At 68.8% G+C, this 57,671-nt stretch carries 46 protein-coding genes and 3 pseudogenes (1 of these 49 running past the window's edge); 37 read left to right on the top strand and 12 right to left on the bottom strand.

Translation table 11 applies throughout. The features are described from left to right. Positions 1–184, bottom strand: partial view of a VOC family protein gene (locus tag ABFY07_RS06385; RefSeq protein ID WP_346173482.1) — the beginning only. The gene continues 239 nt to the left of window position 1, outside the view; the window shows 184 of its 423 coding nt (coding positions 1–184); its start codon is at positions 182–184; the stop codon falls past the left edge of the window. 239 nt (positions 185–423) lie between these two features. Between ABFY07_RS06385 and ABFY07_RS06380 the strand changes: the two genes are divergently transcribed. Further along, on the top strand, positions 424–1,161 hold the full coding sequence (locus tag ABFY07_RS06380; protein ID WP_346173481.1) for an IS110 family transposase: 738 nt from the start codon (positions 424–426) through the stop codon (positions 1,159–1,161). Positions 1,162–1,276: 115 nt separating this feature from the next. Here ABFY07_RS06380 and ABFY07_RS06375 read toward each other — a convergent pair whose 3' ends face one another. Continuing rightward, positions 1,277–1,978 (bottom strand): class I SAM-dependent methyltransferase, encoded by a 702-nt coding sequence (locus tag ABFY07_RS06375; RefSeq protein WP_346173480.1) that lies wholly within the window; start codon positions 1,976–1,978, stop codon positions 1,277–1,279. 379 nt (positions 1,979–2,357) lie between these two features. Between ABFY07_RS06375 and ABFY07_RS43080 the strand changes: the two genes are divergently transcribed. From ABFY07_RS43080 to ABFY07_RS06265, 21 genes are all read left to right on the top strand, one after another. Further along, positions 2,358–3,164, top strand: coding sequence for an SDR family NAD(P)-dependent oxidoreductase (locus ABFY07_RS43080; RefSeq protein WP_428836862.1), 807 nt, complete (start codon positions 2,358–2,360; stop codon positions 3,162–3,164). 55 nt (positions 3,165–3,219) lie between these two features. Continuing rightward, positions 3,220–4,476 (top strand): acyl-CoA dehydrogenase family protein, encoded by a 1,257-nt coding sequence (locus ABFY07_RS06360; RefSeq protein WP_346173479.1) that lies wholly within the window; start codon positions 3,220–3,222, stop codon positions 4,474–4,476. 79 nt (positions 4,477–4,555) lie between these two features. Continuing rightward, complete coding sequence (locus ABFY07_RS06355; protein WP_204165957.1) at positions 4,556–5,059, top strand: PhzA/PhzB family protein; 504 nt, start codon at positions 4,556–4,558, stop codon at positions 5,057–5,059. 107 nt (positions 5,060–5,166) lie between these two features. Further along, a complete protein-coding gene (locus ABFY07_RS06350) occupies positions 5,167–5,793 on the top strand; it encodes an isochorismatase family protein (protein WP_346173478.1) in 627 nt (208 codons plus the stop codon). Then, positions 5,790–7,709, top strand: a complete 1,920-nt coding sequence (locus tag ABFY07_RS06345; protein WP_346173477.1) for an anthranilate synthase family protein — start codon at positions 5,790–5,792, stop codon at positions 7,707–7,709. The genes ABFY07_RS06350 and ABFY07_RS06345 overlap by 4 nt, the downstream gene beginning before the upstream one ends. After that, positions 7,706–8,134: a hypothetical protein gene (locus ABFY07_RS06340; protein WP_346173476.1), complete on the top strand. Its 429-nt coding sequence runs from the start codon at positions 7,706–7,708 to the stop codon at positions 8,132–8,134. Before ABFY07_RS06345 ends, ABFY07_RS06340 begins: the two co-directional genes overlap by 4 nt. Further along, a complete protein-coding gene (locus ABFY07_RS06335) occupies positions 8,127–8,966 on the top strand; it encodes a PhzF family phenazine biosynthesis protein (RefSeq protein ID WP_346173475.1) in 840 nt (279 codons plus the stop codon). The genes ABFY07_RS06340 and ABFY07_RS06335 overlap by 8 nt, the downstream gene beginning before the upstream one ends. Then, a complete protein-coding gene (gene phzG / locus ABFY07_RS06330; protein ID WP_346173474.1) occupies positions 8,959–9,651 on the top strand; it encodes a phenazine biosynthesis FMN-dependent oxidase PhzG in 693 nt (230 codons plus the stop codon). The genes ABFY07_RS06335 and phzG overlap by 8 nt, the downstream gene beginning before the upstream one ends. A gap of 19 nt (positions 9,652–9,670) precedes the next feature. Beyond that, on the top strand, positions 9,671–10,192 hold the full coding sequence (locus ABFY07_RS06325) for a flavin reductase family protein (protein WP_346173473.1): 522 nt from the start codon (positions 9,671–9,673) through the stop codon (positions 10,190–10,192). Positions 10,193–10,232: 40 nt separating this feature from the next. Further along, a complete protein-coding gene (gene wrbA / locus ABFY07_RS06320; RefSeq protein ID WP_346173472.1) occupies positions 10,233–10,841 on the top strand; it encodes an NAD(P)H:quinone oxidoreductase in 609 nt (202 codons plus the stop codon). A 59-nt stretch (positions 10,842–10,900) separates the two neighbouring features. Beyond that, positions 10,901–12,556 (top strand): amino acid adenylation domain-containing protein, encoded by a 1,656-nt coding sequence (locus ABFY07_RS06315; RefSeq protein WP_346173471.1) that lies wholly within the window; start codon positions 10,901–10,903, stop codon positions 12,554–12,556. Next, complete coding sequence (locus tag ABFY07_RS06310; RefSeq protein WP_346173470.1) at positions 12,553–12,882, top strand: phosphopantetheine-binding protein; 330 nt, start codon at positions 12,553–12,555, stop codon at positions 12,880–12,882. Before ABFY07_RS06315 ends, ABFY07_RS06310 begins: the two co-directional genes overlap by 4 nt. Before the next feature lie 5 nt (positions 12,883–12,887). Continuing rightward, a complete protein-coding gene (locus tag ABFY07_RS06305; RefSeq protein WP_346173469.1) occupies positions 12,888–13,937 on the top strand; it encodes a 3-oxoacyl-ACP synthase III family protein in 1,050 nt (349 codons plus the stop codon). Between the two features lie 45 nt (positions 13,938–13,982). After that, on the top strand, positions 13,983–15,179 hold the full coding sequence (locus ABFY07_RS06300) for an acyl-CoA synthetase family protein (protein WP_346173468.1): 1,197 nt from the start codon (positions 13,983–13,985) through the stop codon (positions 15,177–15,179). Between the two features lie 42 nt (positions 15,180–15,221). After that, complete coding sequence (locus ABFY07_RS06295; RefSeq protein WP_346173467.1) at positions 15,222–16,748, top strand: methyltransferase; 1,527 nt, start codon at positions 15,222–15,224, stop codon at positions 16,746–16,748. Further along, positions 16,748–18,193, top strand: coding sequence for an aldehyde dehydrogenase family protein (locus ABFY07_RS06290; protein WP_346173466.1), 1,446 nt, complete (start codon positions 16,748–16,750; stop codon positions 18,191–18,193). Before ABFY07_RS06295 ends, ABFY07_RS06290 begins: the two co-directional genes overlap by 1 nt. A gap of 22 nt (positions 18,194–18,215) precedes the next feature. Beyond that, positions 18,216–19,463 carry a 3-deoxy-7-phosphoheptulonate synthase class II gene (locus ABFY07_RS06285; protein WP_346173465.1) on the top strand — a complete coding sequence of 416 codons (1,248 nt, stop codon included), beginning with the start codon at positions 18,216–18,218 and terminating at the stop codon, positions 19,461–19,463. Positions 19,464–19,735: 272 nt separating this feature from the next. Further along, positions 19,736–21,319, top strand: a complete 1,584-nt coding sequence (locus tag ABFY07_RS06280; protein WP_346173464.1) for a class I adenylate-forming enzyme family protein — start codon at positions 19,736–19,738, stop codon at positions 21,317–21,319. Between the two features lie 310 nt (positions 21,320–21,629). After that, positions 21,630–22,907, top strand: coding sequence for an ISL3 family transposase (locus tag ABFY07_RS06275; RefSeq protein WP_346173463.1), 1,278 nt, complete (start codon positions 21,630–21,632; stop codon positions 22,905–22,907). Beyond that, a complete protein-coding gene (gene hemA / locus ABFY07_RS06270) occupies positions 22,908–24,194 on the top strand; it encodes a 5-aminolevulinate synthase (RefSeq protein ID WP_346173462.1) in 1,287 nt (428 codons plus the stop codon). It begins immediately after the preceding gene. After that, complete coding sequence (locus tag ABFY07_RS06265; RefSeq protein ID WP_346173461.1) at positions 24,194–25,735, top strand: AMP-binding protein; 1,542 nt, start codon at positions 24,194–24,196, stop codon at positions 25,733–25,735. Before hemA ends, ABFY07_RS06265 begins: the two co-directional genes overlap by 1 nt. An 84-nt stretch (positions 25,736–25,819) precedes the next feature. On the opposite strand, the gene ABFY07_RS06260 is transcribed toward ABFY07_RS06265, so the two are convergent. Next, positions 25,820–26,662, bottom strand: coding sequence for an IS5 family transposase (locus ABFY07_RS06260; protein WP_346173460.1), 843 nt, complete (start codon positions 26,660–26,662; stop codon positions 25,820–25,822). Positions 26,663–26,865: 203 nt separating this feature from the next. On the opposite strand from ABFY07_RS06260, the gene ABFY07_RS06255 reads away from it, so the two are divergent. After that, positions 26,866–27,630 carry a transposase family protein gene (locus ABFY07_RS06255; protein ID WP_346173459.1) on the top strand — a complete coding sequence of 255 codons (765 nt, stop codon included), beginning with the start codon at positions 26,866–26,868 and terminating at the stop codon, positions 27,628–27,630. Positions 27,631–28,208: 578 nt separating this feature from the next. Here ABFY07_RS06255 and ABFY07_RS06250 read toward each other — a convergent pair. Further along, positions 28,209–29,174 carry a helix-turn-helix transcriptional regulator gene (locus tag ABFY07_RS06250; protein ID WP_346173458.1) on the bottom strand — a complete coding sequence of 322 codons (966 nt, stop codon included), beginning with the start codon at positions 29,172–29,174 and terminating at the stop codon, positions 28,209–28,211. 96 nt (positions 29,175–29,270) lie between these two features. Between ABFY07_RS06250 and ABFY07_RS06245 the strand changes: the two genes are divergently transcribed. The 3 genes and pseudogenes from ABFY07_RS06245 to ABFY07_RS06235 all read left to right on the top strand — a co-directional run bounded on the left by ABFY07_RS06245 (position 29,271) and on the right by ABFY07_RS06235 (position 30,359). Then, complete coding sequence (locus tag ABFY07_RS06245; RefSeq protein ID WP_346173457.1) at positions 29,271–29,636, top strand: VOC family protein; 366 nt, start codon at positions 29,271–29,273, stop codon at positions 29,634–29,636. Positions 29,637–29,722: 86 nt separating this feature from the next. After that, a pseudogene (locus ABFY07_RS06240) lies at positions 29,723–30,127 on the top strand (helix-turn-helix domain-containing protein); the annotation flags it as partial. Continuing rightward, positions 30,126–30,359, top strand: coding sequence for a plasmid pRiA4b ORF-3 family protein (locus tag ABFY07_RS06235; RefSeq protein WP_428836861.1), 234 nt, complete (start codon positions 30,126–30,128; stop codon positions 30,357–30,359). The pseudogene ABFY07_RS06240 and the gene ABFY07_RS06235, both read left to right, overlap by 2 nt. A gap of 60 nt (positions 30,360–30,419) precedes the next feature. On the opposite strand, the gene ABFY07_RS06230 is transcribed toward ABFY07_RS06235, so the two are convergent. After that, positions 30,420–31,814, bottom strand: a complete 1,395-nt coding sequence (locus ABFY07_RS06230; RefSeq protein ID WP_346173456.1) for an FAD-binding oxidoreductase — start codon at positions 31,812–31,814, stop codon at positions 30,420–30,422. Between the two features lie 63 nt (positions 31,815–31,877). On the opposite strand from ABFY07_RS06230, the gene ABFY07_RS06225 reads away from it, so the two are divergent. Then, the gene (locus ABFY07_RS06225) at positions 31,878–32,891 is read left to right on the top strand and encodes a helix-turn-helix transcriptional regulator (RefSeq protein WP_346173455.1); all 1,014 of its coding nucleotides are present in this window, start codon (positions 31,878–31,880) and stop codon (positions 32,889–32,891) included. A 703-nt stretch (positions 32,892–33,594) separates the two neighbouring features. Here the strand turns inward: ABFY07_RS06225 and ABFY07_RS06220 are convergent. After that, positions 33,595–34,458: an IS5 family transposase gene (locus ABFY07_RS06220; protein ID WP_346173454.1), complete on the bottom strand. Its 864-nt coding sequence runs from the start codon at positions 34,456–34,458 to the stop codon at positions 33,595–33,597. Between the two features lie 601 nt (positions 34,459–35,059). Between ABFY07_RS06220 and ABFY07_RS06215 the strand changes: the two genes are divergently transcribed. The 8 genes and pseudogenes from ABFY07_RS06215 to ABFY07_RS06180 all read left to right on the top strand — a co-directional run. Then, positions 35,060–35,437 carry a M48 family metalloprotease gene (locus ABFY07_RS06215; RefSeq protein ID WP_346173453.1) on the top strand — a complete coding sequence of 126 codons (378 nt, stop codon included), beginning with the start codon at positions 35,060–35,062 and terminating at the stop codon, positions 35,435–35,437. Next, positions 35,422–36,564, top strand: coding sequence for an MAB_1171c family putative transporter (locus ABFY07_RS06210; protein ID WP_346173452.1), 1,143 nt, complete (start codon positions 35,422–35,424; stop codon positions 36,562–36,564). Before ABFY07_RS06215 ends, ABFY07_RS06210 begins: the two co-directional genes overlap by 16 nt. A gap of 18 nt (positions 36,565–36,582) precedes the next feature. Further along, a complete protein-coding gene (locus ABFY07_RS06205; RefSeq protein ID WP_346173451.1) occupies positions 36,583–36,885 on the top strand; it encodes an MTH1187 family thiamine-binding protein in 303 nt (100 codons plus the stop codon). 886 nt (positions 36,886–37,771) lie between these two features. Further along, complete coding sequence (locus ABFY07_RS06200) at positions 37,772–38,284, top strand: helix-turn-helix domain-containing protein (protein WP_346173450.1); 513 nt, start codon at positions 37,772–37,774, stop codon at positions 38,282–38,284. A gap of 937 nt (positions 38,285–39,221) precedes the next feature. Continuing rightward, the gene (locus tag ABFY07_RS06195) at positions 39,222–39,443 is read left to right on the top strand and encodes a hypothetical protein (RefSeq protein WP_346173449.1); all 222 of its coding nucleotides are present in this window, start codon (positions 39,222–39,224) and stop codon (positions 39,441–39,443) included. 163 nt (positions 39,444–39,606) lie between these two features. Further along, positions 39,607–40,719, top strand: a complete 1,113-nt coding sequence (locus ABFY07_RS06190; protein ID WP_346173448.1) for a ParB/RepB/Spo0J family partition protein — start codon at positions 39,607–39,609, stop codon at positions 40,717–40,719. A gap of 82 nt (positions 40,720–40,801) precedes the next feature. Then, entirely contained in the window at positions 40,802–42,349 is a 1,548-nt protein-coding gene (locus tag ABFY07_RS06185) for a DHA2 family efflux MFS transporter permease subunit (RefSeq protein WP_346173447.1), read from the top strand. A gap of 489 nt (positions 42,350–42,838) precedes the next feature. Continuing rightward, positions 42,839–42,955, top strand: a pseudogene (locus tag ABFY07_RS06180) (fic family toxin-antitoxin system, toxin component); the annotation flags it as partial. Between the two features lie 81 nt (positions 42,956–43,036). Here the strand turns inward: ABFY07_RS06180 and ABFY07_RS06175 are convergent. Together ABFY07_RS06175 and ABFY07_RS06170 are read right to left on the bottom strand one after the other, a co-directional pair. Beyond that, positions 43,037–43,249, bottom strand: coding sequence for a hypothetical protein (locus ABFY07_RS06175; protein WP_346173446.1), 213 nt, complete (start codon positions 43,247–43,249; stop codon positions 43,037–43,039). Between the two features lie 11 nt (positions 43,250–43,260). Continuing rightward, entirely contained in the window at positions 43,261–43,740 is a 480-nt protein-coding gene (locus ABFY07_RS06170; RefSeq protein ID WP_346173445.1) for a hypothetical protein, read from the bottom strand. A gap of 228 nt (positions 43,741–43,968) precedes the next feature. Here ABFY07_RS06170 and ABFY07_RS06165 point away from each other — a divergent pair, with 228 nt between their 5' ends. Together ABFY07_RS06165 and ABFY07_RS06160 are read left to right on the top strand one after the other, a co-directional pair. After that, positions 43,969–44,736: a hypothetical protein gene (locus tag ABFY07_RS06165; protein ID WP_346173444.1), complete on the top strand. Its 768-nt coding sequence runs from the start codon at positions 43,969–43,971 to the stop codon at positions 44,734–44,736. Between the two features lie 598 nt (positions 44,737–45,334). Then, positions 45,335–46,128: pseudogene (locus tag ABFY07_RS06160) on the top strand (IS5 family transposase). 12 nt (positions 46,129–46,140) lie between these two features. On the opposite strand, the gene ABFY07_RS06155 reads toward ABFY07_RS06160, so the two are convergent. The 4 genes from ABFY07_RS06155 to ABFY07_RS06140 form a co-directional block, all read right to left on the bottom strand. Further along, a complete protein-coding gene (locus ABFY07_RS06155; RefSeq protein ID WP_346173443.1) occupies positions 46,141–48,978 on the bottom strand; it encodes a pPIWI_RE module domain-containing protein in 2,838 nt (945 codons plus the stop codon). Continuing rightward, a complete protein-coding gene (locus ABFY07_RS06150) occupies positions 48,975–52,286 on the bottom strand; it encodes a pPIWI_RE_Z domain-containing protein (RefSeq protein WP_346173442.1) in 3,312 nt (1,103 codons plus the stop codon). The genes ABFY07_RS06155 and ABFY07_RS06150 overlap by 4 nt, the downstream gene beginning before the upstream one ends. Before the next feature lie 65 nt (positions 52,287–52,351). Next, positions 52,352–53,542 carry a restriction endonuclease-related protein gene (locus ABFY07_RS06145; RefSeq protein WP_346173737.1) on the bottom strand — a complete coding sequence of 397 codons (1,191 nt, stop codon included), beginning with the start codon at positions 53,540–53,542 and terminating at the stop codon, positions 52,352–52,354. Between the two features lie 980 nt (positions 53,543–54,522). Beyond that, positions 54,523–57,039, bottom strand: a complete 2,517-nt coding sequence (locus ABFY07_RS06140; protein ID WP_346173441.1) for a DEAD/DEAH box helicase — start codon at positions 57,037–57,039, stop codon at positions 54,523–54,525. Positions 57,040–57,671: the final 632 nt, after the last annotated feature.

Genomic DNA, 57,671 nt, shown 5'->3' with positions numbered 1-57,671 from the left:
CGACGAAGGCGGGCTCGCCCGTGGGCGGGTGCTGGACGAGGCGGGTGAAGCCGAGCCGTTCGTAGAAGGCCGCGGTCCGCGCCACGTGGTGCGCGGACAGGAGCGGAAAGGCCCGCAGCGGCCGTGACGCCGCCGTGCCCCCGGACGCTCCCTCCGGCTCCGCGGCGGCCGTACGGGTGCTCATGAGAGGACCATCCCTTCTGCAGCCCTCACGGGTAGGGTTGTTACCTCTCGATCCCGGTGGGGTACGGCCAGTGTCGCGAGCTGCTCGACGGCCATCATGGGTTCCGCCGGCCCTGCCGGGCCCGAGGCCGTCTGACCGGCTTCAGGGACACGTCCCGCAGAGGGCCGATTAGTGAGCTCCCGGCAGACGTCCTCACTACCGAGCAGGTGCTCCGCGCACGACACAGGAGTACTTCTTTCGTGTTCATCGGATGGGACTGGGCGACCGAGACCCATGGCATGACGGTCATGGGCGCCTCCGGCAAGCGCGTCGACCGGTGGGAACTGGCCCACACCGAGGAGGGGTTCGCCAAGACCCTGGCCCGGCTGCGCCGGCACGGCACCCCGGCGGATCTACCGGTGGCGATCGAGACGACGCGCGGTCTGGCCGTGGACCGGCTGCCGGCCGCCGGGCATCCGGTGATGCCGGCGCGCCTCAACGCCTTCCACGCGATGCGTCCGCGCTGGGGTTCCTCCGAGGCCAAGACCGACGCGGGCGACAGCATGAAGCTCGCCGACTCCCTGCGCGCTGACGGCCACCTGCTGCCCTGCCCGGAGCCCGCCGAGCAGGCCACCCTCGCTCTCCAGTCCCTCACCCGGAACCGCGCCGACCATGTCGAAGCGCGCGTCGCCGCCGTCAACCAGCTCGCCGCGCTGCTGGACGAGCACTGGCCCGGCGGCAAGGCCGTCTTCGCCAGTCTCGACAGCGACATCGCCATGGCCTTCCTGGAGCGGTACCCCACCCCGGCCTCCGCGGCCAAGCTCACCGCCACATGCCTCGAAGCCTGGTGCAAGCGCCGCCACTACTCCGGCAAGAAGCCCGGTAGCGTCCTGGCCGACACGGCAGCACCTGGGCCACAAAGATCTACAACGACGCCCGGGCCCGCAAGAAGCGCCCCCACGCCACCCGCATCCTGGCCCGCGCCCGGCTCCGCGTGATGCGGGCCTGCTGGCGCGACGGGCCCTGCTACGACCCGGTCATCCACCAGGCCAACGACAAGATCAACACGACTGCCGACACGCCTCTGGCGGCATAGAGGTTGACCCAGGAAACTCATGCCGGGACCCGGTCCGCGTAGACCTTCCACACCGGCAGCCGGGTGCGGCCCTTCTCGTCCAGCTCGGGGCGCTTGCCGGTGCGCTCGAAGAACTCCTTGACCGGTCCCGCGACCCCGGCGTACACGGAGAGCGCCAGCTGGGTGACGGACCAGCCCGCCTCGCCAAGCACCCCGCGCACCTCCTCCTCCGACACTGACAGCGGCGCCGGCATGCCGCCGGGCACGTCGGCGAAGCACAGCATGCTCAGCCGCGCACCCGGGCGGGTGGCGCGGTGCAGGGCGGCGGCGTAGCGAGCGCGTTCGGGAGCGCCCAGGGTGTGGAAGAGGGCGCTGTCGAGGACGGAGTCGAAGCGGCCCTCGTAGCCGTCGAGCCGGGTGGCGTCGGCGACGGCGAAGGTGATGTCGAGGCCACGGGCCCGTACTTCGGCCTGGGCGATGGCCGCGGAGGCGGCGTCGACGGCGGTGACGTGGTGGCCGCGCCCCGCGAGGTGCACGGCGTTGTCTCCCGGCCCGCAGCCGATGTCGAGGACCTCGCCGCTGAAGCGTCCCTCCTGTTCCATGGCGACGACATCGGGCTGCGGCTCCCCGATGTCCCAGGGCACACCCTTGATGTGGGCGCCGGGCAGCAGGTCGCCGCCGGTGTAGACGGCGTTGAAGTCGGCGGTGGTGAAGTCGTAGCGCTGCTCGGTGGTACTCACGCGGATCCCCTCGAGTCGGTGCGGTGTGCTGGAACACCGGATTCCGGCGCTGTCCGGCGCCCCGGAACGGCCATGCAGCCAGGTGCATTCCCAGGAGTATTGCCATCGCCCGTACGCCAGGGGAAGGACGTAAGGATCCGGTCGGCGAAAGCGGTGGGTGTCAAGAGCCTGGGGCTGTTGTCCGACCGCGGAAATTCCGCGGTCGGACAACAGGAAGATTCCTCCGGAAGCCCCTTCAAGCTGCGGCTTCGCATTCCCGGACAGCGTCCTTCGGACTTCCTTCCGGTCCGCCGTGGACAATCCAGAAGGAAGTCGTGGTGAATGAATTCCGGCGCCGGGCGAGGTGATCCCGCCGGGCCGGGAAATTTCGCACTGGCCGATGGCGAAAGGAGAGCAACAGTGTCCGGCAGGGTCTGCGTCCCGCGGGTTCGGCAGGATCTGGGCGCGGGCCGCGCTTGCGCGGGGCGACCGCGTCGCCGCCACCGCCCGGGACGTCGCGAGCCTGGCGGACCTCGTCACCGAGTTCAGCGACGTGGTGCTGCCGTTGCGACTCGACGTCTCCGACAAGCAGCAGGTGACCGAGGCGGTCGCCACAGCACGGGAGGCGTTCGGCCGCATCGATGTGGTCGTAAACAACGCGGGCTACGGGCTGGTCGAGGACGTCACCGAGGAGCGGGCCAGGGCCCAGCTGGACACGAACTTCTTCGGCACGCTCTGGGTCACGCAGGCGGTGCTGCCCGTCCTGCGGGAGCAGGGCAGCGGCCACCTGCTCCAGGTGTCGAGTATCGCCGGCATTGCCTCCTGGCCGATGGGGCCTCTACCACGCCTCCAAGGGGGCGGTCGAGGGCCTGACGGACGCCCTCGCGCAGGAGGTGGCGCCCTTCGGGATCCATGTAACGCTGCTGGAACCCGGCCCGTACCGCACCGATTGGCGCGGCAGTTCGGCCGTGTGGGCCGAGGCCGCACCGCCCTACGCCGAGCGCGCCCACGCCCCGTCGGCAGGCGTGGCCCCGGCGACCCGGAGGCCACCGCCGGCCCGCTGATGGAACTGGTCGACGCCGAACGGCCCCCGCTGTGTGCCTTCCTCGGTGCCTCGGCCCTGGAGACCGCCCGCGCCGTGTACGAGGACCGGCTGCACATCTGGGAGCTGTGGGGCCCCGTTGCCAAGGCCGCCCAGGGCAACTGACCGCCGCATACCCGCCCGTTATCCGGGCGCAAGGCCCTGTCGAGAGGAACCCGCCGTGCTGACCACCGATACGCTGTCCAGTGCAGCCACACCACCGACCCCGCCGTGGTCCGCCAAGCAGTCCGCGCCCCCGGCCGCCCCGCTGCCGGAGGGCGAACTCCTCGCCCGGGCCGAGGCATTGGTCCCGACGCTCTGGGAGGACGCGGACGAGACCGACCGCGGGCGGCGGCTGACCGACCGCGGCATCGACGCCATCACCGGACAGGGTCTGATGCGCCTGCTGACCCCGCCCCGGCTCGGCGGCCACGGCACCGGAGTCCGCACGCTCCTTGACGTGGCGACCGCGCTCGGCCGCGGCTGCCCGAGCGCGGCCTGGGTCACGGGCGTGCTCAACGTGGGCAACTTCGTCGCCTCGCTCTTCTCCGAAGCCGCCCAGGACGACGTGTGGGGGGACGATCCCGACGCCCGTACCGCCCAGGTCCTTGGGATGCCCGCGAAGGGCGTCGAGCCCTGCGCGGACGGCGTCGTCGTCACCGGCCAGTGGGCCTACATGTCCGGCTCGCTGCACGCCGGATGGGTCGGAGTGCTGCTGGCCCGCGGGCCCGAGGACGGCGCGCCCGGGGTGCACTTCGCCCTGCTGCCGCGCCAGGAGCTGGGCCTGGAGGACACCTGGCACTTCGCCGGCATGCGCGGCACCGGCAGCAACACCGTCACCGCCGATCGAGTGTTCGTGCCCCGGCACCGGCTGCGGCCCTACCTGCCGGTGCTGAACGGCGAGCTAACACCCGAGGACGCGGCCACCCCGTACCGGAACAGCCTCACCGGGATCTTCTCGCTCGGCCTCCTCGGCTCTCTCATCGGGGCTGCCGATGCGGCCCTGGAATACGTACGCGGGAAGGTGCCCACACGCCCCGCGGCCGGCTCCACCTATCCCAACCAGGCCGAATCCCCGACCACCCGGCTCCACTTGGCCGAGGCCGCCATCAAGATCGACTCAGCGAGGATGCACGCGCAGCGGCTCGCCGACACCGTCGATGCCTACGCCTCAGAGGGCCGCACCGCCGACACGCTCATCCGGGCCCGGGCCCGGATGGAGTCCACGCACGTGGCCGAGCTGTGCCGGGAGGCGGTCGACCTGCTGCTCACCACGTACGGCTCCTCCGCCTTCCACGAGGCGAATCCGCTGCAACGCATCTGGCGGGACGTTCACGTCGGCAGCCGGCACGCCGGATTCGGCCTGGGCATCCCGCAGCAGGTGTACGGCCACGCGCTGGTCGGCAAGGACCCGCGCGAGATCAGCCTCCTGGTCTGAGCCGCGCCCCGCGCACGAACCCGCATCACCGCCACGCACCTGCTCACGTTCGCAACCGACCGACAGCGGAAGGACACGGATGTCTGCCAGCCACACCACCACCGCCCGTGCGGGCGATGTGCCCACCGATACAGACGCACTGCGTGCGCACAACCGCGCCATCGTCGACCAGTACATGAACACGCGCGGACAGGACCGGCTCCGCCGCCACCTGCTCTTCACCGAGGACGGCGTCGGCGGGCTATGGACCACGGACACCTGCGAGCCGATCACCATCAACGGCCGGGACCGGCTCGGCGAGCACGCCGTCTGGTCGCTCAAGTGCTTCCCGGACTGGGCCTGGATCAACATCGAGATCTTCGACACCCAGGACCCGAACCGCTTCTGGGTCGAGTGCGATGGCGAGGGCACGATCCGTTTCAGCGGTTACCCGGAAGGCCACTACCGCAACCACTTCCTCCATTCGTTCACCTTCGAGGGCGGAAAGATCAAGCTCCAGCGCGAGTTCATGAACGTCTGCGCACAGTTCCGCGCCCTGGGCATCGAGGTTCCCGTCGTGAAACGGGCCGGCATTCCCACCTGACGCACCGCACCGACGGCGGGGCCCGGGCCCGCTTCCCCCGGCCGATGCCCGCAGCCCTGCACCGCGGCTCGCACCACCCTGTCCGCGCCCAGCAATGGAGTTGTCCTATGACGGCCGACCTACCGACCATCCCGTCCTATCCGCTCCCGGCGCAGGAGACGCTGCCTGGCAACACCGCCCGCTGGCGCCCGTCCACGGACCGGGCCGTGCTCCTGGTCCACGACATGCAGCGGTACTTTCTCGCCGCCTTCCCCGACCCTCTCCGCTCCGAGCTGGTGCACAACGCCGCACAGCTGCGCAAGCGTGCCGCGGCCGCCAAAGTGCCCGTCGCCTACACCGCCCAGCCCGGCGGCATGGACGCCCAACAGCGCGGCCTGCTCCGGGACTTCTGGGGGCCCGGCATGACCACCGCCCCGGAGGACCGGGACGTGGTCCCCGAACTGGCGCCCGAGCAGGGCGACTGGGAGTTCACCAAGCTCCGCTACAGCGCCTTCTTCCGCTCCGGCCTGCTGGCGTGGATGCGGCAGGCGGGACGCGACCAGCTGGTGCTGTGCGGCGTGTACGCGCATATCGGCGTCCTCGCCACCGCCCTGGAGGCCTACCAGCACGACATTCAGCCCTTCCTCGCCGCCGACGCGCTCGGTGACTTCACCGAGGCCGACCACCGCCTCGCCCTCGACTACGCGGCCCGCCGCTGCGGGGTCGTCCTCCCGTCCGCGGAGGTGTTCGCATGAGCTCGCAGCCGCTCACGCCGGCGGGGCCGGACACCGACCTGCTCGATCGCATCCTCGCCGCCACCGGCCCGCAGTCCGGCAGCGCACCCGCGTTCGCGCTGCTGCACCGCCCCAACAGCGGCCCGCACGGCACCGTCGATGTGCTCACCGGCACCATGACCTTCCCCGCCGCGCTCGCCGACGTCCCGCTCAGCACGGACCGGCCGGCCGCTGCCCCGGCCCACGATGTACTCGTCCTCGTGCCCTACCGGCAGCTCGCCGAACGAGGCTTCGCCGCTCCCGACGACGGCGCCCCGCTGATCGCCATGGCCGCCGAGGAACAGGCCGCACTGCCGTTGGCCGACGTGCTCGAGCGCATCCCCGAAACCCCGGTGGCTCTCACCGGCGGCGGTTTCGACACCGACGACGAGACCTACGCGGAGACCGTCCGCCGGGTCGTGGCCGACGAGATCGGTACCGGGGTCGGCTCCAACTTCGTCGTCCGGCGCAGCTACGAGGCAGCCGTCGACGGCTGCCCGCCGCGCGCCGCGCTCACCCTCTTCCGGCGACTCCTTGAGCGGGAGGAGGGCGCCTACTGGACGTTCGTGATCTGCACCGGGGAGCGCACCTTCGTCGGGGCCACCCCGGAGCGCCATGTGTCGCTCAGGGGCGGCATGGCCGTGATGAACCCCATCAGCGGCACCTACCGCTATCCGCCGACCGGACCCACGCTGCGCGGCGTCACCGACTTCCTCGCCGACGGCAAGGAGGCCGACGAGCTGTACATGGTCGTCGACGAGGAACTGAAGATGATGGGCCGGATCTGCCCCTCCGGCGGCAGGGTCGTCGGCCCGTACCTGAAGGAGATGGCCCGGCTCGCTCACACCGAGTACCTCATCGAGGGCCGCACCGACCGCGACGTGCGGGACATCCTGCGCGAGACGATGTTCGCGCCGACCGTCACCGGCAGCCCGCTGGAGAGCGCGGCCCGGGTGATCAGCCGGTACGAGCCGCAGGGCCGGGGCTACTACGGCGGGGTCGCCGCCCTCATCGGCCGCGACGCCAACGGCGAACGCTCCCTCGACTCCGCCCTGCTGATCCGTACTGCGGACATCGCGGCCGACGGGCGGATGCGGATCGGGGTAGGCGCCACCCTGGTGCGGCACTCCGACCCCGAGTCCGAGGTCGCCGAGACCAAGGCCAAGGCCGCGGGGCTGCTCAGCGCCTTCGAGCAGGGCGGGAACGCCCGCTTCAGCACTCACCCCGAGGTACTGGCGGCGCTGCACGCCCGCAACGCCCGCATCGCCGACTTCTGGCTGCGCGACTCCGGCCGCACCTTCCCCGAGGTGGGCTGCCTGACCGGCCTGAACACCCTGGTCGTGGACGCCGAGGACACCTTCACGGCCATGATCGGCCAGCAGCTGTCCGCGCTGGGCCTGGACGTGACCGTCCGCCGCTTCGACGAGCCGTACGACGTCGCGGCACACGACCTTGTCGTCCTGGGCCCCGGGCCCGGCGACCCCTGCGACGGGGACGATCCGCGCATCGCCCAGCTGCGCACGACGGTGGACCGGCTGCTCGCCGAGCGGCGGCCCTTCCTCGCCGTGTGCCTCAGCCACCAGGTGCTCAGCCGGCGGTTCGGCCTTGAGCTGGAGCGCAGACAGGTCCCCAACCAGGGGGTGCAGCTGGAGATCGACCTCTACGGCAGCCGCGAACGCGTCGGCTTCTACAACACCTTTGCCGCCCACAGCAGCGAGGAGAAGCTGGAGGCGGACGGGACCGGTCTGGTCGAGGTCAGCCGGGACCCGGACACCCACGAGGTGCACGGGTTGCGCGGCCCGCACTTCGCCAGCATGCAGTTCCACGCCGAATCGGTGCTCACCGTCGACGGCCCGCGCATCGCGGCCGAGGCGATCCGCCGGGTGGTGGGCCGATGAGAGCCGACATCGCCTGGTGGGACCTGGACGGCACGGCGCAGACCGTCGACTCGCTCACCGCACACCTGCGCACCTGCGCGGCGGCCTGGGACCGGGTGCCCGGTCTGCTCGGCAAGGTCTGGATCGCCGACCGGCGCACGAACCGGTGGGGCGCGGTGATGCTCTGGGCGGACCAGCGCCCGGCCCTCGCGGAGCTGCCTGCGAACCACGCGGCCCGGCTGCTCGGCGGCCCGCCCACGCACCGCGACGGCTTCGACATCGAGGCGGTGGCGGGCGGTGCCCTCGCCCCGGCCCGCGTCGCCCCGGCCGCGGGCGGTACGCCGGTCAAGCCGTCCGCCTCGACCGTGGCGCCCCCGCCGCTTCCGGACGCCGGGCCCACCCCTGCGCACCGTCCTTCGTATCCAGGGAGCCCCCGTCATGCATGACTACCTCGTCGTGGACGCCTTCACGCGCACCCCGCTCAAGGGCAATCCCGTCGCCGTCTTCCTCGAGGGCGCGGACCTGAGCGCCGAGGTGATGCAGGCGGTCGCGCGGGAGATGAACCTCTCCGAGACCACCTTCGTCCTGCCGCCCGAGGGCGAGGCCGACGCACGCGTCCGGATCTTCACGCCGGTAAACGAACTCCCTTTTGCCGGACACCCGTTGCTCGGTACCGCCGTCGCGCTCGGCCTGGTCCGCAAGACGGACCGGCTGCGGCTGGAGACGGCCATGGGCACGGTTCCCTTCGAGCTGTCCCCGGAGGTGAGTGACGGTTCCGTGCTGGCCTGGATGCGGCAGCCGGTGCCCGAGTGGCGGCCGTACGAGCACGCGACGGAAATCCTGTCGGCGCTCGGCGTGGCGGAGTCCACTGCCCCCGTGGAGATCTACCGGAACGGCCCCCGGCACGTGTTCGTCGGCCTGGAGAGCGTCGACGCCCTGTCGGCGCTCCGCCCCGACCACCGGGCTCTGTCCGCCTTCCCCGACATGGCGGCCAACTGCTTCGCCGGGCAGGGATCCGCCTGGCGCAGTCGGATGTTCTCGCCGGCGTACGGCGTCGTCGAGGACGCGGCGACGGGCTCGGCGGCGGGTCCGCTCGCCGTCCATCTGGCACGGCACGGGCTCGCGCCCTGGGGCCGGGAGACCAGCATCCTGCAGGGCGTCGAGATGGGCCGGACCTCGCTGATGCGCGCGCTCGCCGAGGGACGGGGCGAGCGGGTCACGTCGGTGCGGGTCGGCGGGCACGGGGTGCTCGTGGCGGACGGAGTGCTGCATGTCTGACCTGACCGGCCTCCAGCCCGCCCCGCCCGCAGGGCGGGACCAGCTGGGTGACGCCGCCCGGTTCGAGTCGCTGACCGGCGAGGAACACCTCGCCTTCCCCGAGTACGAGGAACTGCCGCCGGAGCCGCTCAGCCTGGCCGCGCGCTGGCTCGAGGCGGCCACGGCCCGCGGGGTGCGGGAGCCGCGCTCGCTCGCCCTGGCCACCGCGGACGCCGACGGCCGCCCCTCCAACCGGATCGTCACGGTCGGCCGACTCGACGCCCGTGGACTGGCATTCACCACCCACAGCACCAGCAGGAAAGGCCGCGACCTGGCTGTAAACGGCTGGGCCTCCGGCGTGCTGTACTGGCGCGAGACCTCGCAGCAGCTCGTTCTCTCCGGCCCGGTACGGAAGGTGACCCCCGCCGAGTGCGACGCGCTGTGGCAGGCGCGACCGGTGCCGCTGCACTCCATGACGGCCGCATCCCGGCAGAGCGAACCACTGCCGGAGGTGTCGGCCCTGCGCGAGCGGGCCCGCGAACTGGGAGCCCCCGGTCTGCCGCTGCCCCGTCCGGACCGCTTCGCCGGCTACCTCCTTGAGCCCGCGGAGGTGGAGTTCTGGCTGGCACGCCCGGACCGGCTGCACTGCCGTCTGCACTACGTCCACGACGGCGCCCGCTGGCATGTCGGCCGGCTCCAGCCCTGACCGACCAGGAGGAACAGCCGTGGAAGCAGCGGACTTCACCCGGGCGATGGCCCGGGTCCCAGGACCGGTGACGGTGGTGACCACCGTCGACGCCGCGGGCACCCGCAGCGGCTTCACCGCCAGTTCGTTCAGCTCCGTCTCGCTGGACCCGCCGCTGGTGCTGGTCTGCCTGGACCGGGCGGCGAGCACCCACCCGGCCTTCGCGGCGGCGGACCGCTTTCTCGTCAACGTACTGGCGGAGGGTCAGGAGGCCATCGCGCTGCGCTTCGCCGCGTCCGGCATCGACCGCTTTGCCGCGGGGGACCTGAAGCCCTGCGAGGCCGGGATGCCAGGGCTTCCGGACGCCTGCGCACGGGTGGCGTGCACGCTGCACGCCCTGGTTGAGGCGGGGGACCACAGCATCCTCGTCGGGCGGGTCGAGCAGGCCCACACCAGGGACCGGCCGCCGCTCGTCCACTGTGACCACGCCTTCTCCCGGCCGGTGCCGGTGGCCCGGCCCGATGAAGAACTCTTGAGCGCACTTCATCTCACCGAATGGTGAATTCCTGGACTACACCTGTGACCACCGAGGAGTCCGCACCGTGCCCACCGATGTCAGAATTTCCATCATCTACTATTCCCTCACTGGAACCGTCGCCGAGATTGCCCGGGAAATGGCCGAGACTGCGGAGAAGGAAGGCGCCGAGGTCCGGCTGCGGAAGGTCCCCGACGCCGCTTCCGCGACCGAAAAGGCGGCCGCCCCGGCTGGCGCCGCACCCGCAGGGGATACCGTGGAGGTGCCCGTGGCCTGCGTGGACGACCTGCTGTGGGCGGACGGCGTGCTGCTTGGCTCACCCACCCGATTCGGCAACATCGCAGGCCCGCTGAAATCTTTTCTCGATTCGCTCGGCGGAGCCTGGCAGAAACAGCAGCTGGCTGACAAGGTGTACAGCGGATTCACCGCGACGGGCAGTCTGCACGGCGGCCAGGAATCCACGCTGCTGGCGCTTATGACGTCCTTCCACCATTTCGGTGGTGTCGTCGTCGCGCCCGGATACACCAGCCCGGAGAAATTCGCCGACGGAAATCCGTACGGCACCGCGCACTGCACCGAGGACCGGACCCGCCCGGTTGACGACACCACCCGGACCGCGGCCCGGATCCAGGCCTCCCGCGTCGTGCGCTTCGCACGCGCCATCACCGCGGCCTGACCACCCCGGCGCCTGTACATCCGTCCCACCCGCCCACGCATCACAGGAGGTGTTCCCACATGACAGCGCCGCGCGCTCAGCCACCCGCGGAGCACGACACACCCCAGGAGCGCCCCGGTCGGCCCGCCGTGCCGCAACAGTCCGCCGCCCGGCAGGTGTCCGCCCGGACTCTGACCGATGCTTTCGCCGACAGCCTCGCCGCGAACGCTGACGGCAGCGCGATCACCGCCGACGGCGCATCCGTCAGCTACCGCGATCTCGACACCTGGGCCCGCGCCATCGCCAGGCTGCTCCGCTCGCACGGCATCGGCCGCGGCGACCGGGTGGCCCTGCGGATGCCGCCGGGCGCAACCGCCCTCGCGTCGATGCTCGGCATCCTGTGGGCCGGTGCCGCCTATGTGCCGCTGGACATCCGCAACCCGCCGTCCCGTAACCGCTTCATCCTCCAGGATGCCGGTGCCGCCGCCTTTCTCGGCGACCCGGACGGCTGTCGGCCCGGCGACGTGCCTGTGCTCGGCGAGGAGCGACTGCACGCCCTGCGGGACACCCCGGCCCCGCACCATCCCGAGCCGCTGACCTGCGCGGAGCTTGGCCCGCACGACACTGCGTACGTGATCTACACCTCCGGCACGACGGGGAAGCCGAAGGGCGTCCCCATCCACCACGGCGCAGTGACGGCGCTGCTGGCGGGCGCGACCCAGAGGTTCGCGTTCACCACCGAGGACAGCTGGCTGCTGTTCCACTCCATCGCTTTCGACGTGTCCGTCTGGGAGATCTGGGGCGCCTTCGCGACCGGCGGCAGGCTCGTGGTGCTGCCGCACTGGACGGCGCGTTCCCCGCAAGGAGTGCTGCGGGTCGTCGAGGAGGAGCGGATCTCCGTCCTAAGCCAGACTCCGACCGCTTTCGGTACGTTCGCGGCCGCGGCGCTCGCCGCTGACGCCGTTCTGCCGGCCCTGCGCTACGTCGTCTTCGCGGGCGAGAAGCTGCTCCCGGGCACCCTGCGAGCCTGGGCCGGACGGTACGGCCTGGGACACCCGGCGCTGGTGAACATGTACGGGATCACCGAAACCACCGTGCACTCCACCTATCACGAGCTGACCGCCGCCGACCTGGCCGGTGCCGACTCCGTCATCGGCCATCCGCTACCCGGCTTCACCCACCGGGTGCTCACCGACGCCGGAGACGAGGCCGCGCCCGGCGAACAGGGGCTGCTGTGGCTGGCTGGCCCGCAGGTCAGCAAGGGCTATCTGCACCGGCCGGACCTCAACGCCGAGCGCTTTCGGACCTTGGAGTCACCCAAGGACGGTCTGCTGCGCCGCTACTACTGCTCCGGCGATCTGGTCTCCCGCCGTCCCGACGGCGTTCTCGTCTACCACGGGCGCGAGGACCTCCAGGTCAAACTGCGCGGCCATCGCATCGAGCTGAGCGACGTCGAGGCCGCTGTCCGAACCCACGAACAGGTCGCCGACGCCGTGGTGTGGCTGCGCCGCTTCGGCCCCGGCGACGAGCGGCTGGTGTGCGCCTACGCCACCACCGGCGAGGACGTACGGATACCGGCCAGAGAACTGCGCGAGCACGTCAAACGGCTACTGCCTTCCTACATGTGGCCCGCCGTCCACCAGCGGCTGCCCGAGCTGCCGCGCACTATCAACGGAAAGCTCGACCGGGACGCGGTGTCCCGGCGCTTTGACGAGGAAAGGGAACATCGCTCATGACCCCCGCTCCCGAGCACCGCACGACCACGACCGCCACGGCCCCCGCAGCCGGGAACGCCGACCTGGTCGACGAGGCCGAGCGGCTGACCGTCGAGTGGGCCGCCCGTGTCCTGGAGGACCCGGAGGCCTGCGCCGAGGACAACTTCCTGGACCTCGGCGGGCATTCGCTCCTCGCGCTCCGCATGAGCCGGTACGCCAAGGAACGGTTCGGCGTCGAGTATGACCTGATGGTGCTCTTCGAGACCGACCTCGCCACGGCGGCTCGCGACCTCGTGTCCCGCGCCGGGAACGCGGCTACCGGAACGGCCACGGACGGCGAGGGGTGAGCGCCATGAATTCGCCACGGACCGCGAGCCCGCCTGCCGCCGTGCAGTGCGGCATCGCGGCCTTCGGCCTCGCCTTCGGCGAGGACCGGGACGTGGCCGCCACTGCGGCTGACTACGTTGACAACCCCGAGCGGGTCGTCAACTGGGGCTTCCGCACCTATCACCGCGCCCCGGACGACGTGCACGCCACCGGCCTCGCACACGCCGCCGCCCAGCGGGCGCTGGACCGGCTCGGCCTCGCCGCCGAGGATCTCGACCTCGTCGTCGTCGCCACCTCCGACCTGCCGGAGTACGCCTACCGCGACGGAGCCGCCGCGCTCGCCCGCGAGCTGGGCATCGAGCGCACCCAGACCCTGCTGCTCACCGAGGGCTGCGGCGCGGGCGTCCACGGGCTGTACTACGTGGCCTCCACGATGGCAATGCAGCCCGAGGTGGAGACGGCGCTGTTCGTCGCCGTGAACCGGGTCAGCGAGTACCACCGCAATCGGATGAACCTCTTCAGCGCGGTGCTCAGCGACGGCGCCGCCGCTGTCGTCCTGCGCCGCGGACACAGTGCCAATCAGTGGCTCGCCACCGAGCAGTTCACCGAACCGGAACACTGCGATCTGCTGCGGGTGGACTTCGGCGGGACGGTCAGCCCGGTGCCGCCCGAGGGCTGGTCGAGCCGCGAGGCCCCTGGCGGGCACGAGTCCGTACGCCGCCAGTTCGGCGATGATCCTGTGGTGCTCCAGCGCTTCCTCACCAACCGTTACGCGCGGCTGCTGGAGGTCGTCGACGGGGCCTGCCGTCGGGCTGGCCTCCAGCGGCAGGACATCGACCACCTCATCTACCTCAACGACAGCGCGGCCAGCATCGAAGCCGTGGCGGAGCCGCTGGGCGTGCCGCTGAGCCGTACCAACGCCGCGCTCGCCCCCGGCCACGGCCACATGGGCGCCGCCGACCAGCTGGTGTCGCTCGCCCAGCAGCTGGAGCGCGGCGAGATCGCGTCCGGGGACATCGTCGCCCTGTGCGGCATCTCGACCGACCGCTGGAGCGCCACCCTTGTCCGCGCCTAGTGCCGCCGGGCAGGCCCGGCCCTTCCACCCTTCCGGGAGACAGACATGACCACGCGCATACCCGAAGCAGTCGACGCCCCGGATACCCCGACTGCCCCCGGCGGGGACCCGGCAGCCCGTACACCCCGTGCGCCTCAGGAGGCCGACGTCCCGGGCTCCGGTCTGCTGGACCTGCCCCCGCAGGCGCAGCCCGACCCCGATGCCTATGTCCGGGCCGCCATGGAGTGGCACTTCAGCTCCGAGACCGGCTCCCGGTACTGGCTGGAGCGCGCCCGTACCCTCGGCTTCGACCCGCGTACCGAGGTCCGCACCCACGAGGACCTGCGTCTGTTCCCGAACGTCGCCGCCGAGCTGCGGGACGTTCCCGCCGCCGACCTGATCCCCCGCGGCTACGGGCCGCGCCCGGATGTCGTCGGCATCTTTGAGAGCGGCGGCACCACCGGCGCCCCCAAGCGGGTGGTCCTGATGCGTGACTGGCTCGAGCGGATGCTCGCTGCCTCCAACGCCAATCTGGACGCGCATGGCTTCCCGCGCGGGGCGGACTGGCTCGGCATCGTCCCCTCGGGGCCGCATATCGTCGGCGAGTTCTTCCGCCGCTCGGCCGCCACGCACGGCCGGTACGGCTTCTCGATCGACCTGGACCCGCGCTGGGTGAAGAAACTCATGGCGCTCGGCCGCGTCAGGGAGGCCGGAGAGTACGCCGAACACGTACTGGACCAGGCCGAGTTCGTACTCAGATCGCAGGAGATCGGGGTGCTCACGATCACCCCGTCGCTGCTGGAGAGGCTCGCCCAGCGTGACGATCTGGTGGAGCTGGTGAACGAGAAGGTGCGGGCCATCCGCTGGGGCGGCACCCAGCTTGACCCGGATTCGCGGTACCTGTATCGGACGGAGGTGTTTCCCGAGGTCGAACTGTGCGGCAACTACGGCAGCACGATGATTCTCGGCGTCGCCAGCGAACGGCCCGGGCTGCCGGACGACGGGCCCTGCGTTTTCGACCCGCTCAGCCCGTACGCCACCTTCTCCGTCGTCGACCCGGATAGCGGGCTGCCCGTCGCCTACGGCGAACGCGGCCAGGTGCTGGTGCATCACGTCAGCAAGTCCTTCCTGCTGCCCAACAACCTGGAGCGGGACCTGGCCACCCGAGTCGAGGCGCCGCAGGGCCGGGCGGGCGACTCCGTTGCCGACATCGCGCCGGTCGCGACCTTCGAGAACGAGGCCGTCATCGAAGGCGTCTACTGACCGCCCGTTCGCCCACCCCGCCGCATCCCAGGAGCGAAACGCATGACCACCGAAACCCAGACCAGTACCACCCGCGAGCGGATCGCGGACCTCCTGATCCAGCACGAGCAGGTCTCTCGCGCCCTCGTCCTCCCGGCCACCGGCACCGCACCCGGCACCACTGCCTTCGTGGTCCCCGCCGGGGATACCGACCGCGCCGGGCGCGCGAGCGCGGAGGAACAGGTCGAGGACTGGCAGCAGCTCTACGACCGGCTCTACGAGGACGCCGAACCCGGCCCCTGGGGTGACAATTTCGTGGGCTGGAACAGCAGTTACGACCGACGTCCGATCGACCGGGACGAGATGCGCCAATGGCGGTCCCGTACCGTCGAGCGCATCCGGGACTTGCGGCCGCGCCGGGTGCTGGAGATCGGCGCCGGCAGCGGTCTGCTGCTCTCCCGACTCGCCCGCGACTGCGTGTCCTACTGGGCCACCGACCTGTCCCCCGTGGCCGTCGACGACCTCGCCCGGCACGTCGCGGACGACCCGGCGCTGGCGGACCGGGTCACGCTGCGTGCCCAGCCCGCCGACCGCGTGGACGGACTCCCCACCGGCTACTTCGACACCGTCGTCATCAACTCCGTCGTCCAGCTCTTCCCCTCCGGCGACTACCTCACCACCGTCGTCAACCGGGCGTTGACCCTGCTGGCCCCCGGCGGGCACATCTTCCTGGGCGACATCCGCGACCCCAGGAGCCTGAGCTGCCTGCACACGACTGTCGCGGTGGGCCGCCCGACCGCCAGGGACGCCGCATACGTCTTGCGCACGGCGCGCCGGATGCGGGCGCGTGAGGAGGAACTCTTCGTCCACCCCGACTACTTCGCCCGCCTGGCCCACTCCCACCCGGAACTGGCCGGGGCCGACCTCCGGCTCAAGCGCGGCGACTACCACAATGAGCTGTCCCGGCACCGCTACGACGTCGTGCTGCACAAGACCGGCGACGATCGGTTCACCGCGGTCGCCAACTGCGCCGAGCTGCGCTGGGGGAGCGACGCCGAGGACACGGGCGAGCTGGTGGAGCGGATGCGGGGCGCAGAGCTGCCCGTCCGGGTCACCGGCATCCCCAACGCGCGCCTTGCGGGCGAGTTCGCGGCCTGCCGGGCGCTGGAGGCGGGCGCGGGGCTGGAGCGGGCCAGGGAACTGCTCGCCCACCCCGAACGGCCCGACGCCGTCGACCCGCACACCCTGGATCTGCTCGCCGAGCGCGCCGGACTGCACGTCGCCCTCGCCCCCGCGCAGAGCGATCCGGCATGCTTCGAGGCGGTGTTCACGGATGCGGGAGCCCACACGGATCCGGGTGACGGCATGGGCGCCGGCGCACCCGCGCTGACCGGCACCTACCGCCCCGAGCAGCTCGCCGACGAGCCCGGAAGCGGCTCGCTCACCGAGATACCGGCAGCCGTGCACCGTGCCGAAGCCTTCGCGGCCCGCGTGCACGACTGGCTGCGTGAGCGCCTCCCCGACGACGAGCTACCCACCGCCGTGGTCTCCGTCAGGACGCTGCCCCCGCTGCCGGAAGGAAGCCACTGATGTCGCTACCCGCAACCGCCCCTGCCCTCGCTGCCCAGTCTGCCCGCCCGCCCCGGGACGCCGTCCCGTCCCGCACCCTGTACGCGCTCGACGCGCTCGGGGAACGCGGCACCTACCGGGCCCGCAGACGCCGTACCGTCACCGACGCCACCGGTCAGGAGCTGGCCGAACTCAGCCTGGTGCCACCGCTGTTCATCCACCGCACCATGGTGGCCCTGCGCCGCGCCGAGCCGCCGGAGGCCGACGAGCGGGCGGCACTGCTGCACAGCGCTGCCCGGCTCTTCGCCACCGGCGAGGTCGCGGGCCTGTCCCCGGCCGCGTACGAAGAGGCGGCGAGCCGGGCTGGCGGTATCCCGGTGTCCATCGTGCGCCGGGCCACGGCCACAACCGCTGAACGGCTGCGCCGGGCGTACGAGAGCGTCCAGTACGCCCGTCCCGCCGGTACGGTGAACAGCTGGCAGGACCCGCTGACCCGGACCGGGCGCGGCACCTGGACCCGGCGCGGCGAGGTACTCGCCGTGCACGCGGCCGGAAACCACCCGAGCACGCACAGCATCTGGCCGGAGGCGCTCGCGCTCGGCTACCGGGTGGCCGTGCGGCCCTCGCGCCGGGAACCGTTCACCCCACACCGGCTGGTCTCCGCACTGCGTGCCGCAGGCTTCGGCGACGACCAGGTCGCCCTGCTCCCCACCGAGCACCAGCACGCGGACGCGCTGCGCCGCGGCGCCGACCTGTCGCTGGTCTACGGCGGTGCGGGGGTCGTCGAGCAGTATGCCGGTGACTCGGCCGTGCGGGTGCAGGGCCCCGGCCGGTCCAAGATCCTTATCACTGCCGACACCGACTGGCGCGCGCACCTCGACACCCTCGTCGACTCCGTCAGCGGGCACGGCGGTACCGGCTGCGTGAACACCACCGCCGTGTTCGTCGAGGGCGATGCGGGCGAGCTGGCTGCCGCCCTGGCCGAGCGACTCGCTGTCCTGCCCTCACTGCCGCCCTGCGACGACCGGGCCGTGCTGCCGGTCCAGCCTGCGGCAACTGCGCGGGCCGTGGCGGCCCACCTGCTGCGTACGGCAGCCGGCACCCGGGCCTGGCTCGGCGGTGAAGGCGTGGCGGATGAGCTGGGCGACGGCAGCGCCGTACTGCGCCCGGCAGTCCACCAGCTGCCCCGGGCAGACGCCCCGCAGGCCGCGGTCGAACTGCCCTTTCCCTGTGTCTGGGTAGCCCCGTGGCGCAGGGCGGACGGGGTCGCGCCGCTGCGGGACAGTCTCGTCCTCGCCGCCATCACCCGGGACGAGGAGCTGGTGGGACGGCTGGTCGCGGAGCCGAGCATCAGCAACGTCTTCGTCGGCGGTGGCCACCCCACCCATCTGAAGGAGCACGGCCTCCCGCACGACGGCTACCTCTCCGACTTCCTCATGCGCAGCAAGTCCGTCATCCGTAACTGACCCGCACTGGAAGGACACCGCCATGACTCCCACCGGGACTGTCCCGACCGTCACCGCTGCCGTCGGTTCCCGCCCGTACGCTGCCCAGCAGCCGGAGTGGCCGGACCCCGCACAGGTGCGTGAGGTCATCGGCCTTCTGCGCGACCGACCACCGCTGGTGTCCCCCGCCGAGACCGCCCGGGTACGCGCGCGCCTGGCCGAGGCCGCCACCGGCAACGCGCTGCTGCTCCAAGGCGGCCACTGTGCCGAGGAGTTCGGTGCCCGGGCGCTGCGCGAGGCCACCGCCAACGCCGGCCTGCTGCGTCAGATGGCCACCGTGCTCTCCTGCGGGACGGCCCTGCCCGTGCTGCCCGTCGGCCGGATGGCCGGCCAGTACGCCAAGCCACGCTCGCGCCCCACCGAGACCCGCGAGGGCATGGAGCTGCCCTCCTACCGGGGTGACGCCGTGAACGCGGCCGGATTCAGCGCCAGAGAGCGACGGCCCGACCCCCGGCGCATGGTCACCGCCTACGACCAGTCCGCAGAGGTGCTGCTTCGTATCCGCGCAGGTAACGCCGTACGGCCGGACGTCCCGGGGGCGACCGAGGCGGCAGTGGAGGGCCCGGTCGAGGACCTGTACGTCAGCCACGAGGCACTGCTGCTCGACTACGAGCGTGCCCTGGTCCGTACTGACCCTGCCACGGGCGGTCGCTACGCCTCCTCCGGCCACCTGCTGTGGATCGGCGAACGTACCCGGCAAGTCGACGGCGCCCACGTCGAGTTCGCGGCCGGAGTGGACAACCCGGTGGCCGTCAAGGTCGGCCCGACGGCGACCCCGGACGAACTCCTGGCCCTGGCCGCCGTCCTCGACCCCGGTATGCGGCCCGGTCGGCTCACCTTCGTCACCAGGATGGGCGCCGACCGCATCCGCGAGGTGCTGCCGGAACTCGTCGGCAAGGTCTCCGCCTCCGGCTCCCCAGCCCTGTGGGTGTGCGACCCGATGCATGGCAACACCCGCACCACCGAGGACGGGGCCAAGACACGCTGGATGTCCGACATCACGGACGAGGTCCGGGCATTCATCGCCGTCCACCGGGCGATCGGCACGCATCCCGGTGGCCTGCACCTGGAGCTGACAGCGGATGACGTCACCGAGTGCCTGGGCGGCTCCACCCCGGTGCGACCGGAAGATCTCGATCGTCACTACACCAGCGTCTGCGACCCGCGGCTGAACCGCGGTCAGTCCCTGGACCTGGCCTTCTTTGCCGCGCACCTCTGGGGCACGCACTAAGCTTGTGCTTTATCGTCCGGCTTCGCGTGTGTTTCACACGTGAGTGGGGTTTACCCAGATCAAGCCACGTGGGAAGGCCTTCCGCTGATGCTGTGCTCCGTCACGGATGCACGGTACGTGAAGAATCAGGAACACCTCCTCGTTGGATTTCTGGCCGGGACCGGACTCGAAATCCCTCATCCCGCATCAAGCCCGCAGTTAAATATCAGCAACTCCGCAGCCTTGCCAATAGAACGACATCGTCATAACTTCCGCAATCAAAGGATGATCCTGTGAGTTTTCCGGAGAATTGGTGGAGTGTAAGTCCAAGTTATGTCTCGGAGATCCTCTCACTGTTCGCGGCCGAGCCGGATCGCGATGTCGCTTATTGGCGCGGCGAAGCATTCTCCGGCGGCGATCTGATTCAGTCCGTGACTGAATCGTTCCTTACGTTGCACAATTGCGGAGTAGGCAAAGGGGATGTGGTAGCGATCCTGGTCGAGCCCAACAGCCCTGAGATGCTCACCGTGCGGTATGCGACATACCTGCTTGGTGGCGCTGTTTGCTACTTGCGAACCACTAATCCTGGTACCAACGCAGCGGTCCTCCCCCTGGACCAGCAAATCCAGATCTTGCGCGACACCGAAGCGGTTACCATCTATGCTGATACCGAAAATTCGGAGCGGGCATTGGAACTTGCCGACGGCACCGGGATCCCGGTGACGCGCCTTCACCACGGGGAATGCAATGAGGTCAGCCGGCTCGATGTCCCCGCCCCGCCGGACGCCGCGTCGTGGGATCCGGATGCGCTAGTCTTCATCAGCTTCTCGAGCGGCAGCACGGGACGGCCCAAGGGCATCCGATCCTCGGCCCGAGCATGGGAAGGCGTACTACGCGCGTTTATGGATCTTGGGCATGAATCCGACTGTGCGTCGCTCCTGTTGGCGACCCCTCTGAGCCACGCTGGTGCCCCGATGGCAGACGCGGCCTTCATCTTGGGTGGAGCGATCTACCTGCACGAGAGTTTCGATGCAGAGAAATTCGTACAGACCGTCTCCGCGAAGAAGGAGGTCTCGTGGACGTTCATGGCGACGACGCACGTGTTCCAGCTCATCGACTATCTGCATGAGCGAGGAATTCGCGATCGTGCCGCCGTGGAAGCCGCTGGTTTGTCTTCGCTGAAGCGGATTGTCTACGGCGGCAGCCCGGCGGCGCCCGTTCGAACGAAACAGGCTTTTAGAACTTTCGGCCCTGTCATGGTGCAGTGGTATGCATCGGGCGAGAGCTATCAAATTGCGACCCTGACGCCTTCGGAGCACGGCGACCCGGAACTTGCGGCTACCGTCGGACGGCCCTACCCCGGTGTGGAGGTCGTTGTCTGCAACTCGGACTCGGGCGAGCAATTGGCAGTAGGGGAAATCGGGGAGATCCGCGTCCGCTCGCCTCAGTTGATGGACGGCTACACCGGCGACCCGGAGTTGACTGCGCGAGCCCTTCGGGACGGCTGGTACTTCACCGGAGATATCGGTTTTTTCGACGACCGAGGATATCTGACCCTGGTGGGCCGGGTGGCGGACGTCATCAAGGTTGACGGCGTTAAGGTGCACCCCACAGTCGTCGAGGCGGAAATCCTTTCCCACCCAGGCGTCCGACACGCGGCCGTCTACGGCGTGCGGGACGAGGATGGCAGCGAGCATATTCACGCCGCAGTTGAATGCGATCCGAACGAGGCAGTCGACGCAGAAGACATCCGCGCCAGAATTACTGCGGCACTTTCCCCGATTCACGCGCCCGAGAAGATAAGCTTCTTGAGTGCTCTGCCGATGAATAGCATCGGCAAGCCCGACAGAGTGCTCCTTCGATCGCAATACGTCTGATTCAGACGTTTGACGTTGCTGCGGCACACTGAGGTGATCTACCAAATGAGCGAGTCATTGAACCCTTCTCGGTAACGTCTGGTAACTGGGGTCTTCGAGCTTGATGGGGCTGCGGCGGTGCCAGGCGGGTTCGCTGATCACGCTGTGTGAGGGAGTTGGGGGCGGGCGACCCGGATGCAAGGAGCCCGCGGACCTTCGTGATCATGGTTGTTGTCTACGCAACCGATCATGAAACCCCACGGGCTAGAACACCGACGATACCGGGATCAACGAGGCGGCCACGCGACGTCTGGGACTGGAGGGGGTGAGTGTGATCAAGATCAAGGACGACGGAGCGGTCGGTTCGGCGGTGTACGTCGTCACGAACGAGGACTCGGCCTGGATCTGCCCCTCGTGCGGGGTCTTCGCCACCCGGCTCAAGGACTACCGCACCACCCGGCCCCGGCACCTGCCCTGCGGCGGTCGCCCGGTGAGCGTCCGGTGGCGCAAAGCGCGCTGGCACTGCACCGAACCCGCCTGCCCACACGGCTCGTTCACCGAGGCGGTCGGCACAGTGCCCGCCGGGATGCGCACCACCACCGCCCTGCGCCGGGCAGCGGGGGCCGCGGTCTGCGACGGCGGCCGTACCGTCGTGCAGGCCGGCCGCGGCCTGCACATGAGCTGGCCCATCGTGCAGCGATGCTTCCAGGACTACGCCGCGCAGATCCTGCCCGAGACTCCGCCCGCGACCGAGGCGATCGGGATCGACGAGACCCGGCGGGGCAAACCGGTGTGGAAGCAGAACCCGGACACCGGCACGTGGGAACTCCTCGCGGATGCCTGGCACATCGGCTTCGTCGACGCGGTCGGCGGACGCAGTCTGTTCGGCCAGGTCGCAGGCCGCAACCCCACCTCGGTCGCCGGCTGGCTCAGCTCTCAGCCCGCCTCCTGGCGCGAGCAGGTCCGCTATGCCGCCATCGATCTGTGCTCCGCCTTCCGCGCCGCCGTACACCGGGCCCTGCCACACGCAGCCGTCGTCGTGGACTGCTTCCATGTCGTGCAACTCGCCCAGCGTCACTTCGCCGACCTGCGCCGACGCCTGACCTGGAAGCAGCACGGCCGCCGCGCCCGCAAGGGCGATGGCATCCACACCGTCCGTAAGGTCCTGCGCTGCAACAAAGAGGACCTCAACCAGGACCAACTCGACCTCATGACTGCCGAGTTGGAGTATATGGGCACCAACGGCCGACAGATCCACGCGGCCTGGCAGGCCAAGGAACTGCTGCGCGGTCTCCTCGGTCTGGCCATCAGCCGCACCCACCCCACCCCCGACCACTCCGCGATGTCCGCCGCCCGCCACCGCTTCCTCTCCCACGTCGCCGACCATGCCCACCTGCCCGAACTCCTCACCCTCGCCGAGACCGTCGAGCAGCGGTGGGACGGCATCGAGGCCTACCTGATCACCGGCATCGCCAACGCCGCATCCGAAGGCAACAACCGCTTCATCAAGCTCGAAGCACGCAACGCCTATCGAAATATATCTAGCGTTTCCAGCAAGCACTCACTGACCCAACCATTCATGCAACTGCTACGTCGAGAAGGCGAGTAAATGAACGCACACCTGGCTTCATACCTGAACGGCGAAATCGCTGGCAATCTCGCTGAAAGCAAGCGCGAATTCCTGGAGATCGGGCGTTGCTCCGGAAGCTACCCCATGGCCATGGCGCGGCGCGATGGGGTCGGTTCGGAAATAAGTGTCTGGTGCAGCAACGACTATCTGGGAATGGGCCAGAACCGTCAGGCCATCGTGGCCATGAAGGCCGCCATCGACACCCACGGCGTAGGCTCCGGCGGTTCCCGGAACATCGGTGGGACCAACCACTACCACGTGTCTCTCGAAAATGAACTGGCGGACCTGCACGGTAAGGAAGCCGCGCTCCTGTTCACCTCGGGCTACACGGCCAACGAAGGCTCGCTCACCGTGCTGGCGGCGATGCCCAGGGACACCGTCGTGTTCTCCGACGCGAAGAACCACGCCTCGATTATCGATGGCCTCCGGCACAGCGGCGCGAAGAAGCACATCTTCCGGCACAACGACGTCGCCCACCTGGAAGAACTGCTCGCGGCCGCTCCCGCCGACTGCCCGAAGCTCATCGTCGCGGAGTCGGTCTACTCCATGTCGGGCAACGTGGCGCCGCTCGCCGAGATTGCCGACCTTGCGGACAAGTACGGGGCCACGACCTTCATCGACGAGGTCCACGCGGTTGGCATGTACGGCCCGCAGGGCGCCGGCATCGCCGCTCAGGAAGGCATCGCCGACCGTTTCACGGTCGTGATGGGCACCTTGGCAAAGGGTTTCGGAACGGTCGGCGGCTACATTGCGGGTCCTGTGGCCCTGGTGGACGCGGTGCGGACCTACGCGCGCTCGTTTGTCTTCACGACCTCGCTGCCGCCCGCGGTCGCGGCCGCTTCGCAGGCGTCGGTTCAGTATCTGCGGTCCTCCGATGTCGAGCGGAAGCTGCTATTGGGGAATGCGCGACTGCTGCACAGTCTTCTGATCGAGGCCGATATCCCGTTCCTTTCCACGGACTCCCACATCGTTTCGGCCTTCGTCGGCGATGACGACATGTGCAAGCGGGCGTCCCAGATGCTGTTCGAGAAATACGGGATCTACGTCCAGTCCATCAACGCCCCGAGCGTGCCCGCGGGCGAGGAGATCCTGCGGATCGCTCCGTCCGCCGTGCACGATCAGAGCGATGTCGAGAAGTTCGCCCGCGCCCTTCAGGAGATCTGGAAGGAACTGAACATCCCGACCGCGAGTGCCCGGGAATGGTTCACGTCCGGACTCCGCAGCGGCGGCGCCGACACCACCGCGAAAGACGGACAGCCGGCCTGATGACTATGTCAGTTGCCGACGTGCTGGCCGACACGGCGGCGCGGCGACCAGCCCACTCTGCCCTGATCTACGAGGGCGAGCACATCACCTACGGGTGGTTGTGGGAACAGGCGCGTTGCTACGCCGCCGTGCTGCGAGCCAACGGGGTACGGCCAGGAGACCGGGTCGCCGTGCTCCTGACCGACACCCCACAGTTTCCCGTGGTGTATTTCGGCGTGCTGACGGTCGGAGCCGTCGCGGTTCCGCTGAATGCCTTGTCCACGGCGGCGGAGATCGAACACGTACTGACCGATGCCGACGCCGACTTTCTGGTGTGCGCCGCCACGCTGCTCGACCAGGCGAAAGAGGCGGCGGCGCCGCTCGGCACAACACTCCTCACCGTCGGGCCCGGCCCCGCGGGCACGGTCGACCTGGAGCACGCGGCACAGGAGACAGCGCCGGTCGAGACGTCCGCGGTGCGGGAACCCGACGATGTCGCCGTCGTGTTCTACACCTCCGGCACCACGGGTGAGCCGAAAGGCGTCATGCTCACCCACCGGAATGTTCGGTACAACGTCGAAAGGATGGTCACCACTCCATACGCGTTCCGGAGTGACGACGTATTGCTCGGGTGCCTGCCGCTGGCACACGGCTTCGGCCAGATCTGCGGCATGCTGACCGGCTTCCGCGCCGGCATATCCATCGTCATGATGCCGAAGTTCTCCGGGCGGGAGGCCTTGGCGCTGATGGCGGAACACCGGTGCACAGTGTTCATGGGCGTTCCAACCATGTATGTCAAGATGCTCGAATCGGTGGCCCAGGGAGAGCCGGTTCCTCAGCTCGACCGCGTGTACAGCGGGGGATCGGCGCTTTCAGTCAAAATCCTCAACAACATCCGAAGCACCTTCAGATGCCCAGTGTACGAGGGCTACGGGATGACCGAGACCACGTGCAGCGTGGCCTATCACTACCCCGGCCTGACGTTTCGGTCCGGAACGGTCGGGGCGCCGATCACCGGCATCACCGTCGGTATAGCCCGGACGAACTCCGACCGCATCGATCTCCTGCCTAGCGGTGAGGTGGGCGAGATCGTGGTGAGCGGTCCCACCGTCATGGCCGGATATCTCGGCCGCCCGGATATGACCGCTGAAGTAATGACCGACGGATGGTTCCGCACGGGCGATCTCGGCACGCTGGACGGCGACGATTACCTCTCTGTGGTGGGCCGTAAAAAGGACTTGATCCTCCGTGGCGGCTACAACATCTATCCACGCGAAATCGAGGAGATCCTCGCCGGGCACCCATCCGTGGCGCAGGTGGCGGTGATCGGCATTCCACACCCCGAGCTCGGCGAGGAGGTGTGTGCGGTTGTGGTGCCTGCCAGGCCGGGGGCCCCCACTTCCGGCTCGCGTCAGGAAATCATCGAATGGAGCAAGCAGCGTCTCGCCGCATACAAATACCCGCGCCGAGTCGAGTTCATTGATGCTCTCCCGGTGGGTAGCAGCGGAAAAATTCTCAAGCGCGTACTCGTCTCGCAATACGGGCCGGCCGTCGACGCATAGTTACAAACTCGGCGGATTCAAGCGGTAGAGCACTGTGAGATACTGATCATTTTTCTCTGCTCTTGTTGCCCCAGTGAACCTCTTTCATCCTGGGGTGTGAGTGGACGTGGCGGGTGTGGTGAGGCGGCGGGCCATGTTCGCGATGGAAGCCCAGTAGACGCGCGAGGCGGAGGTGTCGGGGCGGTGGTCGTACTCGCGGGCGAGGCGGCGGTGCAGCATCAACGTGCCGTTGACCTGCTCCACGATCCACCTCTTCGGTTGCGGGACGAAGCCTTTGCCCTGGTCTGCGGGGTTGCGGCGGACGACCTCGACGTCGATGTCCAGCAGGGCGCCGTGGATGAGAACCTCGTCCTTGAAGCCCTGGTCCACCAGGGCCTTCTCCAGACGCATCCCGCACCGCTCGGCCGCCTGATCGAGCAGGGCGGTGCCGGCGGTGTTGTCATGGGCGGAGGCGGCCAGCACCACGATGCCGATGATCAGCCCCAGAACGTCGACGGCCAGTCCCCGCTTGCGCCCCGACACCTTCTTGTTGGCGTCCAGTCCCGTCGTGGTCTTCGGGACGCCGGCGGCCGCGCGGACGGACTGGGTGTCGATGATCACGAGGGACGGGTCCTCTAATCGGCGGGCTCTCTCCCGTACCTGGCAGCGCAGGAGTTCCTGGATCCGCTGGTCGAGGCCGTCCTGGCGCCACAGCGTGAAGTAGTAGAACACCGCTGACCAGGCCGGCAGGTCATGGGGCAGGTAGCGCCACTGGCAGCCCGTCCGATTCTGGTAGAAGATCGCGTTCACAACCTCCCGCAGGTCACAGGACCCGGGATCACCGGTCGCCGACCGCGCTACCCGGCCCTGCTTCCAGGCCGTGATCATCGGCTGGATCAACGCCCACTGCACGTCCGATAAGTCGCTGGGGTACGGCATTCTCTCCATGCACCGCATCTCAACATGGACATGCTCACCACATGGCCCGCGCAACCATCAGTACCACGATCGAGCGATCACGAACCAGGGAAGACCGGACTTAACGTCCACTGAGGAGTGAAACAGGCTGGTCAGCTGGGTGGTGACGTGGCGAAGCCCCTCGTCGTTGGTGTGGTGATCTCACTCAACATGCCGACGGCCGGGGGGCTTCGTTGGTTCCGTATCCTTCCACGCTCGATGTCCCGCACGAGCTGGTTGAGCATGTCTCCTGGCTTATCTACGCCCGAAGGCGTGAACTGAGTTCAGCCTGGCGGAGGTTGAGCTGCTTCAAGCAGGCGCTGCTGACGCTGGCCCACCTGCGCAAGAACGAGACGTTCGCACAGCTGGGCGCCGGGTTCGGAGTCTCGGAGGCAACCGTCTGGCGGTACGTGGACGAAACCCTCGAGGTGTTGGCCGCCTGGGCACCCGGCCTGCACGAGGCCCTGGTCGGGCTCGGCGAGGGCGACTTCGTCATCGTCGACGGGACGCTCATTCCGACCGACCGCATCAAGGCGGACGAGCCGTACTACTCGATGAAACACAAACAACACGGCATGAACGTCCAGGTGATCGCCGCACCCGACGGCACACCACTGTGGTTCTCCCGCGCAACGCCGGGACGTACTCACGACCTCACCGCGGCCCGCGCCCACGGCATCATCCAAGCCTGTCTCACGAGGCAGATCCTCGTCCTCGCAGACCGGGCCTACCAAGGCGCCGGCGCCAGCGTCCGCACTCCCTACTACCACCACCGCGAACAACCCGAGCACTACCAGCAGTTCAACCGCGATCACGCCCGGCTGCGGGCCCCCGGCGAGCGCGCCTTCGCGCAGCTGAAGTCCTGGCGACTGCTACGGCGAGCCCGATGTTCCACGCGGCGCATCGGCACCGCTGTCCAAGCCGTACACACACTCTTGACCTGCGACTATTCAGGATGAAAGAGGTTCACTCACTCGCCCACACACGCACATCAGCAAGGTCCCCACCCATAACCACACCAACGACGAACCTGGCCAGCAGTCACGGTAGACACCGTTGCAGTACTAGGTGCGGAAATTCCGCAGTTGGAATTCCAGCGGCGTCCGTAGACATGCCCTGCCGCTGTCGTGGTGAGTGGGGGTGAAGCAGAACGTGCCGCGAGGAACTCACGGTTGGAAGAAGGGGGATTTCTGTGCCCGAAAAGTCATCACCGGGACATTCCGGGGTTCGGCCGAGTGTGGGCTGAGGCCGCCCTGACGCGCGGCGACCGTGTCAGCCGCTACCGCGCGCAGCACCGCTCCCCTGCAGGACCTGGACGTCACCGAGGAGCAGGCGCGGGCCGAATTCGAGACCAACTTCTTCGGCGCTTCGGGTCGTGCGGGCCGTCCTGCCGATTCTGCGGGCCCAGCGCTGCGGGCACATCGTGCAGTTCTCCAGCGTCGCCGGGCTCGCCTCTTGGCCCATGCTCGGCCTATACCACGCCACCTAGTTGTACTGACCGGGCACGTTGATTGAGAACAGGGGACCTGCTCGGCAATCATGATCCGGGGGTTGAGTGTCTGTCAGCCAGGTCCCTGGCGAGCTGACTGATGCGTGCGCGGGCCGTCTCGGGGGCGAGCACCTCGATGTGGTCGCCGAACTGAAGAAGCTGACGCACCGACTCGATGTCGGGGTAGCGCACGACGACGACGCACGAGCCTTTTTCCGCGTCGGAGACATGGTGGATGCGGGTGCCGAGGATACGCCGCGCCAGGTCGAGACCCTTTTCCGGCAGGCGGATGGTCACGCTCACGCGTTCTTGCCCCTCGGTGCGTTTCTTCAACACGGCCCATCTGGTGCGGAGGCTTTCGCCTGGTTGGAGCACGGCTGGTGCGTCTAGCTGTTCGAAGGCCGACAGTCGTTCCAGAGCGAGCAGCCGGCTGTTGCCCTGGTCATCGGCGACGAGATACCAGCGACCTGATTTCGCCACCATCCCGTACGGGTCGACCACCCGTGTCGAGGCCTGGCTCTCGGCGCTGCGCCGGTACAGGATTCGAAGGCGTCGCCGGTGTCGCAGGGTCGAGGCCAGATCCGATACTTCGACCGCTGCCTCGGGGGCAGCAAACCACGCGGTGCTGTCGACAAGCACAAGGTCAGCCAGCCGCAGCGGGCTCGGCGACTCAGGTGCTGCAGCCTGGCGGGCGGCGATCTTGCGCTCGGCCGACTCCCACACCGCAGTCAGGCCCATTCGCTCACGTAGTGCGCTGTCCAAGCCGGCCACGGATAGGGCCTCCAGTTCTGGTGGTTCCAGATGGGATGCGCTGAGCCGTGCACTGGGGAGCAGGACGATCCCGCCGTTCCGCCCACGTTCGGCATAGACGGGCACGCCCGCTGTCGATAGCGCCTCGACGTCCCGCAGCACAGTCCGCCGGGACACCTCAAGACGCGCGGCGAGCTCCGTGGTAGTGAGCCGCTGACGGGTCTGCAGGAGCAGCAGGAGATGCAGGAGCCTTGAAGCCTTCATGCTTACCCATGTTCTCAGAAAAGGTGACAGGTTCCGTCGCGATTGGGTGATCCACTGGGTGCTGGACCGAGAAATCAACGAGTTGAGGAGCACTCCATGCCCGCACCGAACCTGTTCCTGATCGGCGTCCGCGACGCCGAGGCCGCCACCGCCTTCTACAGCGACCTGTTCGAGATCGAACCGACCTTCACCAGTCCCCACTACGTAGCCTTCGAAGCTGCCCCCGGTGTCCTGTTCGCACTGTGGACGGGCTACAGCGAGCACGCGGTCCCGAGCCTCCCTCGTACGACAGAGATCGGACTCATGGTGCCGGGGTCATCGCAGGCGATTGACGAGATCTTCACGAGGTGGGCCTCGAAGGGGGTCCACGTTGTGCAGGAGCCGCATGATGCTGTCTTCGGCCGCACGTTCGTGATTACGGACCCTGACGGCAACCTCATCCGAGTCTCCCCGGTCGACTGACCTGCACTGTCCCTCCCCGCATATCTCCAAGCTGAAGGGCCGGCCACACACCATGGCCGGCCTTTCAGCCTGTCAGGAACTCAGAAATGTCGCATTCGAACGCGGCCCTCACCCCGCGCCACCGGCTGAAAGTCGCTCGACTCGTCGCTGACGACGGCTGGCCAGTCAGCGAAGTCGCGGCCCGCTTCCAGGTGTCCTGGCCGACCGTGAAGCGCTGGGTCGATCGCTACCTCGCAGGCGAGTCCATGCAGGGCCGATCCTCACGACCGCGGAGCTCTCCGGCCAAGACACCCAAGACCGTGACGAAGAGGTGCGTCAGCCTGCGACTACGCCTGCGGGAAGGGCCGGTCCAGCTCGCTGCGAGACTCAATATCGCCCCGTCGACAGTGCATCGAATCCTGCGATCGGCCCGCCTGAACCGACTCGTCAGTTTTCAACCGTCGCTGAGACGCCCTGAGCCGGCCTTACGACTGGGTCCACCCCATCGAGGTGGAGAAGGCGCTGCCCCGGGACCCAGGAGTGGCCTATCCCCGCTGCCTGACCGGCCGCCGAGCCTGCCCGCCAGAGGACTGCGGCGGCCCATGGGGCTACGCGAACTTCATCGAGGCCATCACTGACCCCAGGCATGAGGAGCACGACGAACTCCTGGAATGGGTGGGCGGCGCCTTCGACCCCAGCCGATTCGACGCCGAGGACATCAACAAGCGCCTCACCGTCCCATAGCCAGCAGCGGAACTTCCGCGGCGCAACACTAGACGCGACGCCGCGACGGTCCGAGGACCGTCAGATTAGGTCTGCGTCCGAGTCGTTCGGTGGCGCAGGCGCCGGGATCGGGTGGTTGGCGTACAGGACGCCGCGCGGATCATAGCGTGCCGTGATCTCGCCGAGGCGATCGGCATCTGCTGGTGTGAAGGCGGTCCGCACCTGATCCGGCTCGAGAGGACCGAAAGTGAAGTTCAGCGAGAGCCCGAGCCGGTGGAGTGCGAAAGGTGCGAGCAGCTCGTCGTGGACCTGGGACACCCCGCTGGGATCGCCATCGTGGAGCAGGGACAACACACCCACGGAGTACTGGGCCGACCGATGGCCCACAGCGTTTGGAACATTCGGGGTGCGCGCCAGAGCGCCCCCGAGGTGTCGCACCCCGACGGTACACCCGCCTGGTGTGGTGCCAGCTCGATGGGCGAGTGCGGTCAGGGCGCGCGGATCGAGGTCGTCGACCAGCACACTCTTCCCCCGGTAGGCCGCCGGCCGGTCCGGTTCGTCTGAGACCGCCCCGGACTGCATGTAGGGAAGGGTGCGCAGCGTGTTCCGCAGTTGCGATCCGGCGCGGAGCAGCGGCTCGACGAGACGTCGTCCTTGTTCTTCCGGTCCGGCGAAGCTGACCTGAAGTTGGACCACCTGACGCCCTCGCACGTCCGCTGGGATCATGGGTAGGTCCGGGAAGGGGATCACCACCACCGCCGAGGTCATCGCCTCCGGTACCGACCTGGTCCACGTGGTCCAGGCGGTGAGCACCTCGGGGGATTTCGCGAGGTCGAACATCAGGCTGCCGCCGTAGAGCTCTGCGACGGGCATGAGGTCGATCTCCATGCCGGTCACGACGGCGAGGTTGCCGCCACCTCCGCGCAGTGCCCAGAACAGGTCAGGTTCGTCCTCTGGGCTCACCTGCCGGATCTTGCCGTCGGCGGTCACCGCCTCGAATCGCGTCACGTGGTCGGCTGAGTAGCCGTAGCGTCGGGCGAGGAGCCCGATGCCCCCGCCCAGGGTGTAAGCGACCGCGCCGACCGTGGGGAGGCTACCTGACAGCGGCGCTAGCCCGTGTGGTGCCGCCTGCTCGATGACATCCTGCCACGTCGCCCCGGCCGGGACCCACGCCCTACGAGTCGCGGCGTCGACCCTCACCTCACGCATGCGCCCCGTATCGATGAGTAGGCCCCCGTCGAGAGCGCGCGTGCGCCCATGCCCGGTGGCCTGGACCGCCACCTGCATCCCGTGATCCGCGGCGAAGGCTACGGCCCGAGAGACATCCTCGGCGCACCTCGCCTCGAGCACAACCGCCGGGTGATGCGGGGCAAGGAGCTGGGCACCTGCCCTGTCTTCCGGGGCTTGAGTACCGCTGTATACAGTTCCGTCCACATACTGGTCGAGGGCCTGAATATCGGTCTTGGCGATCTCCATGGCTGCGACACTAGACGTCCTTCCGGACGTTAGACGTCCGGAATCAGTGGCAGTCTGAACTCCATGATGGACGAACCTCGACGGCGCGACCTGCCCGAGCGGATGCTGCGTCTGCTCGGCCTGCTGCAGACGCGACGGACCTGGACGGGCACCGAACTGGCTCAGCGGCTGCAAGTGACCGAGCGAACGGTGCGCCGCGACATCGACCGGTTACGGGCCCTCGACTACGCGGTAACCGGAACCACAGGAACATCGGGCGGGTACCGGCTTGCAGCTGGGAGCAGCATGCCGCCCCTGTTGCTCGAGGACGACGAGGTCGTCGCGGTGGCTGTTGGGCTCGCCATAGCCAGCCAGGGTAGCGTTAGTGGGATCGAGGACGCCTCGCTCACGGCCCTGGCCAAGCTTGAGCAGATCTTCCCGGCGCGTCTACGCCCGCAACTGACTGCGATCTCCCGCGCCACTAGCGCCGCACCCGGCGATTACGCAGCACACGTCGACCCGGCCACGCTGGCTGTGCTGGCCGCCTGCTGCCACGAGCACGAGAGCGTCCGCTTCGACTACCGCGACCGTACCGGACGCCGCAGCACTCGGGGGGCCGAGCCGCACAGTCTCGTCATCCTCCGCGGATTGTGGTACCTCGTGGCATATGACCACGATCGTGAGGACTGGCGTATCTTCCGCATCGATCGGATCAACACTCCCCTGCGCGCCCACCGACCTGCCGAACGACGGGACCTGCCGACCACCGATGCTGTCAGCTTCGTCAGACGCTCACTGGCAGCTGCCTCCTATCGCTACACGGCGCGACTAACCGTGGACCTATCGGCAGCAGACGTCCGGGCAGGCATCCTCGTCCCGATCCCCGGCGAGATCGACGACCTCGGCCCCGGCCGGTGCCGGATCCGCCTCACAGCCGAGTCTCCGGAGCTAGTCACCCAGTACATCGTGCTCGTCGCCACCATCGGAGCCGAGTTCATCGTGGACGCACCCCCGGACATCATGGATCGTCTGCACCGGCTCGGAACGCGACTGGGTCGGACCCGGTCGCATGATCGAGCGACGCTGTCGGCGCGGTGACCACCACAGCTGCGGTGCCGCGGGCGACGGGTGTGTCAAGTTAACAGCCCTGTCTCACTTTCGGGATGCTGTTGGCGATCTTCATTCGTCCTAGTGAGAGCGTTGTGGTGAACCGGGCTGTAGCTCGATGAGCTGTGGGTTTCGGGTGGTTTCGGTGTTGGGGTGGCCAACTGTGGGCAGCCAGCGAGGGGTTGGTTCTGCCTCGGAGGTGTGTGGTGCCGTCGGTGATCGCGTTGCTGGAGTTCCGTGAGGCCCGGGCTCGGGAGGAACTCGAGTCCTGGCTGGAGGTGGTCAGGGAGGCCGAGGAACATGTGGCTGCGGCTCGGCGGCGGCTGGAGCACGCGGGTATCGCCCGTGCCGAGGTGCTGCACGCGCTCGCGGAGGAGGCTGAGTCTCCCGCCGGGTGCGCTCAGGCTGGCCAGGAGATCGTGGCAGTGCGGGAGACGGGTGGTGACGCCTCGCCGCCTGGGCTTGCTCCCGCGCCGGTCGCGGCCGCGGCGGTGGGGCCTGTCCCTGCGCTGCGCGAGGGGTATGATCCGCGGCCGCCTGTGTGGCAGGACGGGATGGGTGAGGAGGCCCTGTCCGGGGCCTACCGGCAGGTGTTCGCGGCGGTTGTGTCAGCCGCGGGGCCGGTGTCCGCGCAGGAGCTGACGTGCGCGCTGGGCCGGGACGCGGCGCGGTTGAAGGAGGTGGAGAAGGTGCGTCACCCTGCGTATGCGCTGGAGGCGCGGGGCTGGCTGGTGCGTGAGCGGGGCGGGGTGTTCAGGCCGGCTGGGTCCAGCCGGTGCGGCCGGTACTCGGGCCAGTGCAGACGCTGGCGGGCCATCCGCCGGGTCAGGGTGACCAGGCCGGCCCACCACACCATCTGCACGTGGTGATCGGGGCGGCGTTCGTGGTCGCGGTTGAGACGGCGGGCCCGTGACAGCCACCCCAGCGTCCTCTCCACCACCCAGCGGCGCGCCAGCACCACGAACCCCCGGCTCCCGTCGGAGCGCCGCACGATCTCGGCCTTCACCCCGTGCGCGGCGAACGCTGTGGCGAGGGCTTCGCACTGGTAGGCGGAATCGGCCCGGACCAGCTTCAGCAGGCGGCCCGGCTCGGTCATGAACGCCTCGACCAGCGCGGGGGCGGCCTTCGAGTCGTGGACGTTGGCCGGGGTGACGGTGGCCTCCAGCAGCAGGCCGCCGGTGTCGGTCAGGATGTGGCGCTTGCGGCCGTCGCAGCCACGGCTGCCGGCCCCGACGGTGTCCGCACCGTCCACCGACTGCGCGTCGATGATCCCGGCGGTCGGCTCCGCCTCCCGGCCCTGCCGCTCGCGCTCGACGCGCCGCAGCCGCTGGTACAGCTCACGCACACAACCGTGGCGGCACCACCGCCGGAAGAAGTCGTACACCGCCCGCCACCAGGGAGAATCCGCAGGGACCGCCCGCCACTTCACGCCATTGTCGACGACATAGCGCACAGCGTCGATCATTTCCCGGTGGCAGTGCTCCTCGGGGCGCCCGCCTCGGCCCTCCAGCCAGGCCGGCATCGAGACACGGACCCGGGCCCACTCCGCGTCCGTCATGTCCGTCGGGTACAGCGAGACACGCCGTCCCACGGCAATAGCCCCGAACTGATGGACGTAGCAGTCACACACCAGGGTGGCCGAACTGGCACCAGCCAGCTCGGTAATGATGAACTGGTACGGCAACGGGCCTCCTACGGCGGAGAGTTGATCGACAACCTCGTCTCTGCCAAGAGGGCTCGTTCGCCTATGCACATCGACCGGTCAGCAAGACCGTTCGACATCTCCCCGGCCAGCCCTCACCGAACACAGTCCGGTTCACCACCACGCTCTCAGCCAAAGGCACACGATCAGCACCCAACTTCGCCAAGACCGCTTAGGCTCACTCATTAGCTAGGCGAGGGGGTGTGGTGTGGCTAGTGGCTTCTGGGCACCGCAACGGGGGCGGCGTGGATATCGAGTCATGTGTCCTCCAGCCCCGACGATCCCGGAGGAGCGGACAGAGATGTACTGGAGACGTCTGCACCGCCGGTGCAAGCAGGTGATCGAGGGTCTCCCATTACCTGATCCGTTCACTGTTGAGGAGCTGTGTACCCGGCTGGCGACGGACCGGGGACGTCGGCTGGAGCTGCGCCCCTTGCCCACACCGACAGTTCCTGAGATGCCGACAGGCATCTGGCTGGCTACCGACAGCGGTGACTACGTCCTGTACGACGCCCAGACGAGCCCGCTGCATCAAGAGCACATCATCCTGCACGAGATTGGGCACCTGGTGTGTGATCATCGCTCAGGCAGCGGCGACCAGCGGTTGTACCGCCAGATCGATCTGGCGGATGCCGAATCGCTCCGGCAGGCGCTCGCCCGCTCGCGCTACTCCGATCTCCAGGAACAGGAGGCGGAGATGATCGCCACCCTCGTGTTGGAGCGCGCTGGCCGAGTCCCCTCCCCGGCACTGCTGTCCGGGATGCTGGGCGGGCTGGAGTCCGCGATGGGGCTGAGCGGTGCTCCCCGTGAGAGGACGCCATGCTCGCGTGGTTAGAGAACATCGGGATCGTCGCTCTGTGGAGTGTGGCGATCGCCCGGACACCGCAGGCTCTACGCAGGAGCGAGCAGCGGCCACTGTGGTTCGCGATCGTCCTGATCGCGGTGGCGATGTCCATGCACCTCGAACCCGTCACCGCGGTCCTGGCGCGGTTCGTGTCCAGCGCCCACCGGATCGACCTGATCAAGCACTTGGTGAGCATCCTGGATGCTGCCGCTGTTCTGTGGTTCATCCTTCAGGCAGCCGGACGCCAGCGCCGCACGATCCCTGTGTTCAGCATCGCCGTCCTGGTTATGGGCGCGCTGGCTCTACTGGATATTCTCGGGCCGCCGCACGACCGAAACCAGATAGCCCCGTCCAGCGACACCCCGAGCGTGCCCGACGCGTATTGGTGGATCTTCTTTGCCTTCCACCTGATCGCAGATACCATCTGCGGATTCGTGTGCTGGAGCTACGGCCGCCGGAACATCCCCCGACTGCTGCGATACGCGCTGCGCCTGTTCGGCACCGGCATCCTCCTGGCATCGCTGTTGTGGGTGCTCAAGCTGGCCTACCTGGTGACCCGTTCGACGGTCTTCGCGCCCTTGTTCTCACCCGTCACGGGCATCGAAGCGCTGTTCATGGCAGCTGGGGCCGCCTTGCCCCTGATGGCTCAGCTGCGGCAGTGGTGGCGATACCGCAGCGCGCATCGAGGTCTCGAACTGTTGTGGCGGGACCTGACCGCCGCGACCCCGGATGTGGTCTTCGCTGCGGGAAGTCGACTGCGTGCCGTAGGCGTACCACTGCAACTGCGGCTGTACCGACGAGTGATCGAGATCAGAGACGCGATGATCGTGCTGCGCGACTACGTCTCCTCGGCCACTCTCCACCAGATTCGGCGACATGCCGACAGGGACGATGATGTGCAGGCGCATCTGGTCGACGCGTACGTCACCGCCTACTGGCTCGTTGCCGCCCTGCAGGCTCGGCGCGACGGTCGGGCACCGCACGCCCAGGAAGCGAATCTCACCGGGGATGGAGCGCAGGAACTTACCGAGGAAATAGGCTACTTGCTGCACATCGCCGCCGCATATCAATCACCGTCCGTCCGTACCTATCGTGCATCGCTGGCCGATCCGGCCTAGCACTCAGATGGGAATGCTGTGCTGATCGCATTTGCTCTGACCCCGATGGGGGTGGAGGAGAACGTCGCCGACTATGTCGCTGACGCCGTCAAGATCATCCGGGAGTCGGGGCTTCGAACCCGCTCGGACTCGATGTACACCATGGTGGAGGGCGAGTGGGACGAGGTCATGGATGTCGTCAAACGGGCCACTGAGGCCGTCGCCGCCAAAGCCCCCCGCGTCCAGCTCATCCTCAAGGCCGACCTCTGGCCGGCGATGACGAACCCGCTGGACGGAAAGATTGCGCTCCTTGAGCAACGGATCACAGAAGTGGAGTCTTGACGCTCTCTTTGTGTGTGCACAACCCCGGGACCGCTTCCAGCGAGGGCGATGATCCGACGGCCCTACTAGTGGGTGTCTGCGTCTGGCCCGGCCACGGACCAACGGCCTATGCTGAACGTCTCCGAAGCTTCCTGCCGGAACCCATCCGTGTTTGCCGGTCGCCCGGCTCTCGAGCGCACGCTCTTGACGCTTGCCGACGTCGCGTCGAACTCCTGCGTCATGGCAATCTCTTGTGCCCGAAGCGGCCGGTGATCTTCCATCAGCCTGTCGTCCAGGATATGCAGGGACCCGCGGCAGCCAGGCGCCAGAACGGTCACGGGCAGCCCACCTCGCCAGGCAGTACAACCGAGCCCGGCAGCGGCGAGTGTACTGGTTCTTCTCCGCTGCATCCGCGAATACCAAGATCGACTTGGCCGTGGAGCCTGGCAGGGCTTCGATCAGTTCCTCCCGCACGATCACTTGGCGGTCCAGCCGAATCTCGGCCACCTCCAACATCTCGGTCAATCGGGCAGCTCCCTTTCGCAATCCCTCCCCCAGGCGAGCGGTCGCCTCTCGCACTTCCAGCAGCGGCGCTACCGCGCACCCTCCGCCCGCAAAGCCGAAACAAGATGCCGAGCTTCTTTTTACCGCTAACCGAAGTAAACTCTGCTAGCGGGAGTTAAGCCATCACGTCTGATGAAGATGAGGCTTCTCGCCACACGCTTCAATGGCAGGGCCAGGTGGGGAATTCCAGCCACAGCCCAGTTACCCTCGGATGATTTCAGGCCGGGATGCCGAGGTCGCCACCCGGGGAAGCGGCGAGTTCTCGCCATTGTCAATGCGACGGTAAAACTATTGTTGGTCCTGGGTTCCGCAGCTTGACCAACTCCGCCTACGATCCATCTTCATGCCCCTGAATCGACCGAAGGCGCGAACGCGCCCACTGCAAAGCACCGATGCTGCATGTCTGTTCGGGCGCCGCCTGCAGCGCTTGATCGAAGCGGCTCGCCTGGAGGGCTCGGACAGGTTCACTGATACGGACATCGCTGAGTACGTCGGGGTCAGCGGGCAGTACATCCGAAACCTGCGCAGTGGGAAGTCGATGCCGTCGGTGGCGAAGGCGCAGCGCCTGGCGGAGTTCTTCGGGGTCAACCATGCGGATTACTTTCTCAAGCCGGACGACGATCCTTCTGTACTCGCTGCGGAGCGCCGTCTGCGCACATCGGAGGGTGTGCAGACGGCCAGGGACAGCAAACCGGTGGATGAGCAGAGGTGGCGGCGCCTCTGCGAAGACCACGGGGTCCAGGAGATCGCGTTGCGTGCCGGGCAGCTCTCCCCGGAGGCCCGCAGCGCCGTGCTCGGCATTGTGGAGGACCTCATCCGCAGCGAGGCGCTCCCGGATCGTCGGGTGGACGAGTAGGCGGACGGGACAACTTCCCACAGCAACACACGACCACTGAGACAACGGGGGAACCCCACGGAGGAATCCCGATGCCGTCGTCCTTAGCCCTCGCTCTCGACGCCGTCCCGCTCGGGGACGACCTGCGCCGCCCGGTCGACTACGACGCGCGACTGGTGGCCGAGGCCTGCGTCGGCACGCTCTGCCAAGAAGCGCCCGGCGAACGGACCCGCAGCCCCACGCCGCCCTCGGCCTGCGGCCGCTTAACGGCGGGCTCCGCTGGCGGCTGGCACCCGACCCACAGGCACGCTGGTCCAACGGCCTTCCGCTGCTGCCCACTCACGTGGTGGCGGGGTATCCGCGACGCGGCAGCCAAGGACCGCCAGCTCGGCCGGTTCCTGCGCCCCGGCGACGAAGCCGCAGCCGAGACGCCGGACGGTTCGGTCGAGTTGAGGCTCACCGCTCCCACCGGATTTCTGCCCGCACTGCTGACGTTGCCCCAACTCGCACCGCTGCGCCCCGGCTGCGACGCCGTGCTCGGCCCGTACGCGCCCGCCGGAACGGACCCGTCGGGCGGGCCCCGACTGGTCCGCCACGAGCACACCGGCCCCGAGGGACTGTCGGACGAACCGCGCTTCCCGGTGTTCAAGGACCTGGCCGGTGCCGTGTCCGCCTACCGCGTCGGCACCATCGACGCGGCCCCGACCACGAGCTTCGCCATACCCGACGCCGTGCTTCTGGCCGACGCCCCCGACCTCATGGCACGCTCGGTGACGCTCTTCGCCAGCCTGGAGTTCGGCAGACGCTGCCGACGGCTGCGCGACGCCCCGGGCTGCGCGCGGCCATCGCCCGCGCACTCGACCCGGCTGCGCTCGCGGCCCCTACCAACGGGCTGCTGGAGCCCGCCCCCGCGCCCGCCGCTGCACTGGCCGGCTTTCCGCTGGCCGACGCCCACGACGTGCGCACGGTGCGTGCCGCGCTGCCCGGACAGCCGTACGCGGAGGTGGCATACGCCGACTTCGTCCCCAGCGAGACCGTGGTCCAGCAGATCTGCGCCCAGCTGCACGCGGTCTTCGGGCTGGACTTCCGGCCACGGGCCCTCTCGTACCAGCAGTACGTCATCGCCGCGCTGCGCGGCGAAGCCGTCGCGTGGTCGCTGACCACCTCCGTACCCGGGTGACCCGCCTCGGGTAGGCACAGGCCGATCTGGTGACCGACATTCAGGCCATGCCGTAGCGGAGCAGACCGGGCGGACCCGCGCGGATTCTGCGCCGTCCCTCCGGCATGCCAATTCTCTGCCAACGGCACAACCTTGACCTGCGTTCCTGACCGAAGGAGAAGAAATGGCTGTCGATACTGTTGCCGCCCCCGGTACAGACGCCGTGGCGCGGCCGCATTCCCCGGGCACGGTGCCCGTACCGGTGGACGACCTGCTGGACGGGGCCTCACCCAGGCGCTCTGGCGTCGACCAGGAACATGTGGCGGTGCTGGCCGAGGCTGCCGATTCGCTGCCGCCGATCGTCGTGCATCGCCCGAGCATGCGGGTGGTCGACGGCACGCACCGGCTGCACGCTGCCCGCAGCCGGGGCCGGGAGACCATCGACGTCGTCTGGTTCGATGGCACGGAGGCAGAGGCCTTTCTGCACACCGTCGAGGCGAACATCCGGCACGGGCTGCCGCTGACCCTCGCCGACCGGAAGGATGCGGCCCGCTGGATCCTTCGCAGCTATCCCCAGTGGTCCGACCGGGCCATTGCCGTACGGACGGGACTGTCCGACAAGACGGTCGGCGTTCTGCGCCGCTCCCACGCGGCCGGAAGCGGCGGTCAGGCGGAGGCCGGGGGCGGGGTCCGAATCGGCAGCGACGGCAAGGCCCGGGCGCTGAACCCGGCCGAGGGGCGGCTGCGCTGCTGGGACGTGCTCTCACAGCAGGGTGGGGACGTGCCGCTCCGGGAGATCGCCGGTGCGGCCGGGGTTTCCGTGGAGACGGCTCGGGATGTGCGGAAGCGGTGGCGCCGCGGCGAGAACCCGCTGCCCCCGGGCGCCGTGGCCCCTGCCCCTGCCCCCGCGTCTGCCTCGGGAGCCGCGCAGGTGTCCGCCTGCGCCGTGCGGGCGACGGTGGGCGCCGCGGCGACGCACGGCCCGGGGACGGTGAACGCGCCGGCAACCGGAGGCAGTTCGCCGGGGCTGCGCCGGCGTCCTCGTTCTGTTCGAGCGCAGCCCATCGAGCTCGGCACCGTACTGGAGTCGCTCCGTCGGGACCCGGCTGTGCGCTACAGCAACGAGGCGCGCGCGGTGGTGCGGTGGCTGGAGACGCACGTCATCAGCCGGAGCGATGCAGAGATCGTACGGCGCTTACCGGCCCACCAGGCGACGCGGATAGCGGCGGTGGCCCGGGCCACCGCCGCCTCGTGGGAGGCCATCGCCCGCGACCTCGAAATCCTCGCCACCGAGTGACCACCCGTCCCCGACTTCCCCGAACCCTGTATCCCCCGAACTCCGTACGAGAGGCAAGGCCTCGATCGATGAGGAAGCAGTCATGACGACTCCCGAGAAGCAAGTGAACCCGTGGGTGGCCCTCGTGCCGGTCTGCGTCGGTTTTTTTCTGATCATGATGGACATGACGATCGTCAATGTCGCCATCCCCGGCATGCTGGCCGACCTGGACGCCGATCTGAACCAGATGGCCTGGGTGAACAGCGTTTACCTCCTCACCTACGCCGTTCCGCTGCTGGTCTCCGGGAGGCTCGGGGACCGGCTGGGGCGCAAGCAGATGCTGCAGGCCGGAATGGTGGTCTTCACGGCGGCCTCGCTCTGGTGCGGGGCCGCCGGAAGCGCCGAGATGCTGATCGTGGCCCGGGCCGTGCAGGGATTCGGCGCGGCGATGATGGCGCCGCAGACGATGGCGCTCGTGACCACGCTGTTCCCGCCGCACCGCATCGGTGCCGCGCTGGGTGTGTGGGGCGCGGTCGCTGGTCTGGCCTCAGCTGTCGGGCCGCTGCTCGGCGGGTTCCTGGTGGGCTCGCACGGCTGGGAGTGGATCTTCCTGGTGAATGTGCCGGTCGGCCTCGCCGGTCTCGTCATGACGGTGTTCCTGCTGCCGGACAACCGGCAGCGGGTCGGCCGCCGCTTCGACGCGCTGGGCACGGTGCTCTCCGGACTCGGCTTGCTCACCCTGGTGTTCGGGCTGCAGAACGGTCAGCACTACGCCTGGGGCTCGGTCGCCGGGCCTGTGACCGTCCCGGTCATTCTGGCGGCCGGCGTGCTGCTGCTGATCGCCTTCGTGGTCTGGCAGCACCGCAACACCCGCGAGCCGCTGATGCCGCTCGGGCTCTTCCGGCAGCGGAACTTCAGCGTGGCCGTCGTGGCAGCGGCCTGCGTCGGCTTCGCCGTCACCGGATTGTCCCTGCCGATCATGCTGTATCTGCAGTCGGTGATGGAGCTCTCGCCGCAGCAGGCGGGGGCGCTGATGCTACCGGCGGCGGTGGCCAGCGGCGCGGCCGGGCCATTCGCGGGCATGCTCTCGGATCGGCTCGGCGGCAAGTGGGTGGTGCTCGGCGGCTTCCTGGTGTTCGCGCTGGGTCTTGCGATGATCGCGACGGCCATGGAATCGGAGGCGAGTACCTGGTGGCTGGGTCTTGCGCTGTTCGTCACGGGTCTCGGCTCGGGCGCCTCGTTCGCGCCGCTCGCGCACGTGGCGACCAGCGGCGTCCGGCCCGAGCTGATGGGTGCCGCCTCCGGCATCTACAACCAGCTGCGTCAGGTGGGCTGTGTCGTCGGCAGTGCGGCGGTCGGTGTCCTGCTCCAGATGCGGATCGCGGCCGAACTGCCGGGATCCGAGACCTCGGCCGGCTCCGAACTCGCGCCCGGCGAGGCCGCGCCCGCCCTGCACGGCGGCCTTGCGGACGCGGCCGGCAGCGTACTGCTGCTGCCCGTCGCTGTGCTGCTGCTCGGTTCGGCCGCCTGTCTGGTGATGCGCTCCCGGCCCCGGGTCGCGGACACCTCTGCGGCCGGGGCCACCTCTGCCTCCACCGATGAGGCGGAAGCCAGGACCGGGACCGCGGAGCCCAGCGCCGGCGGCCGTTGAACGTCCGGCTCCCGGCGGCGTACGCGACGGCACCGGGAGCCCGCTGTGGCTAGGGCGTTCACCAGCGGGCTCTGGCGCTGATCTTGGGGAGCGGTCGCGGAGGGTTACCTCGGTGTTCGATTGAGGGGTGCCGACGTGATGTGAGACCGCGTACGCCGTGCCCCGGCACCGTCATAGTTACGCTCCATCAGGTCTGTCCTGAGTCCGGCGGGTACTGTCCGCGGCCGGTGACGCTGCTGGTCATGCAGGCCGATATGCCGTTCTGGGACTTGATGGATTGACATGACGCGCAAGTCGAGCACGGGGGAGCAGTGTTCACCCGCGGCGATTACCTGGTCACCGGCTGGCTGTCCGCGTACAACACCATTGCCCCACGCACTTACGGCCCTGGGAGCGATTGAGGTCGAGGCGTGCTCGGCTGACGGGTTGGCTGGTGGATGATCAGCAGGCGATTTGCCGGACGAGCACCAGTGCGGTGCTGGGCTTGCGGCGGAACTGCTCGAGCAGCCCGTGTACGGCGGGCCCTACGCCAGGGCCGCGGCCCTGGTCCACACCCTCGGCCGGTGCCGCTGGCTCAAACGCTCGAACCTGACCGTCGCCTGCGCCGTCGCCTGACGCGGCCCGAGTGGTTCGGCGACGGGGCGGCCTGGTGAGGTCCAGCACTTCACGGGGGCCTGGGCACGCAGTTCAGGTCTCAGAGGCGTCGCTGTTCGGTTGTCGTCCCAGGCGTCGGATCAGCAGTTCGGCCCGGATGAGCACGGCGATGAAGGTGACTGTGCCAACGAGCATGACCAGCCAGGCGATGGCCTGCCACGTCGATTCGGTGCGGAACACGTACGGCGTGAACACCGCCATCACGACGGCGAGCACACTGATCGCGGCCAGCCAGACGAGTCTCATCACGCTCTCCCTCAGGCGTCGCCAGGACGGGCCGCTGGCACCTTCTTCGGGCGCAGGGTGTCGAGCAACTGCGGCAACAGGGCCGGTGGCAGGATCCACAGGTCGGCGATGCCGATGGTCGTGACCATCATGGTCAGCACTACGGCGACGACGTCCTGGTTCGCGGAGCCGAAGAAGCCAGCCATCAGAGACGGGGTGACCACGAAGACCATCATGAACCGCCAGTGCTTGCGGCCCAGGAGGAACGGGCGGTCCTCGGTGCTGTACCACCAGGAGGTGCTGGACATCGTGGTGAAGCTGAAGGCGGCAAGGGGGACGACGATCGGCAGCCAGAAGCGCAGGTCGTCGTCGGCGGGCAGCTGCTGGCCCCAGCGGTCGCCCATGTGTTGCAGGAACCACAGGTACAGCGGGACGCCCACGAGCGCGTACAGCCACAGCACCACTCGCATCGCCCAGCCGATCGGGCCGCTGGACGTCTCCCCCTTCGCCATGGTCGCGACGGTAGTGACCATGGCCTCGGGTCGGTGTGCGTTCGTGAGAACCGGCCACCAATCCGGCCAGAACACCCGACCCGCCCCAAGTGGCGAGTTTGTGGCGCCTGGCCCTGTGGTTCTTTGGGGCCGCTTCGGCAGGTCCGTTGGTCGGATCGTCCCCGTCACTCGGGTCCGGGGCGGTATGACATGAGCACCATGCGATTGCTGAGAAGGGGAGTGAAATGAATGCGTGCAGTGCTGCTTGTCCTGCTGGCTGCCGCGGCTTGGGCAGCTTGGCACTGGAGCAGGTACCCCGGCAACTGGGTCTTTGCCTTCAGCCCGAAGTATGAAAATGAGCGGGCGAAACTAGCAGAGCGCCGACGGGACCTGCGCGATTTGGACAAGGATGCCGACCGGGTGGAGAAGTCCGCCCGGGAGAGAGTCAACGCGGAAGAAGCGAAGTACCGGGAAGACGTGAAGGCGTTGGAGCGCGAAGTCGGGAACCTGCTCAGCCCTGGCCTGGGCAGGCAACTGAGGGGCCCGGTCGGCGAACTCACCTTGTACGAGCACGGCGTGATGGCGGCGGGCAGGACGAAGCCGATTTCGCTCGCGGGACTTAAGGTCGAGTTCAAATCCGACCCGGTCTATTCCATCGACTTGGTGGAGCCCGGCCTTCGGACCTACCGGGCAAAGTACCCTCGTCGCCCCGCGCCGGAAGACGAAGATACACCGTTTTTCAGCGAAGAAGAACTGAGCGATTTCGCGCTCGAGATTCAGAACGCGGCGGCGGATGAAAACGACTTTCAGAAGCACCGAGAGGTGCGCTTGCCGCGTGCGCGGCAAGAGCTCGAGAGCGCACAGAAGAACACTGCCTCCCGGGACGCAGCCCGCCAGAATCTGGCCCAAGTGTGCGCCCAGCAGAAACGCGACCCCAGCCGGAAGAACGCCATCGTCGAACTGGACGCGCAGCGTGGTCGGTGGGAAGAACTCACTGGGAAACGCCCGCCGAGGTAGCCGGGAGAGCATGGGCGGCACAGACACAACCCGGCCGGAACCGTCGACGGTAGCGGGATCTCCAGTCGCAGCCACGGCTCCCGGCCGGCCTGATCGGCCACGCGGAATCTCACATCCCCGGCTTCATCCGCCTCGTACGCGGCGTCTCCGGCAGCCCCGCAGTAGACCTCGCGGCCTGGGGTGGAGGGCCTGCATCGCCCGGCCGCGCAGAAGCCCGGGTCCGCGTACCGGCCGCCTCCCCGGATACAGAATCCTGACGCGGAAGTGCTGTAGGGCGAGCAGACGCGGCAAGGGGCAGGGACCGGCGGATCCGCCGGTCCCTGCCCCTTGCCGTACGTCCTTCGTCCCCGCGAGAGTTGCCATCGTCGGGCGGAGGAAAGTCCAGTGGCTGACCCGGGGGCCGTACCACCGTGCGGAGGTGCCCCGCTGCAACGGGGCCTCCAGCGTTCTGCGATGCATGTCCAGAGCGATGGACCTGCGTCTCCTCTGTGCGTGCGCGCACGGACGCGCGGCAGCCGCACGAGGGAACGCGTTCAAGGATGGCCGGGGATAAGACGTCGTCTCATTTGGCTAGCTGGGTAGTCTGCACTGTGCGGTGATGGTCGAGCGTATGGTGCTGGACGAGTTGTGGGAGCTGTTCCAGCGGGTGGTCCCACCTGCTCCATCGCGGCCGCAGGGCGGCGGTCGGCGCCGGTACGGGGATCGCGAGGTGCTGGCTGCGATCATCTTCGTGGCCACGGCGGGCTGCACGTGGCGGCAGCTGCCGCCGGTCTTCGGGCCTTCGGGGCCGACCGCGCACCGGCGTTTCACCGAGTGGACCGCCGCCCGGGTCTGGGCGAAGCTGCACCGCGTCATCCTCGACGAGCTGGGTTCGCGCGGAGACCTGGACTGGTCGCGCTGCGCGATCGACTCGGTGAACATGCGGGCCCTGAGGGGGATCTGACGGGTCCGAATCCTGCAGACCGGGGCAAGAAGGGCTCGAAGATCCACTTGATCACCGAGCGGACCGGTTTACCCCTCTCCATCGGGATCTTCGGGGCGAACCTGCACGACAGTCAGGCACTCGAGCCGCTCGTGCGCGGCATCCCGCCGATCCACTCCCGCCGCGACCCACGCAGGCGACGGCCCGCCAAGCTGCACGCGGACAAGGGCTACGACTACGATCACCTGCGCTGATGGCTACGCAAGCGAGGCATCCGGCACCGCATCGCCCGCAAGGGCATCGAGTCCTCCACCCGGCTGGGCCGACATCGATGGACGATCGAGCGCACGATGTCCTGGCTGGGCGGCTGTCGCCGTCTGCATCGCCGCTACGAACGCAAGGCCGAGCACTTCCTGGCCTTCACCGCCATCGCCGGCAGCTTCATCTGTTACCGCAGACTCGCCAAATGAGACGACGTCTTATCAGAGGATGTACTCCTCCAAGAGCTTGCCCAGGTGCAGGATCATCGGCAGCCGGGTCGCCTTGCTTGTGTGGGTGTGGAAACGGCGCAGTGTTTGCACGTACAGCGCCAGCTGGTCCGGATCGTCGCCGTCCTGGAGGAAGGAGGCGTGGATGTGCAGCGAGGTGGGGTTCTGGCCGTTCTTGCTGTCGTTGCCCGGCCCGGACAGCTTGCTCACGCCCTTGGGTAGCTGGCTGGTGTCGGGGCGGGGGTTGATGGCCAGGTAGCCGCGGCCGTTCCACCGCGCGACTCCGGAGAACCGCCCCCATCCGTATGGCAGTTCGGGCAGCACCGCGACCGACTCCGCCTCCGCGGCATCACCGCCGACGCCACCGCTCGCGCCGTCGTCCGCTGCGCCTTGGCCCTGGGCGGCTCCCAGGTGGGACTCCGCCTGGTCCTGCCTGTCGCCAGCATCCTCGATGTCGGCGGCAGGCTCGGCTGATTCCGGGGCCGGACCGATGCCGAAGCCGTGGGGCAGCTCGTCGTTGTCGTCGTTGACCCGCACAATGCGCAGGCCCGGCAGGCTCGCCGGCGTGCGGGGAACGGGCACCGCTCCGGGGTCGGTGAGCGAGACCCCTGGCCACACGAGTGCGTCGGCGGTGATGTGCTGGTTGGACAGCCAGGGCCAAAATCCCTTGTTGCGCAACGTCGCGGCGCGGGCGATGAAGAGCCGGTGGTGGGTGTCGTCCTCGGCGAGCGCGCCGCGCAGGAAGCGGGCAAGCGTTTCCTGGTCGGTCCGCTTCACCTTCCCGCGGCCCTCGGCCAGCGCCGCGGGAAGCAGTTCGAGAGGGATCTCTGGTTCGACGGGGTGGTTCTGGCTCGGGATCAGCTGACCGGTCGCGGTGCCGTCGGTACGCATCCGAAGCAGCATCGGAACGAAGTGAGGACCTGCGTGGGCCAGCCACAGCGCGGATACTTCCAGCGGTGCGTTGCCGAACAGAGGTGGGAGCGTGGGGAGGCGGCCCAGCTGCCTCAGCAGGTCCAGCAGTGCAGCGGTGATGCGCTCGATGTCCTGCTTGCGTACCTCGGTGTTCTCGAACGGGTGCAGGCCGGTGCTCTTCGCGTCCGGGTTCGGGTCTCGGTTGACGGGCTTGATGATCTGGACCAGCCGGTTGCACCGGGGCGGCAGGGCGTTCTTCAGCGGCTTCTTGGGGTCCTCCAGCCGGGCAGCCTTGTAGTAGCCCGGGCCCTCCAGCTCGATGAGGCATCCGACCGGGCGGTCCTCGGGCGGGAACGCGTCCTGCCACAGCCGGGCGCGTTCCTCGAGGGCGGCCTGGCGGGCCCGGCGGCGCTTGTCCGGGTCGCTGTCGGTGGCCTTGGGCCAGCCGGCCAGCAGCAGCCCGGGCTTGACCAGGCGCAGCCGGACACTGAACTCGTTGCCGCGGTAGCAGCCCACGACCGCGTCGCCATCGTGGGCAGTGGTGGTGTGCTCCAGGCCCAGGATCCGGGTGAGCACGAGGTGGACGGCGTCGGCGGTGCGCGGCGTCGCGTGCCACAGCTCGATCGGGTACTCGACGCCCGCCTTGGTGCGCGTCTTCGGCAGCCGCCGTGAGCGCGGCTTCACCTCCGCCGCCGGGGTGACCGGCACAAGGTGGTGCTCTTCAAGGACCGGGGCCAGGGCTTCGAAGACAGTCAGGTGGTCGATCGGCTGGAAGCCGGTCCCGGTGGGATGCCCACCGGTCTCCCGCGTCCCATCGTCGTTGTTGTCCTCGTCGTCTTTGAAGTAGTTGTAGCCGGTGCTGTGCAGCAGGAACGCCCGGGGCTTGGGCGCTTGGTCGCCCCCGGCCTCGCTCGGGGAGGTGTAGCGGGCCGGGTCCTTGCGGACCTGGTCGGGCAGCGGGAACAGGTCGGGGCTGGGGAGCCGTGACAGGATCTGGGGCAGGCCGGGCTTCCACGTCCACCGCATCTCGTCCTTGACACCGGTCACGGTGACCGGGGCGCGCAGCAGCGTGGCCCGCTCGGTGCCGCGCAGCACGCCGCTCGGTGCGTACAGCAGCATGGTGGCGGTGGCGGGCTCGTACTGGCTGCGCCTTGGGATGTAGGCGGGCTGGGTGGCGGCCATGCGCGCGACGTGCGGGACCACGCGCAGCAGCAGTCGCTCGTCGTGGGGGAGTGTGACCACGTTGAAGCGCAGGTAGTGGGTGCTGTAGCCCTGCTCGCCGCCTCGTGAGAGGCGGGTCGGCGGCCACAGGAACACTGACCGGTCACCGTCGGGCGAGGCCGGGCCCATGATCCACGAGGATCCCTGGTCGGTGTCGCGGCCGCCCAGTCGGCGGTCTCGGTCGACCCAGCTGGCGGCAAGAAAAGTGGCCAGCATCTTGTAGGCGGCCTCGCTGGGCTCGGCGGTGCCGTTCGGTCGCACGCCGCGTTCGAGCAGGTCCGGCCGGGCCGGCTTCCACTGCAGCTTCAGTGCCTCGCCGATGACCTCGCCCCATGGGACGTCGGCCTGGTGGGGGGCGACGTGCCCGCAGACCCAGGCCTCCAGCGCGAGTGCCACCACGGTGGTGTCGGCAAGCGGGAGCATCGCGCGCAGCCAGGTGGCGGCGCGCAGGTCGGTGGAGACGGCCAGCAGCTGAGGCTCCAGCTCCAGCAGCAATTCCGTGAGCGCCCACGTCGGCAGGCGGTCCTTGTGGCGCGCTTTCGGATTGGAGGCCCAGGCCCGCTCCAGGCGGGGGAGCAGGTCGCTGGGGAATGCGGCGCTGTGCAGCTCGCACGGCCACCACTCGTCCGGTTTCGCGGCGAACAGCGGGAACTGGATTCCGCTGAAGGAGATTTTCGGTCGCTTCGGTCGCTCGGTCATCGGCCCCAGTCCATGGTCTCGAAGAGGTTGTCCAACAGGCCCCAGGTCGCACTCGCGATCTCGTGCTCGAGTCGCCGCCCAGGCAGCGCGCCCGGCTCCGGCGGATCGAGCAGGCGGTTGATCAACTGCCGGCCGGCGACCAGCACGCTGGTGCGGTCGGTGTCCTCGGCCGTCTCGCGCAGGTTGGCGGCCCGGGGCGCGAACGCGGCGTCGATGAGGTAGATCCGGGTCGGCACGTTGCCGCGGATCGTGCGTCCGAGCGTCTGGTACAGCTGCACCATCAGGTCGCTGACGAACGCCCGCCGAAGGTCGACGCGGGCAAGGCGGGAGAAGTACAGCGGCTGCCCCATCAAGGTCAGCCACAGGCCGCGGGCATCGGCGCGCAGCAGTTGGGCCTGCTTGCTCAGGTCCACACCCGGGGCCGTGCCGTCCACCGGGTCCAGCAGCCGCTGCATCGCGTACTGGTTGAGAACGGCGAGCGGGAACGACAGGTCGTCGGCGGGCGGGTGCAGCCTGGCGAGGTAGAACAAGGCGCCGAACGCCGCCACCCCCCGTCCGTTGAGGACGTTGTGGCCGCGCTGCAGCGACCCTTCCGGGGCGAGCATGACGTCGGCGTCCGTCGCGGGGAAGCGCCCGATCCGCCGGTAGGCCAGCCCATACCGGCCAGGGGCCTCGGAGTCGGGGGTGACGTGGCGGGCCGCCAGGCGGGTCTTGAGGTTCATGTGCAGTGCGCACGCGGCCGCGTCCTTGCCGCTGAGTGTGACGAACGCGAGCCGCTGACGATCGGGGTCCAGCCGATCCCGCACCTGGTCGACCAGCGACCTGGAGGCCCCGGGCGCGGGGTTGCAGATCGCGTCCAGGACGGCGCGCAGCGCGTCCTCACGCTGCTGGCGGCCACCGGCGCCGGATACGAAGATGCCCTTGTGGTCGCCTGGTCGGTACTGTGGCCGAAACAGTATCCGGCTCTGGCGCAGCGCCTGCGCGCACGGCTCGGGTTCGCGCAGGATCAGCTGCGGAGTGATGGCCACGTGGTAGCGCGCCGAGCCGGGCATCCAGCTCGTGGCAGAGGTGAGCACCACGTTGGGGCCCTCGATACCCTCGCACCCCAGCAGGTCGTGCAGGTGGTAGAGCAGCCAGCGGCCCACCCCGCGCAGCCACAGGATCTCCAGCGAACCGCTGGTGCCGTCCCGGTTCGGTTTCCACTGCAGGGCCAGCATGTTGCCCATGGCCTGCTCCGGCACGAGCATCTGCAGGTCGGGTGGCGGCTGGTGCTTGAAGAAGCTGTCGGCCGCCTCCATCGGCATCTGCTTTTGGACCGCAGGCAGCAGCGAGTTGGCGCCGAAGAAACTCGTGGTGATCCGCGCCGACCAGATGCCGGCCATGAGCAGCCGTACCAGCTGCGGCAGCATCTGCTCAACCCAGCCGCTGACGTTCCCGTCCTTGTCCTTCGGCGCGTGTTCGAGCAGCCATCCCTCGGCCGCTTCCTTCCCGGACCACTCGGTGTCGTAGCCGGCCGTCATCGCGGTCAGCAGGCGGTCCAGGTGACCGGGAGGCGCCTTGAACGGGTCCCGGGCCAACAGCGCGAGGAACTCGTCGAAGAACCGGTCCGCGGCCTCTTCCTCCTCGGCCTGGTCCGGCCGCTCCTGCAAGGTGGTGATCCCGTGCAAGGACCGGGCCAGCCGGTTCAGCAGCGAGAAACCGCTGAACGGGCCCTCCGCGACGATCTCCGACAGCAGATCCTCGCCGCCCCGGCCCCTGCCGCTCCCGCCCTTGTCCTGGCTCTTGTTCCTCTTGTCCGGCGGAGTCACCAGCAGCGGGTACAGGCCGGCCAGCGCCTGATAGTGCCGCAGCATGTAGCGCTGATAGCGGCGCACATCGGCGTGGGTGAGCGGCTGGTGCCAGGCGGCGTCGAGACTGTCATGGCAGGCGATCGCCGTGCGGGCGCTCCAGCCGCCGGGGAACGTCAGCGGCTCCTGCAGCATGAACCGCTGGTCGAAGTCGCCCATCACCTTGTCGGCCTCGTCGACCAGCAGCAGGCCCAGCTCGTGCTGGATCGCCTCGATCTGCCGCGCCCGGTAGGAAGAGCCCTCCATCCGGCTGCTCACCAGACCGGAGGAGGTCATCACCCACACCTGCGCATCCGGGACGGCGCGCGCCGCTGCCTGCTGCGGGCAGACATGCGTCAACGGACAGTCGTGCAGCTCGCGCTTCTTCGGCAGCTTCAGACGCCCGCGGCAGGGGAAGTCCTCCTCCCGCAACGGCGCGTCACCGCGCCCAGCGCCGGTGCGCAGCGGCTCGAGCAGGCACATCGACGTGGTGAACTCCGCCGCCGGATCCAACTCCATGCCGGGCAGCGCGTGCCCGGTGTCCACGTCGTAGAGCTCGTCCCGCCAATAGCTCTCCACGTGGCGTTCGCGGGTAGTGCGGCCGATCAGCGGGACCGCGCGGATCCCCAGCGCGCGCAGGAACCGGACCTTGGCCAGCGCGGCGCTGATCGACGGCGTCACGTAGCCCACTCGCAGTCCGCGCTGAACACCGATGAACGCCAGCCCGTCCAGCAGGGTGCTCTTGCCTGCGTTCATCAGCCCGACGGTATGGGCGATCCCGTCGACGGTGAACACGCCCAAGCCGTCGACGAGCCGCCCGGACGCTTGGTCGACACGCGAGAACGTCATGCTCTGAAAGCGCCGCTCGAAGTCGCGGTCACTGATCTGCGGGTGTGACTCCAGCGCCCGGTCCATCTCCTTGAAAGCCTGCGCCAGATCGTCGCGGGTGACAGGGAAAGGCTCCCGGACGCGGCTCGTGCGCGCAGCGAGCCGTGCGGTCGGTGGGGCGACCTGGATCCAGGACGGGATCCGCAGGCTCTCGACCGCGCCGTCGCGCCGTTTGAAGAAGCACTCGGCGCCCGGCGGAACCGGTTCGTGGGCCGGCTCGATGTCGTAGGGAACCGAGTCGGTGAGCGCAGCCCGGTAGACACCTTCTCGCTGCGGAAGATGCGGCGAGGGGTACCTCTCGAAGAGGGTGTCGTTGAGGACCCGATGCCCGGGCGGGCCTGCGGTGGTGAACATTCGCAGCTCGACCGGGACTTTGCGATACTCGTTCAGCCGCTCGCGCCACTGGCCGCCGCGCGCCGCATCGCCCATCCGAAGCCGCACCCGCCGGACAACCTCCAAGCCCGTCGGCCCCAGGTCCGCATAGTGGTTGAGCGCCGTCCACAGTGCGCCGACCGGCTGCCCAGCAAGGTGCTGCTCCAGGTAGAACAAGCCGAGCTCGAGCTGGCAGAACTCCGCCGGCGACAGGTCACCCAACCGCGCGTCCAGGCTGGTCTGCTGGAGGTCGGTGACCAGGTCCCCGTACCACTGCGAGCCCATCCTCACCACGGTGTGCCCCCAAGAGCCCGGGCGCGGGCCTTCGAGACGAAGTCACCCTCGGAGATGACCCGGACGCCGTCGCTGCGACCCTGCATCTCCCGCTTGAGGTCGTCGACATAGTGCTTCTGCTCAAACCGGTGCTGGGGCAGGATCAAGAACCGATGCCGTGCACGCATGCGCTGGTCCCATTTGAACGAGCGCCCCAGCATCGTCGCGCTCGTGCAGTCCTTGGCGTCCCCAGCCCACCACTCGGACCGATCCGGATCATCCGGCGCGGCCGGATCGGGGAACTCCACGGCGACATCGCAGGCGTCCATGCCCGGCCACTTGAGAAGCCGCGCCCGACCTTCCGGCAAATGCCCGAGCGCATCGAACAGGCGCTTTTCCACCAAGCCCGGGTCGTGCATGCAGACCCGCACGCCGCGGTGCTGCACGTAATAGCCCTCCAGAACCCTGAGCTGCCTGATTGCCGGAACCCCGGTACAGCCGGGCGTTCCGCACACCTCAACGCCCTCGTACATGGGATTGCCGCAGTCACTGCAGACACGGCAGGACGCAGGCCCGCCGGTGTTGCGGTACTGGTAGGCAGCGTCGAAGAAGTCCCGTACGTACAGGCGGCCGTGACGGTCCGCCTTGGGGAACCGCTGCGTGAGCCTGTTCAGCTCCAGATCTGCCACCACCGGGTTCTCGATCAGGAACAGCCGCAGCGCGACGTACGCCTGCTGGACTTCCTTCTCCGTCAGCCCGTGCATCTCCGCCGCGGTCTGCAGCTTGGCGAATGCCTTGTTCTCCGTGAGCTCCGCCTCGGCATCGGACTTGGGCGCTAGCCGGGCCGCCTCGTCCGTGAAGGCCGACAGCTCGTCGCCGTCAATCAACCGGCTGTCCGAGTCGCTCTCGGAGATGTCCAGCGGCACGGGCCAGCTTCCGAGCGGCTGCCGGCACCAGGCGAACACCTCCATATCGCTCACCGGCAGGCTGCCTCCTTGCTCCAGGGCACGCCAACACAACCGGGTCACACCCGTGCGCCATGCTTGCGGAAGCAGGCCGCTTGTGGGCTCCGCCCCGTCACGGACGCGCTGGCGCTCCCACAGGATCCGCGCCAGGCCGGCCGCCAGCAGCTTCAACGTCATGTAGTCGTCGGCGACATTGCTGCCGACCTCGGCCAACCGCTCAGGGGCTGCCTGGTGCACCATCACTCACGTACCGTACATGCGCACGTGCGAACAGCGACGTTTCTGTTGGTCGAGGGTCACCCTTTGGAGTGCCAGCCACATCATCCACCCCGACGCGTTACACAAACCCGGCCCCAGATTACGTACCGGAGAGCTAGATCATTCCCAGGCGTTACACCCTGCGTGGGTGCGTGGCCGACTGCTGCACATCCCCGGTCGGCCCGCGAACGTACCACCGGCCTCTCGCCAGACCTGTCCTCGCTCTTCCTTCCGCTTGTTGGAGCTGCCCGTGTCCTCCCCGCGTTCCTCATACCAGGCCGCCAAGACCGGTGCCGCCCAGGGCCTCCCACTCCCCAAAGCCGCGCAGCCGCCCTCGCACTGCTCGGATCTGGTGGCTGACCTGGCGAGAGAGTACTCGGACCCATGACGAAGCCGATGATCAGGGCAGTGATCAGTACCACCACGGTATGCATCGGCAAAAAAGGCGGCGGCGCGGTAGAAGGTGCCCCGGCGGCGTTCTGCGGCGTGCTGGGCCCTTCAGGGCGGGCAGGGACGGGAACGTACGGATCCCGATCCATCGGGAGTCTCCTTGCTGCAGAAGGTGTAGAGCCTGTCGTGGCGTCATCCGCGGAGGTGATCGCCGCGCGGTCGGCGGTCTTCTCGGACAGACAAGCTGTCGCGTCCGCGAGGAGACGCCGCGCGGTCGGCCCAGCCCTCACCAGCTGTCGTACCTGCGTGAGGCGCAGTGGGGCCAGGGTCGCACAGATGGCACGTGGCATTGCCCCTGCTCCTTTCCGGGTGTGCTGCGAACCGATCGGTAGGTCTCGTGGCGTCACGAGAAGGTGTCTTCACTCCACGGAGCTCCGCATGGCGCTGCGGACAGCAGCCAGAGCGAAGGACCTTCGTGAGGTATGGCGATGGCCCGGACCAATCGGTCCGGGCCTCATGGTTGCGCCGTATTTGGTTATGGGGCAGACGGAGTCAAATGTCTGGTCGATCTCCTACGACCACCGCATGCCGATCGCGGACAGCTGCTCCATCCGCTCCGGGGACAGCATCGCGGCCCTGCTGCGCTGGTTGCCGATCCATGCCCCGAGCCGGAGCTCCCGCTCCTCCTGGTCCTCGCCGACGATCCGCTCGACGTGCTTCCTCGGCACCTGCAGGTGCCCTTCGCGCTCGTAGAACTGCTTGGCGGCCTCGTAGTTCAGCGCCCACTTGTCGGACTGCGTACGGCGCGGCTGTGGCTTCTTGTCCTTGGCCGCGGGCTCGATCCCGAGGATGTGCTCACACATCCACTGCTGCACGCCTGTGAGCTTGTCCCAGCTCAGCCGGACCGAGCGCACCCATCGGCCGAGGTCTTCGCTCTGGTGGACGACCTCGCCCGGCGACATGGGCAGCGTGCCGCCGGCCTCCAGGTGCATGCGGGTGAGGTGGAAGGCGCGCTGCCACTCGACCGGCCAGGCCGGGCACCAGGACGGGTCGATGTCCTCCAGCTGCTCGCGCCGCTCGTCCGACAGTGCCCCGGCCGACGACTCCACGGGCAGCCCCTGGGCACGCCGCTGCTCGATCTCGGCCGCCTTCCGGGCGGCGGCCCTGGCGTTCTTCAGCCAGATGCCCACCTTGTAGCCCTGGTAGGTGGCGTCCAGCGGCGCCAGCAGGTGCCCGTGCTCCTCGGCCCACCCGCGCGCCGCCGCGAGACCTTCCTCCCACGCGACGTCGAAGTGGCTCCAGATCATGCCCAGCTTCTCCAGCTGCTCGATGCGGTCCTCCTCCATGGCGTCGCGGGCGTAGAAGCGCCGGTTGTCGGCGATCCACTGCCCGAGGGGGAACCCGGCGAGCGAGGCCGGCCACCCCTCGGCTTCGGCCGCCTGGTCGTCGCCGCCGGGCACGCGGTAGGTGAAGGGCACCTTGAGGTTGCCGTGCAGCCGGTTGTAGATGACAGAGGCCTCGATGCCGCGCCGCCAGTGCTCGTGCTCGGGGTTGAGGACTCGCAGGTTGATGAACGCCGCCAGCTGCGCGGGGTCACGCGGTGTGGAGAACTTCAGCAGCTGCCGGGCCGGAGTCGATGGCCCGGACCCTTCACCCTCGCCTCGGCCCTCCTGGCCCCCGCTGCGGCTCTGAACGCCCCTGACACGGCTTGGCGCCTGCTGCTGCGCCAGAGTTTCCACCACGCGGGCGTCGTGCGCCCTGAGCGCCTCCAGCAGCTTCGCCAACCCCCCGAAAGCCCGGCTGGTGAGCATGTTGTCCGCGGTCTCGCCCGGCCCGAGCAGGACCGGAACGACCAGGCTGGCCACCTTGCCCTCGCCCGGCTGCATCCGCAGCGCGCGGCCGACGGCCTGGACGAGGTCGGGCATCGAGCCGCGCACATCCGCCCAGTACACGGAGTCACAGTTTTTGGTGTCGACGCCCTCGCCCAGCACCTTCACCGAGCCGAGGAAGCCCTTCTCCACCAAAGTGCCGTCCGTGGCGATTCCGTCCGCGAACTCTCCGAGGACCCGTCGCCGGTGGCCCGGCTTGTGGTCGCCGCACAGCCAGTCCGCCCAGATCGTGCGCGGGTACAGCTCGGGGTCGGCGGCGTGCAGCTGCGCGGCGACGTCCGGAAGGCCGTCCGCGAACGCCTCGGCCTCCTTCACCACGTGGTGGAAGACGAGCGTGCGCCTAAAGCCCTCCTCCGAGGCCGCCTTGAGCAGAGCGGTCTGAAGGGCTGCGAGCCGGGCCCCTCGGACCTCGTCCGAGCGCCCCTCCGCGCCCAGGAGCTGCGCGGCCTGGAGCTGCGTGTCGGTGATGTCCACGCACACCACCTGGTAGGGGGCACAGATTCCCCGGTCGATCGCCTCCGAGAGGGTCAGGGTGAACGCCCGGCTGCCAAACGGCCCCTCCGGGTCGTCTTCCATGCTCGCCACCAGCTCACCCGGCGCGCCCTCGGCATCCTCGTCCAGCTGCCACAGGCGGGGCGTGGCGGTCATGTAGAGGCGCCGCAGGGACGGGATGCGGGTGTTGTCATGGACGACCGCCCACGGCTTACCCAACCGACCCGACGTCCGGTGCGCCTCATCGACCACGATCAGGTCCCAGCCCGGAAGGCCGGCCTTGTGCGCGCGCTCCAGCGTGCCCAGCCCGAGGGAGGCATACGTGGCGAACACGGTGACCTTGTCGAACGGCCGCACCCAGTCGACCAGTTCCTCCACGTCCGTGGTGTTGGGGAAGGTCACGTCCTCGCCCCGCAGGGACGAGGCCCCGATCATCGGGCCCGTACGGCCCGCCTCGCGCCACGCGGCCTCGGTCTGCGTGAGCAGATCCAGCGAGGGGACAAGCACCAGCACACGGCCCGCACGGAGCTTCTCTGCGCTGCGGGCCGCGACCCGGGTCTTGCCGGACCCGGTCGCCATGATCACCTGAGCTCGGAGCCCCCTCTCGGGCGCAAGCGATCTTGCAGGCAATTCGAGGGCACGGACAACCGCGTCAACGGCTTCCTGCTGCGCCGCCTCACGCTGATCGGTTCGGCTTGTGGTCGACATATCCGTCTGCCTTCTCCTGGGCTCTTGGCTGGGCAGGAAACGGGAAACCTGTACGTAGGCGGCGTGCGATCGGCTACGGTGAACCTCACCGGAACCGGGTCACAGCCTCGGGTCAGTAACCGGAAGCTTGATCGGAAACTGGTCCAACTTCCTTAGTAGTTATGCTGCCTGATTCCAGAGCTTATCTCGGTTTCAAAGTGAAGCACTCGGAACCGAGAAAATCCTCGAACGTGGCTGAATTCTGCTACTGTCGCCTTATGGCCACCGGCAAAGCGGCCTGACAACCGGTCAACTCGACCTCGAGTGTCCCCTCGGTTCGCCGCCCACTTTCCCGACTACCCGTCACCCCTTCCCGCACCCTCCTTGCATCTGTTGCTGCCCCGCGCGTAGCGCGGCTGGGGGCTGGAGCGCAGCGGAGGCCCCGACCCGGGCGTGAGCCTGGTTGGCCGCAACGCGGCCGTGGCCCGTGGAGCGCAGCGGAGCGGGCCCAACCCGCTGGCGCAGCCAGCGGGTTGATGTCAGGTCACGCAGTGACCTGACTGGCGCTCACGCGGAGCGTGAGCGCAACCGCCTTGCGAAGCAAGGCGGTTCGCTGCTAGCGGGCGCAGCCCGCTAGGGACCCGCTCCGCGGG

The organism is Streptomyces sparsogenes subsp. cuspidosporus (assembly GCF_039532705.1).
GTDB lineage: Bacteria > Actinomycetota > Actinomycetes > Streptomycetales > Streptomycetaceae > Streptomyces > Streptomyces sparsogenes.
This window is presented reverse-complemented; position numbering and strand designations above follow the sequence as displayed.

Bases quoted from the DNA above. Each gene is read 5' to 3' on its own strand.
- ABFY07_RS43080 (WP_428836862.1), top strand. From the start codon at position 2,358: ATGGCGAAAGGAGAGCAACAGTGTCCGGCAGGGTCTGCGTCCCGCGGG.
- ABFY07_RS06355 (WP_204165957.1), top strand. From the start codon at position 4,556: ATGTCTGCCAGCCACACCACCACCGCCCGTGCGGGCGATGTGCCCACC.
- ABFY07_RS06350 (WP_346173478.1), top strand. From the start codon at position 5,167: ATGACGGCCGACCTACCGACCATCCCGTCCTATCCGCTCCCGGCGCAG.
- ABFY07_RS06345 (WP_346173477.1), top strand. From the start codon at position 5,790: ATGAGCTCGCAGCCGCTCACGCCGGCGGGGCCGGACACCGACCTGCTC.
- ABFY07_RS06340 (WP_346173476.1), top strand. From the start codon at position 7,706: ATGAGAGCCGACATCGCCTGGTGGGACCTGGACGGCACGGCGCAGACC.
- ABFY07_RS06335 (WP_346173475.1), top strand. From the start codon at position 8,127: ATGCATGACTACCTCGTCGTGGACGCCTTCACGCGCACCCCGCTCAAG.
- phzG (WP_346173474.1), top strand. From the start codon at position 8,959: ATGTCTGACCTGACCGGCCTCCAGCCCGCCCCGCCCGCAGGGCGGGAC.
- ABFY07_RS06315 (WP_346173471.1), top strand. From the start codon at position 10,901: ATGACAGCGCCGCGCGCTCAGCCACCCGCGGAGCACGACACACCCCAG.
- ABFY07_RS06310 (WP_346173470.1), top strand. From the start codon at position 12,553: ATGACCCCCGCTCCCGAGCACCGCACGACCACGACCGCCACGGCCCCC.
- ABFY07_RS06305 (WP_346173469.1), top strand. From the start codon at position 12,888: ATGAATTCGCCACGGACCGCGAGCCCGCCTGCCGCCGTGCAGTGCGGC.
- ABFY07_RS06300 (WP_346173468.1), top strand. From the start codon at position 13,983: ATGACCACGCGCATACCCGAAGCAGTCGACGCCCCGGATACCCCGACT.
- ABFY07_RS06295 (WP_346173467.1), top strand. From the start codon at position 15,222: ATGACCACCGAAACCCAGACCAGTACCACCCGCGAGCGGATCGCGGAC.
- ABFY07_RS06290 (WP_346173466.1), top strand. From the start codon at position 16,748: ATGTCGCTACCCGCAACCGCCCCTGCCCTCGCTGCCCAGTCTGCCCGC.
- ABFY07_RS06285 (WP_346173465.1), top strand. From the start codon at position 18,216: ATGACTCCCACCGGGACTGTCCCGACCGTCACCGCTGCCGTCGGTTCC.
- hemA (WP_346173462.1), top strand. From the start codon at position 22,908: ATGAACGCACACCTGGCTTCATACCTGAACGGCGAAATCGCTGGCAAT.
- ABFY07_RS06265 (WP_346173461.1), top strand. From the start codon at position 24,194: ATGACTATGTCAGTTGCCGACGTGCTGGCCGACACGGCGGCGCGGCGA.
- ABFY07_RS06260 (WP_346173460.1), bottom strand. From the start codon at position 26,662: ATGGAGAGAATGCCGTACCCCAGCGACTTATCGGACGTGCAGTGGGCG.
- ABFY07_RS06250 (WP_346173458.1), bottom strand. From the start codon at position 29,174: ATGAAGGCTTCAAGGCTCCTGCATCTCCTGCTGCTCCTGCAGACCCGT.
- ABFY07_RS06245 (WP_346173457.1), top strand. From the start codon at position 29,271: ATGCCCGCACCGAACCTGTTCCTGATCGGCGTCCGCGACGCCGAGGCC.
- ABFY07_RS06230 (WP_346173456.1), bottom strand. From the start codon at position 31,814: ATGGAGATCGCCAAGACCGATATTCAGGCCCTCGACCAGTATGTGGAC.
- ABFY07_RS06225 (WP_346173455.1), top strand. From the start codon at position 31,878: ATGATGGACGAACCTCGACGGCGCGACCTGCCCGAGCGGATGCTGCGT.
- ABFY07_RS06220 (WP_346173454.1), bottom strand. From the start codon at position 34,458: ATGACGGACGCGGAGTGGGCCCGGGTCCGTGTCTCGATGCCGGCCTGG.
- ABFY07_RS06215 (WP_346173453.1), top strand. From the start codon at position 35,060: ATGCCGACAGGCATCTGGCTGGCTACCGACAGCGGTGACTACGTCCTG.
- ABFY07_RS06210 (WP_346173452.1), top strand. From the start codon at position 35,422: ATGCTCGCGTGGTTAGAGAACATCGGGATCGTCGCTCTGTGGAGTGTG.
- ABFY07_RS06200 (WP_346173450.1), top strand. From the start codon at position 37,772: ATGCCCCTGAATCGACCGAAGGCGCGAACGCGCCCACTGCAAAGCACC.
- ABFY07_RS06190 (WP_346173448.1), top strand. From the start codon at position 39,607: ATGGCTGTCGATACTGTTGCCGCCCCCGGTACAGACGCCGTGGCGCGG.
- ABFY07_RS06185 (WP_346173447.1), top strand. From the start codon at position 40,802: ATGACGACTCCCGAGAAGCAAGTGAACCCGTGGGTGGCCCTCGTGCCG.
- ABFY07_RS06175 (WP_346173446.1), bottom strand. From the start codon at position 43,249: ATGAGACTCGTCTGGCTGGCCGCGATCAGTGTGCTCGCCGTCGTGATG.
- ABFY07_RS06170 (WP_346173445.1), bottom strand. From the start codon at position 43,740: ATGGCGAAGGGGGAGACGTCCAGCGGCCCGATCGGCTGGGCGATGCGA.
- ABFY07_RS06165 (WP_346173444.1), top strand. From the start codon at position 43,969: ATGCGTGCAGTGCTGCTTGTCCTGCTGGCTGCCGCGGCTTGGGCAGCT.
- ABFY07_RS06155 (WP_346173443.1), bottom strand. From the start codon at position 48,978: ATGACCGAGCGACCGAAGCGACCGAAAATCTCCTTCAGCGGAATCCAG.
- ABFY07_RS06145 (WP_346173737.1), bottom strand. From the start codon at position 53,542: ATGGTGCACCAGGCAGCCCCTGAGCGGTTGGCCGAGGTCGGCAGCAAT.
- ABFY07_RS06140 (WP_346173441.1), bottom strand. From the start codon at position 57,039: ATGTCGACCACAAGCCGAACCGATCAGCGTGAGGCGGCGCAGCAGGAA.